We start from the raw sequence: 57,671 nt of genomic DNA, 5'->3' as shown, positions 1-57,671 counted from the left end.
GACAACAACAGCCTGCTATATGGTAAAGCAATCCTTCTACACCTGCGATCGGCGATTTGCTCGGAGACGAACTCGGTACGGGTTTTGGTGCTGTCGATACAGGTATTAGCAGGGGGATTTCCTGGGTTCCTCCGGGAGCAGATTCTATTTTTTGCTGCACTTTGACTAAATCTCGCAGGCGATTTACTACGAGATTTAGGGTGACTTCGCCGTAGCCCAAACCGGCGATTAAGTCTTCGACGCTGTGGTAGTTGCAGCGCTGAGCTACTGATTGCATTGGTTCGGATTTCAGCAAGGATTCTAAGCCGTTTTTGCCTAATTCTTTTTCTAGCAATTCCCGCCCGCGAGCGAGGTTTTCATCTCGGTGCGATCGCTTCAACCACTGGCGAATGCGGTTTTTTGCTCCGTTTGTCTTGACAAAATTCAGCCAGTCGGAGCTGGGATGGCCGTTTTTTTGGTTCAAGATTTCTACAATATCGCCGTTCTTTAAAACCTTGTCTAGTGTCACCATCCGCCCGTTGACTCTCGCACCGGTGCAGCGATTGCCAATTTCTGTGTGAATGCGGTAAGCAAAATCTACGGGTGTTGAGCCGGTGTTGAGTGAAATCACGTCTCCGTTGGGAGTAAAAACGTAGATATCTTCGTCGAATAAGTTGTCTTTAATACTTTGTAAATATTCGCGATCGTCTTTGAGGTCGCTTTGCCATTCTAGGAGTTGTCGCAGCCAAGTAAATTTTTCGTCGTCGCCGGTGACTGCGGTGCTAGAACCGCCGGTTTCTTTGTATTTCCAGTGGGCGGCAATGCCGTATTCTGCAATGTGGTGCATTGCTACTGTGCGAATTTGTACTTCGATGGGGCGGCCACTGGTGCCGATGACTCCGGTGTGCAAGGATTGATAGCGGTTGGCTTTTGGTAAACCGATATAATCTTTAAATCGACCGGGGATCGGGCGGAATGAATCGTGGACGATCGCCAATGCGCGATAACAGTCATCGTTGCTTTCTACTATGATCCGCACCGCAGCAATATCGTACACTTGCTTAAACCCTTTTTGGCGGCGCTGCATCTTCCCGTAAATCCCGTACAAATGTTTGGGACGGCCGCTAACCTCATAGCATTTAATGCCTAAATTGTCAAGCCTTTCACGCAAACTATCTGTCACTTCTGCGAGTTGAGTTTCTCGATCGCCCCGCTTCTCGGCCACCAATTCCTGAATTTCGCGATAAGCATCCGGTTCCAGGTATTTAAACGCTAAATCTTCCAATTCCCACTTAAAGCGCCCGATACCCAAACGGTTCGCCAAGGGAGCAAAAATATCTCGGGTTTCTAGGGCAATACTGCGCTGCTTTTCTTCGGACAAATGCTCCAAAGTCCTCATGTTGTGCAGTCTGTCTGCTAGTTTGACGACAATCACGCGAATATCTTTAGCCATTGCTAGAAACATTCGGCGGAAATTTTCAGCAAGGCGCTCTGTTTTGCTGGAAAAATTAAATTTAGAAAGTTTGGTGACACCTTCGACTAATTGTCGCACTTCTGCGCCGAACCGCTGTTCTATTTCTTCGAGAGTAATATCTGTATCTTCAACAATATCGTGGAGAAAACCGGCGGCAATCATGACGTTGTTGCCGCCCATATATCGGAGTATCCCAGCTACAGCTACGGGATGGCAAATGTAAGGTTCTCCCGATTTGCGGTATTGTCCTTCGTGCAAGTCGCGGGCAAATTCAAAGGCCCGACAAATTAAACTGTTGTCAGTCGAGCAATTGGCGTTAGGGGCCGCATCAGTCTGCGATTGACCATTCAGGCATTCTTGCAGCCAATCGGGAACGACGGCAGGATCTATCGAAGGAGAGGCAGTGAGAGTGTTTGCGTTCATCGGGTACACCTTTAAAAATTAGAAATACAAATGGTTAAAAGTCAGCGTTCGGTTGAATTTCCGAAATTATGTGTGTAGCAATACTAAACTAATTGAATGCCACAATTGGCAATTCTCAAAAATCATCGATTTTTGTCTTAACTATATCGATTTAATTTTGAGTTTTCCCCCCCCCTCGCAGGTAGGAAAATATATTGACTCCACTGTCGCGGATGCGATCGGTCGATCGGGTAAAATAAGCATATTTTGGCGGCAGCAGTTGAGGTCAGTCTATTGGGGCATTCAAGATTTGAGATTTGAGATTGACTTTACAGATGCAATCTGGGATCTCGAACAAAAGTCTACAATTTGAGGATTGACCATGACGCGGGAGTCGGGGGCGCGGTACCTGTTGTTGGAGGTAGCGGGCGATCGGCATTCACAGGCAACGCTAAACTAAAAGCACGAGCTAGACCGATCGAGTCACGCTGACAGCGTGATGAAATTTTCTCAACAAACAGGGAATTGCTGCAAAAATGCACGGCTTCCCTTAATATGAGCAAAGCTTAAGCAACAATCTACTTTGATTATAAAGAAAAATTTGTTTACAAAATCATGATATTGTCCGAAGACCGCCGCCAGTGCTACCAAGAATTACAGCAAGCACTCGAACAGCTACAAAGAACTGCTGCACAGGAAAATCTCGATCGGGCTGCGCTGGCTGCAGAATACACAAAAGTGCAACAATTTTTCGGAAACCAGATTATGAAAGCTAACAGCGGTGAGTTATACGCCTCAGAAACGCCTCCAGAGCAGTCCTATTTGACGGAAATTCACAAGCAACTGCGGTTATTGAGGACAGATGTCACGTTTTTGCAGGCTGCGAAGCAGCCAGCGACAGCACAGGCGAGGCAAACTGCGGCTGCTGAGCGACTAAACACGCTAATTGGCTACTGCGGTGCGCTGCTGCAAAAAAATTCTGGTTCTGAGCGGGCCCGCCCGGATGCAGAATTAATAACTGAATAAACAGGGAATTGAGAAGGCAAGGAGAAATCAAGTGGTGGAATGTCCAAAATGTAAACATCCCAACTTAGAAGGCGGCACCCTAGCCGGCCGAATGTCGGTGCAGTGGTGTCCCAACTGTTACGGTATCTGGATTCCAGGCAGAGAATACGAAGCTTGGCAGAAAGAGCAGAGCCAGTGGTACAACAAATCCCAGAAGCCAGAGGCGACAGGCACTCTCGGCATAGAATTCACGCCGTCTCCCTACGACAGCAAAGCAGCCCTGTGTCCCGAAGACGGTCATTATTTGTCGCGGGCAAAAGTTCCCTTCAGCAGAGTGCCCTTTTACATAGAGCGCTGTATGCTGTGCGGGGGAATTTGGTGCGATAACGGCGAGTGGGATATTCTCGAAAGTCTGGGATTCCACACCGAGATTGACAAGATGTTTTCTCCCAATTGGCAAGCCAAGGCCCGCGTCCAAGAACTCGCATCTCGGGAACGTCAAGTGCTCACAGATAAGCTAGGCCCGGATATTGCCGGATATGTGTTGGAACTGGCGGAAGTTTTAGCAGACCATCCGCACGTTGATTGTGCGGCTACTTATATACTGCGGAGAGCTGAGTTGAAGCGAAGGGAAATTTAGTCTGTTGACGGTTGGCAGTTGGCAGTTGGCAGTTGGCAGTTGGCAGTTGGCCGTTGGCAGTTGGCAGTTGGCAGTTGGCAGTTGGCCGTTGGCAGTTGGCAGTTGGCAGTTGGCAGTTGGCAGTTGGCCGTTGGCAGTTGGCAGTTGGCAGTATTCATTAGTTATTAGTTATTAGTTAGATACTGACTAATGGCTAATGACTAACTACTGACTGCTGACAAATAATAACTAATATCATGTTTGCTCAATTATCATTAAAAATGTTTGTAGTAAGTATAGATTTCTCCCGTCACCCGACAGATGATTCTGTGTTTTCACTACAAAGGATTAACGATTGAAAATTATATGACTGGACATGATATACCCAGTAACCAACAGCTAATAACAACGACCAACAACTAATAACAATAGCCAACAACCAATAACCAGTAACTAACACCTAATAACGAATAACCAATAACAATAGCCAACAACCAATAACCAGTAACTAACACCTAATAACGAATAACCAATAACGAATAACCAATAACCAATAACCAATAACCAATAACCAATAACTAATAACCAATAACTAATAACTAATAACTAAGGACTAATGACTAATGACTAATGACTATTCTTTGTTTTCCATTGAAAATCTGCGAGTAGCTTATCCTCAGCGGCGGGGCCAATCCGGTTGGGCGGTTGACGGCGTTTCTCTGAGGCTGGAAGCAGGGGAAAAACTGGGATTGGTTGGGGAGTCTGGGTGCGGTAAGTCAACTTTGGGAAGGGCGGCGATGCGGTTGCTACCGGATTCGACGCAGATTGAGGGGCGGGTTGATTTTGCTGGAGAGTCGGTGTTTGAGATGGATGCTTCGCGGCTGAGACGGTTTCGGGGCGAAGCTGTGGCGTTGATTTTTCAAGATCCGATGACTCGTCTCGATCCTTTGATGACTGTCGGGGAACACTGTATCGAGACTTTGCAGGCCCACAGACCGAATTTGGATCGCAAGCAGGCTAAGCAACGGGCGATCGAGATTTTGGAAGCTGTGAAAATTCCCGCCTCTCGCTGGTCGCAATTTCCCCACGAATTTAGTGGCGGAATGCGGCAAAGAGTAGCGATTGCTTTGGCTCTTTTGCTCGATCCGAAGTTAATTGTGGCGGACGAACCGACGACGAGTTTGGATGTAACTGTCGCCGCTCAGATTATGCAGGAATTAACCAGACTTTGCGCGGAACGGGGAACGGCTATTTTGCTAATTTCTCACGATTTGGCGATGGTAGCTGAGTATTGCGATCGCATTGCGGTGATGTACGGCGGCAAAGTCGTGGAAACTGGGCCGGTGCTGGATGTTTTTGAACGCCCGCAACATGAATATACTCGATCGCTCCTGAAAGCAGCTTTGCACATTCAGAAGGAAGAAGGAAGTTCGGCAACGGATTCTGTAACGGATTTAACGGATGTAACGGATAGAGGGGAGAAGGAAAATTATCGGCTTAATAAGTCCGAGTCAAATTTACCTCTTTTGACTGTTACAAATTTGCAGCAGCACTACAGTTTAGAAAGCAATTTATTAGAGCAGTTATTTTCCCGGAAACAGCAGGTAATTAAAGCCGTAGATGGCGTTAGTTTAGAGCTAGAACGGGGAGAAATCTTGGGGCTGGTAGGGGAGTCAGGCTGCGGCAAAAGTACGTTGTCGCGCACGATTTTGCGCTTGATTCCTCCGACTGGTGGTAAGGTAGAATTTCAAGGAATAGATATCACTGCTCTGAGTAACGATGCTGTCAGGAAGCACCGCCGCCAAATGCAAATGATATTTCAAGACCCCCACGCTTGTTTGAATCCGATGATGACTGTCGGGCAAAGTATTGCTGACCCTTTGTTGATTCACAAATTAGCTAAGGGAGAGGAAGCTAAAAAACAAGTAATCCAAATGTTAGAGCGGGTGGGTTTGACTCCTGGGGAGGATTTCTTTCGCCGCTATCCGGGGGAACTCTCAGGCGGACAACAGCAGCGGGTTTCGATCGCCCGCGCTTTGATTACTCGGCCGCAACTGATTATTTGCGACGAACCAGTGAGTATGCTGGATGCTAGCGTGCAGACTCAAGTATTAGAGCTGATGTTGGAGTTGAAACAGGAATTTAATTTGACTTATCTGTTTATTACCCATGATTTGTGGGTGGCGAGATTTTTTTGCGATCGCATTGCGGTAATGAATGCCGGAAAAATTGTGGAAATCGGCAAGACTAGGGAGATTTTTACTAATCCGCAGCACCCTTATACTCAGCAGTTATTGCAAGCAGCTCCTTTATTGGCTCGGACTCAATAAACCAATCTAAAATTGGGGAAATTTGATATCAGCCACCAGCTTCTAGATGGATTTCGGAAATTTCTGATTAAATTGGTTAAAGTGAAGGGATACTTTTCAAATCATCCCACGGACACCAAGCACTATATGGCAGAATCTGACCTAGGCAGTTTTGCGGTGGCTCCCGAAGCCTCACTCGCAATCGCAGAGGATGAGGACACCGAGATCGATCGTCCGACGGTAACTCGATCGTCAGCATACAACAACTGGTCTGCCGACGATCCCGTGGGAGCTTTGTTCAAAGAAATGTCTCGCTATCCTCTACTGACTGCCACCGAAGAGGTGGAGTTAGCTCGTCGCGTTCAAGAATTGGTAGCCCTTCTGGAAGTAGAAGAGCGTTTAAAACAGGAATTGGAAAGAGAGCCAACAAAAGCTGAACTCGCTGCAGCTTTGGGGGTGAGCGAAAGTCAACTGCAACAACTTCGCCACCAGTGTCAGTCGGCGAAACGGAAAATGATCAGCTCGAATTTGCGGTTGGTGGTTTCGATTGCGAAACGCTATCTCAACCGGGGCGTGCCTTTTCTAGATTTAATTCAAGAAGGAGCTTTAGGTTTGAATCGAGCCGCCGAAAAGTTCGATCCTGAGAAGGGTTACAAATTTTCTACCTATGCCTATTGGTGGATTCGCCAAGGAATTACTCGGACAATTGCCAATCAAGGGCGGACTATTCGCTTGCCGGTTCACATTGTCGAACAGTTAAATAAACTCAAAAGAGTTTATCGGGATTTAAGGCGTTCTCTTCAACGAAATCCTACGGAAACTGAAGTTGCTAGAGAAATGGAAGTTACTGCTGAACAGCTTCGTTACCTCCAGCAAGTACGCCGGCAATCTTTGTCACTCAACCACCGCATTGGTACGGAAGAAAGTTCGGAACTTTTGGATGTTCTGGAAGATAGCGCGACGCAATCTCCAGAAGCTCAGATGAATGAGATGATGATGCGCCAAGATATTTTGGAGGTGTTGGACAGTATTTTGACTGAACGGGAAAAAGAGATTGTGGCGATGCGTTACGGTTTGATAACCGGCGAACCTTATACTTTAGAAGAAGTCAGCAGTTTGTTCAATTTGTCCCGCGAACGAGTCCGTCAAATTCAAAATAAGGCAATGCGAAAGTTGCGCCGCCCTCAAGTGACGGAACGATTGAAGGGCTGGTTGAAATGAGCTAAAAAATATTGAATTGGCCTTTTTTAAAGTCTTAAATATCGAGTGTATGGTTAACTGGTTAACCAGTTAACGGGCAGGAGCCTGGTAATATCGTTTCCGAGAGCATCGGAATTATATATTTTAATCATTGATAGTGCGAGCGGGGATGCTGATAGTGCGATCGGGGACGCTCGCACTATATAATTCCGATGCTACCGGATTTGATATAACGACTAGAAAAACAGTTAGTAGTGTGGACTTTCGTCCGCTCTTGGGTGGCAGACTAAAGTCCACACTACTAACCAATTTTAAAGCGGTCAATTGACCGGACATGATATGACCAATGACTAAGGACTACTGACTAATGACTACTGACTACTGACTACTGACTACTGACTACTGACTACTGACTACTGACTACTGCTATATTTTTAATTGTTGATTGTCGCTTACTACTTAATTGATTTATGTCTGATGAGGTGATTTTGCGTCCAGCTACCCGCGCAGATGTGCCGGTGCTGTTTGATTTGATTAAGGCTTTGGCTGAATACGAAAAATTATCTCATGCCGTTACTGGTAATGCGGTTGATTTGGAAAATCATTTGTTTGGCGCGAGACCTTTTGCAGAAGCGATTCTCGCAGAGTCGGAAAATCGTGTTGTGGGTTGGGCGCTGTTTTTTTATAATTATTCTACTTTTTTGACTCAGCCGGGGATTTATTTGGAAGATTTGTTTGTGCTTCCTGAGTTTCGAGGGCGGGGAATTGGCAAGTCTTTGATTGTTTATTTGGCGCGGTTGACAGTTGAAAGAAACTGCGGGCGTTTGGAGTGGAGTGTGTTGGATTGGAATGAATTGGCGATCGGATTTTACAAGGGTATTGGTGCTGATGTGATGCCCGAATGGCGGATTTGCCGGGTTGCGGGGGAGTCTTTGGCGAGTTTGGCCTCGAAGTAATTCGATCGGCGGGCGATCGTCCTCCGACTCTCAGAAACCGGGTTTTTTGGGGGCTTTACGGCCTGCAACCTCTGTATTTTCGCGAACAACCCGGTTTCGACACACTGCGTCAATTCTCAGAAACCGGGTTTTTGTGGGCTCTGCGGTTGAGAAGGAAATATTTTCGCGAAAAACCCGGTTTCGCGGCCCCCCTGTTTTGTAAGGTAAATCCCAGTCAATAATTGCCAAAAATATAGGAAAATTTAAATAAAAGTAGATTTAGATTGAGAGAGCAGATCGTGATTATTTGGGTAAACGAGCAAATCGATCCGTCGGGCATTCTTTATTCTTGCATTGCTTGTTGCGATGAGACTCAAGCAAAGGAATGTCACGAATCTTTTGAGCAGAATTTGACGGCAGATCAAAAGCAGCAGGGCTGGGTTGCTACCTTGCGGACTGTTAGTTCTTGGGATGAGGTGCCTGTTAATGCTTTGAAATTGAATTGATCGACGCAAGTCATCAGCAGCTTTAGTTTCGCCCTGTTTCGGTTCATCGCAACTGTAGGAAAACGTTGCACGTCTGTTCGTCTAAGGCAAGATAACTCGATCGCACATTTGTCAAGTTAACAGAAGTCTAGTTTTTTGAATTTGAAGCTAAAAGCCTGCAATCGTTGGGGGCTGGGAGTCGATCGTACCCGATGGTTGCCGGAATTGGGGCGGGAATTTGGGATCGCCGGAGTGCTGCAGGCATCCTAGGACAAAAAAGTCTGCTTCGGGCGATCCTCTTCGTTGGCGCAGCCCCCGTAGAGGCGGGTTCCGCTAACGACAAATCGCATTTTTCAAACTGATTTTAGGATTAAAATTAATAGATAAAGGCATTTCAAATTGTCAAATTAATTTTTTATGATTGAGACCTTATTTCATGCTTATACGCCTCTAGTTATCTGGACGGGCTTGGGACTGCTGCTGTTTAAGTACATCCCAGTTGATTTTCCTAAGCTGCTAAGCCGCTTTCTTTTCTGGATCGGGATACCGCTGCAAATTCTAGTTTTAGCCCGTCAGAGCGATTTTTCCGGTGCTGTGGTATTCACACCGGCGATCGCCATATTCGTGTTATTTCTGAGTACGAGTTTAGCTTGGTTGACTTGGCTGTTATTGTGGCGGCTGAGTGCTGCCCACGTCAAAAAGCCATATTTTCAAGGCAAAAATTCTCGACTCAATTTATTTTTATTAAATGTAAATTCCCGGAAGCGATCGAGCCAAGGCAGTTTTATCCTAGCTGCCATGCTAGCAAATACAGGCTTTGTCGGATTAGCAATCACCCCCGCTATCATCAGCAGCGATAACAACAACTGGGCGGTCTTGTACAGCGTCACTAACAACGTGATCGGAACCTACGGTTTCGGTGTATTTATTGCTAGCTATTTCGGAAATTCCGAGCAAAAAAAACACTGGTGGACTCAGCTCCGGGACGTGTTGACAGTTCCCGCCCTGTGGGCATTTTTAATTGGTTTTTTCACCAGAAACATCCCCCTGTCCGAAACAGTGGAATCGGGATTGCAGGTAGCAGTTTGGGTGGTAATTGCCAGTGCTTTGCTCCTGGTTGGTATCCGTTTGAGATCGATTAAAACATGGCAAAGTTTTGAACTAGCGTTAATCCCGTCGCTGTTAAAAGTGGTAATTGTGCCGGTGCTGATCGGATTGGGTGCTAGTTTTTTTGGATTGAGCGGCGATCCGAGGTTGGTGTTGGTGTTGATGTCGGGAACGCCCACAGCTCTTTCGGTGCTGATTTTAGCAGAAATATACGATCTCGATCGCGATTTGTTAGCTAGCAGCATCGCCCTCACTTCCCTCGGTTTGCTGTTGATGCTGCCGCTGTGGCTTGCTTCGTTTAGTTGAAGTTGTTGCAAGACTTTTGAGAATTGGTATAACATAGAAATAACTTCAAAGACGTTACAGGCATGACAACTATATCCAACGAACAAACAGCGATTATCCGTACAGAAAGAGGACTGACGGTCGCAGGTACGCGCATCACTATCTACGACATCATGGACTATGTGACTGCTCAATATCCGCCTAAGTTTATTAGGGGATTGTTTGACCTTACAGAAGCACAAATTAACGCCGCTTTAGCTTACATTGAGCAAAATCGCGCTGATGTTGAAGCTGAGTATCAAATGGTGCTTAAAGAAGCTGAGGAACTCCGGCTGTACTATGAAGAAAAAAATCGCGATCTGATTGCCAGAATTGCCGCCCAACCACCAAGACCAAGAACGGAAGCTGCATGGCAAAAACTTCGAGCCGCGAAGGCAAAACTTGATGCTAAAGCGTGATTTTTTTGATCGATAGTAATCTCAACGGACACGCTATAATTTTCTTTGGCTCTATTGCCAATCAAGGTTGGCTTGATATCATCCCAATTCGTTTTGTCACCTTAAAGGAGATTGCTTTAATATGTTAACTAAATACATCCAAGCTGCGATGAAGCAAGCTAAGTATGAAATCTTTCGTGATGATGGGACTTTCTACGGAGAAATTCCTATCTGTGAGGGAGTCTATGCAAATGCTGTAACTCTGGAAGTTGCCCGTGAAGAATTGCAAGAGGTATTGGAAGACTGGATTCTACTTAGTCTTACCCTGAATCTTCCTTTACCCGTCCTTGATAATTACTAAAGAGGTCGCCTGATGCCGCCTTTTTAACTTGTGTTGATGATAAACAAATTACTGAACTGCTTGATCTTTCTGGTATGACCAAGTAGCAATTAATCCGAACACGCCACAGCTCCAAATCAGCCACAAAAAGTGTAGAAGTATCTGATTATCGTAATTCAATTTTGCCGCCCAAAAAACTAACTCTCGATAATGGTAAAATGGCGATAGTACCATCAAATTTTGTACAAGTTGTGACTCAGAAAGTGGATATGCTCCGCAGGTTAGAGCAACAACAATTAACGATAAGCTGAGGATAGAATCAGCACTTCTGGGCTCGATCAAATATCCCAGTGCTAGACCAAGAATTGCGAAGGGGATAATACCCAGAATTAGGCAGATGAAGATAACTAACCAGGAACTAGGATCGCCTGTTATTTGCAGTTGCCAGCTTGCCAGCACAAAAATTAGTATGAGACTGACGGTACAAAGTAGGAGGGCTGTCCCTATCTTTGCTACTATGTATGCGACTGGGGGTAAAGGTGTCGTCCTCAACAATTTCAGCCATCCTTCAGAGCGCTCAACAGCAATTCGTTTGCCGATACGCTCAATAACAATTAGAAACAATATAATTCCAGAAATATAAATTATAGCTTGTCTTTCAAAATCTTCTGTTATATTAGGTATAAATTGCAATAGGAGGACAAAAGCTGGTAAGCTGAGAGTGGCAAGGAGAAACAGAGGAGTCCGAATAAATTGTAGTATTTCAAAAAAAAGCTGGTTTTTGATAATTGCCAAAATGTTTTGATTGACAGGATCGGATTTATTTATCACTGGTTCAGGGACGGCAACAGAATCTAACTTTTCTTCTGATTTAGCAATCCCAAACTCTTCAACTAATTGGATTTTTTGCGAAGATTCAGAGATGTTGTGCAGAGTAATGTACCGAGTAGCTAAAGTATCCAGTTTATCCGAGTCCGATTTATTGTTTGTCACCATCAAAATGGTGATTCCCTGTTGGCGACAAAGTTTTATTTGCTTCCAGAATTCTTCATAGCCTTTATCATCTAAGTTCCTCGTTGGCTCGTCAAGGATGAGAAGCCGAGGATTTCCTGCCAAAGCGAGAGCAAAGTAGAGTCGCTGCTTTTGCCCCCCAGATAAATCAGTCGCCCAAGCATCTTCCTTGTATGTGAGATTAACTTTATTCATGATCTCTTCCCTTGAAAGAGGGTTGGGGTAATAGCTTCGCAGGAGATCAACTAATTCTTTAACTTTGACTTTTCGGGGAACTTGAGTGTCTTGCAAAACTACCCCCAAGAAAATTTTAGAAAAAGAGTTATCTGGTGCAAGTCCCATCAGTTTAATCTGTCCACTACTAGGTCTTAATAGCCCGAGAATTAAATTAAGTAATGTAGATTTGCCTGCTCCATTTTCACCGCGCAAAACAATAAAATCATTTTCCTTTACCGTTAGATTGATATCCTTAATGATTTGATTGACACCAAACCCTTTGTAGAATGATTTCGAGACATTATCAACTTCAACTAGATTCATATTTGGGAAAAAAGTAATATTACTCTCAGAAATTAATGAAGTGAAATTTGCATCAAGAACCAAATTCCCATTGCCGCAGCAACAGCAGGAACGAGCGCGACACCAAACACATTAGTGAGGATTATTAGAGTTGCTGTCCCCCCTAAAAATCCCCAAAAATTATTAGCAATAGATCCCCCAGTATCGCCCATACTACAAGTGCTGAAGAAGCAAAATTCGCTTCCTTTAGTTAAGAGAAAAAATGTACACGCAGTAGCAACTACTACAATTCCCAGAACAGCCCATCTACCTGCTAAAATTTGCCATCCCAAAAAGCTTAGTGACAACGATGGGAATTCTGGGCTATTTGAATTTTGCTGAAGTTGCCCTGTAGCAGAAGGAAGAACTTGCGAATCAGTATTTAAGGGATTATGTGCTAGGTTAGAAGGTTGTTGAGATTCATTAGAAACAGGTTCCATTTTTAGTAAATCGCTCCTTAAAGAAAGTTATGGTGAACAAGTTAGATCAGGCTTTGATTTAGCTTTTTAAGGAGAAAGGGCTGTTCTGATAGCTAACCATAGAGCAATACCAATTCCTACGGTAACAACTAAAGGTGTACTAGCGAGGGCTGCACCAGTTGCAAAAGCAATTCCAATACTTGCTCCAGTAAGATCAGGATGCTGTTTGGCAGAGTCTATGATTTGTTTTAATGATTCCTGAATCGGTTTTTTGGGTTGCTCCTCTCCTCGATGAGGAGTTTTTTCGGCAATCACAGGTTTATTAACCTTAAGTTGTTTAGATTGGCATTCTGGTGGTAAATCATTAGACCAATTAATCATCGGATGACAAGAATTTTGCACCTGCAAAGTTTCCAAAACTAGGAGCGGTGTCCAGAGGAAGAAACATATTAACAGAATAGCTTGAAAGCGATGGTTGCGCCATTTTTCGAGCCAAGGTTGGTAAGATTTTGTGATAACTTCCATAATCGTTAGAGCTTTTATTTACAGAATCTACGCACGCTAGATAGATATGAGTAAAACTATAGATAGAATTATAGCATATACTCTAATTTTATTTTGCAATACTTTAGATAAAATATGACAACTCAAAACGGTCGGATTTAGCACCCAAGTTTTCTAACTATCCTTAACCAATTTAGTATAAGTTGGTATAATTCAGTTGACAAAGTAGGATTTAGTAGGATATAGTTCACTCAACCTCACTCAACCCTGACGCATGAATGTTGAAGATGTCGTAGAATGGGCGAATAATTCAATTTTTGACAAAACTGGAGAAAATCTCACACCCCTACAGGAAGCAATACTATCCGGTGTTTGGCAAAGACAAAAATATCCTCAAATAGCTAAAGAGTTTAATTGTAGTGAATCTCACGTTAAAAAAGAAGCTGCTAAGTTATGGGAAAAGTTGCGTGAGGAGTTAGGAAAAGACCTTAATAAATTAAATTTTCGTTCCAAGGTAGAGAAAAAATATAGGGTTTCTAACATTTCTCATTTACATGACTCTTTATTACAAATTGATAATGTTATTTGTGGTCAATTTATACAAAATATTAAAAATGCAGAAACACAATCGCCCAATCCCCCAGATTCTCCCCAAAATAAAAATCAATCCCCAATCATGGATTTAACAGACGCACCCGAATTAACCAGCTTTTACGATCGCACTTCAGAACTCTCCACCCTCAAACAATGGATATTACAAGCCCACACCCGCCTGATTACCGTCTGCGGCTTAAGTGGAATCGGCAAAAGTGCGATCGCCCTCAAACTCATCGAACAAACTCAAACCGAATTTGATTACATTATTTGGCGCAGCCTCAGCCACACTCCCACACTCTCAACCCTCCAAACCGAACTCAAGCAATCTTTTGGGCGATCGCCACAAACCCCATTACCCACAATCATCGATTATTTTCGATCTTCTCGCTGTTTAGTAATCCTTGATGACGTACAGAATATTTTTAAAAGCAATCAATTAGCAGGTCAATATTTAACAGACTATGAAGACTACGGCAAATTTTTCAAACAAATTGCCACATCCTCTCATCAGAGTTGTTTAATCCTCCTCAGTTGGGAAAAACCCAGAGAAATAACTGCTTTAGAAGCCGGAAACAAAGCTACACAAACCTTACACCTCAAAGGGTTAGGAGAACAAGCGGCAGAAATTCTTAGAGAAAAAGAATTGACAGATGAGGAAAAATGGCCAGACTTAATCGGCATTTATCAAGGTCATCCTTCCTGGCTAAATATCATCGCCTCAACAATTATCGAATTATTTGACGCTAGCGCTTCCCGGTTTTTAGCAGATGAAAATGATATTTACTTAGGCGATTTAGAGTCACTTTTAGAATCTCACTTAGAGCGTTTATCGGAATCCGAAAACAAGGTAAGCTACTGGTTAGCAACTCAAGATGAAGCTGTAGATATTTCACAACAACCTGCTGACAGTAAATTATCCAAATCTGAATTTTGGCAAGCCATACAATCTTTAGCCCGACGCGGCTTAGTGGAAAAAGTGTTAGTAGGAGGGCGATCCAAGTTTCAGATTAATCGTGTATTTCAACAATACATTCAATCTAAGTAACATTCCACCCCTTTATATTTCTTAGTCTGCGGAGGCAGACTTTGTTTGTGTAGACGCGGTTTCAACCGCCGGGTTTATATAGTAGCTTCTCAACTTCTACATCGATCGCATAAAAGCATTCACCGCATCATATTGATCCGCCATCCGCGAATAAAACTCGATCGATCGCAAATCCAACTCCGGCAAAACTTCACTCTTGCTCACCAACTCATACCCCGTTGGACGCAAACAATAAACCGAAATTACCCCATCCTCCCAAAACCAAACCTCCCGCACACCCACCCGACGATAGATTTCCAGCGTATCAATTCCACCACTCGTCACTGTTATCTCGATCGCCAAATCTGGAACCGACTTGCGCGTACCCAAACAGTAAGACTCATCTGGTTCCTTCCGTGCACCCAACTCCTTCATCCCGATAGTTGTACTACCACGGGCATAAAAACGAATGTCCTTCGTCCGCATATACATTTCTAAAAGCTGATCTAAAGTGTTTCTAGATTCTTCATGTTCCTCAGAAAAAGGAGCCATAATTTCTAAACACCCATCCAAATAAGTTAAATGTGCCCCAGTGTCCGCCAAATCTGCATCCAACTTTTCCAGAGTCTCCCATGTCACGTTTGACAGAAAAGCCGCACCTGTACCCAATCCTGCTTTAGAAATTGCGACAACCATTTGACTTACCTTTTACGATCGCTTTTCCATATTAGCGAATATTAGCTAAAGTTTCAAATTAGATTGCTCTAAAATTTCGCAGTACAATGAACAATAACTGCACGGAAAAGGCTATGAATGAGACAATAACTGCTACAAATCTTCCTCCTGCATTCCCCGACCATACCCAACTGCCAGACGAAGACGGTAGATTTGTAAAAAATTTTCAGGAGCATCCCCAGAGCATCATTCTGACAGATTCGATCGGGCCAGTTGTCGAGCGACTGCATCCAGAGGGACAATATGCGATCGGGCAAGATTGTGGCATTTACTGGCGAGAAACCGACCCGCCAGAGAAAGGCGCAGAAACACCGGATTGGTTTTATGCGCCCAACATACCAGCAACTCTCGACGGTTTTCGCCGCTCTTATGTACTTTGGTGGGAATACATGGCTCCACCCTGTAATAAGGGGGGAATAAGGGGAGTCAATTTGACTTTTGCAACTCGACTAAACGCCAGAGAGAGGACTCGCATTCCGAACGATCGAACGAAAGACGCCCAATTTCCCAACTCTCCTCAATCGATCAGCAAACTCGGAGAAGTCAGCACAAAGACATCCCTGGTTCCCACCGCTTCCAATTCCGGTTTAATCGGCGTAGTAAAGTGGAAAAATTGGTGGTCGTCAACCAGCAACAACTCTCCCGGCTGCAGAACTTTATTAAAAACAGGCTTCTCTTTTTTAGCCAAATACAAATGCGTTTCGCCGCCCACAACATTAGTGCGATCGACCGAGAAAATCCCGATAAAATCAGTACCGTCTTGATGAATGCCTTCCGGTGCGGGGTTGCCAAAATTGTGCGGCGAACAAGTCGTCCTGATTTGATGCACTCCGATTTCAGCTTCCGGGTGAATTTTGCAGGAGTCGAAAAAAGCAAAAATTAGTTGTTTGAAGTTATCAAAGGCAATTAGCCGATCGTCCAATTCGGCAAATTCCCGCCTGATATCGCCCACCACCGGATTGTATTCTTTACTTTGAAACAAATAGCCGTGAGGTAACTTAACTAAATCATTTCCGTTGACTGCAAACCGCGACAATCTTCTCGAACGATACTTACCTTTGACATACGGATCGACAGGCATATCGTCAAAAAACTCCTTGAAACCTTCTAGCTTAATCGAGTTTACTTTTTTGAAAGTAAACATGAAAGCATAATCCAAATGAATGGATTCTAATACCGTTTTCATATATTTTTCTCCCTGAAGCCTTGCTCCCCTCCCTATTTTTGCCTTAAGGAGGTGTATGTTTCTAGTCTAGCTTAGGTTTTTTGTAAGTGTCATCAAAAAAAATACAAAAATTGCAAAGATATCGTAAAGATGGCAAACGATATTCGAGCGACGCGCACAGGAATTCATTCCCGCAATCTAAATCTAAAATCTAAAATCTAAAATCTAAAATCGATCGACCGCTTTCACCAGCGACTGACAGGCCCGCAGGAAGACGGCCACATCCACCCCAAGTGCAACGTACTGAACGCCAGCATCAATCCACTGCTGGGCGATTTCGGGGTTTTCGGCAAAAGTACCCGCCGCTTTGCCTGCACTGCGGATGGTTTGTACCGCCTCCTGCATCATGTCGATGACTCGGGGATCGCGCACTTGGCCGGGAATGCCGATCGACTGCGACAAATCGTAAGGCCCCAGAAAAATCACATCAACCTGCGGCACAGTAACAATTTCTGCCAGATTCTCGATACCGCCTTTACCTTCGACATGAATCACAACTAACGATTCTTCGTTGAGTTTGTCCGTGATATTTGTACCTGCGGCGGTGTAAAGTCCCGCCCGCGTAGCAAAGGAAAGGCCGCGCGAACCCAGAGGACTGTATTTAGCACTTTTGACAGCCATTTCCGCATCAATTTTGCTTTCAATTTGAGGTACTTGAACGCCCGCGCTGCCGATGTCGAGAGCTCGTTGAATTTGCGGCCCGTCGTTTTTGCGGACGCGAACAATCGGTGCAATGCCGGTGCAGTCTGCCGCGCGGCACAAATCTTCAGCAGCAAGCGGGTGCAACGGGCCGTGTTCCATGTCAATGACGGCAAAATCAAATCCAGCATGACCGCAGATTTCTATGAATGCGGGATAGGCGCAGTTCATGAATAAACCGAGAACAGTTTCGCCTTGTTTGATTTTTTGTTTGAGTTGGTTGTGACGCATAAATTTGATGGTTTTTTACCGCAGATGAACGCGGATTGACGCGAATTTTTTTAGATTTTATAGATCATCAGAATAAGTAGCAATAAGTTGATTTATGTCAAAAGAATTGATAGAAGTTTTTTGGCTGCTTTTGCTTCTATTTTAAAGGGAATTAAGCACAAAAGCCAGGCCAAAAAAAACATTCCTAGAATTGGCAAAAATATTGCTCCCACCGATGGTTCGACAAACCAAGCAAATAAAGAAAACGTTCCAATACTGCCAGTAGTCCACAGCCAAAGAATCATCAATCCTAGCACGATTTTATGCAATACCATCCTGATTTTGATGGAACAACCGAACGGTTGAGAATCGATATTTCCTTTGATAATTGGCAAAAATAAATTGCGGCCGATCGCAATGCGATTGATTTGGAAGGTATTTCCCGAAATTGTGCCTTCATAAGGTTTTGCAGGTGGCTGGGCGAAGGGTAGAATGATTCTAAAAAGTTTGGGAGGAGTGACAACTTCGTCCAACCTTTGCAAAACTTCAGAAAAAGTTAAACTTGTCGTAATTGTTAAACTCTCAAAAAAAATCAACGCTCTAAAAAATTTGACTATTTTGAGCACAAGCTCGCTCCTGATTTTAGATAGTGGTAGATGGTATTAATTCGGATTATATAAAACAATTTTGCCGTGACCGCACCGCAAAATACCAGTATACTGCAAAACAAACATTTAAATGCTATGAATATTTTTCGCTGATGTCAAGATTAATGCCCCAACCAGCGATGAAACTGCGACGGTATCTATTGTCGCTTAAAGGTCGATCGCTCGTCAGCTTCACCCTCAGCCTAATTACCTCAATCTCAGCTATTACCCCAACATTTGCCGCGCCGACTCGCAATCGAGACAATCAACTAATCGGCAGTTAAAAAGGCTTGCTAGCGTGGCGCACAGCGCGCATCACGGAAATTCCGACTCGCTGGTCAAATTTCCTCTCAGGGAACTTCCGCACTGGATCGACCTGCATTGCACTCCTTCCCAAAATATCTTAAAATTATCTGCGTTGCATCTGTATTTATCTGCCTGACATCTGCGGTTTCTGCATCAATAAATGATTTAGACAATTCAAGTCAGATGAAAGAGAAACTGAGTTTCACCTTGCATAAGTTTTTGTTAGAGTTAGTTTTGATTGCTGGGTAGTGCTACAAAAAAATGTAATTTTTGCTAAAATGTAATTTTTGCTAAAATTATGTTCTCAACTACTATATTTGAATTTATGTGAAAAGAATTTGATGTCTTTTTTTGCTTCTATTTTAAAGCAAATTAGGGACAAAAACCATGTAAAAATACACATTCCAAAAAGAGGTAGAAATATTAGCCCGACAGAGCGCTCGACCAACCAAACTAATAATGCCAGCATCCCGATGCTACCTGGCAGCGACATCCAAACAATCATAAATACTATGACAGCTAGGTGTAATTTCATGCTAAGTTGTATGGAACAACCAAAGGGTTGAGGATGGATTTCCCCGGTAATTTCGGGTAAAAAAGAATTTCTGTAAGTAGACACGATACGGCTGATTTTGAAAGTGTTTCTTGAAAATGTTCCTTGATAAGGTTTATGGGATTTCTGCAACTGCCATGCCATTCTGATTTTTTGAGGAGGCTCAATAATTTTATCCAACTTTTGCAAAACTTCAGAATAAGTTAAATTAGTCGAAATTGTTAAACTATCAAAAGGTAGCAATAATCTGTACAATCTAATTAGGTTGTTCATTGGGTTAATCCTGATGTTAAAAAGGTGTTGTAGCAAGTAATGTTACGCAAAAATAAAAAAACCGCCCCGATCGCACCGGGAAATACCAGTATTATAGAAATTCATTCACTTTTTGGTCATTGGCTGTAAGTGTATTGACTTGTGTTAAAATTTAACCTAAAATTTCTGATGAAACTTCCGAAGTATATGTTTTCGCTCAAAGGTCGATCGCTCGTCACCTTCACCCTCAGCCTAATTACCTCAATCTCAGTTATTACCCCAACATTCGCCGCACCGACTCGCAATCCCGACAAAGAGGAAACTTGCGACATTCTCGTAGCAGGCGGCGGGCTTGCAGGTGCGGCTACCGCCTACGAAGGTTTGCTGGCGGGGCGCACCGTTTGCATCACGGAAATTACTGACTGGGTAGGCGGTCAAATTTCCTCCCAAGGAACTTCCGCACTCGATGAAAGAGAAACTCAGCGATCGCTCTTATTTTACCCCCGCGGCTACCTAGAATTGCGGCGGCGAATCAAAGAACATTACGGGAGACTAAATCCCGGCGGCTGTTGGGTTAGCTATTCCTGTTTCATGCCCTACGACGGCCACAAAATTTTATTTGGCATCTTACAAGATGCTGCCAAAAAAGGCAATGGTAAGCTGAAATGGTTTCCTAATACCGTAATTAAAGAACTAGCAATTACTCCGGCTGTGGCGGAGAATGCCGTTGGCGGACAACAAATTAAAAGTGCGATCGCCATTCAACACAAACCCGCCCAAAACACCCCGCCAATCAACACCGAAACCCTGTCTAAAACCATCGAAGATGCCTATCGCTACGAAAATTCGGCGCGATTTAACAAAACTATTATTCGGTTTATTCCCAAACCACCTAACCAATCAAATTCAAAACCTAGAGGTGCAGATTGGTTCGTTGTAGATGCTACCGAAACAGGCGAATTAATCGGACTTGCCGATGTTCCCTACCGCCTCGGAATTGACCCGCGTTCCCCTCTCGAACCTTCCTCCGCCAGCCCCGAAGGCGACCCTTACTGCACACAAGGTTTTACCTACACCTTTGCGATGGAAGCAACGAAGGAACCGCAGCAGCATCAAATGCCGTCTTTCTATCAACAATACGCTCCTTACTACAGTTACGAACTGGCGAGATTAGCCAGCTTTCCGCTAGTTTTCAGCTACCGCCAAATTAAAACCATGAGACCGGATGAGCCGCGCCCTTCCGACCCCAAGAAATTCCCGATTTATCCTGGGGATATTTCCATGCAAAACTGGACTTGGGGGAATGACTACCGTCCCGGTTCTGCTGAGGATAATTTAATTTATTCTCGCGCGCAATTGGAGGCTAACGGTCAACTGCAACCGGGCGCATGGATGGGTGGTTTGCGAACAGAAACTTTGCGCCGTGGCGAAGAAAATGCTAAAGGTTTTTTTTACTGGTTGGTAGCAGGAACTACTGACTCGCAATTAGGTAATGGAGTGAAAAAGCCTTATCCAAACAATCGTTTTTTGAGCGGTTTGGATACGCCGATGGGGACTGTTCACGGACTTTCTAAATATCCTTATATGCGGGAAGGCAGGCGGATTGTTGGGCGGCCGACTTTGACTCAACCTCAAGGTTTTACAGTGTGGGAAGTTGATATGTCTCGGACTGACTTTAGGACTGATTTTTACCGCGAGAATTTGTCGGAAGAAGAATACCGAGATTTGTGGTTGGCTGTGGGTGGTTTGAACGCGCCGGCTTTGGCGGTGGGAACTCAGTCTGTTGAGGAGACGAAATCTCGATCGCGCGCCCGGATTTATCCTGATAGTGTGGGTATCGGTCATTACGCGATCGACTTTCACCCCTGCATGACCAACAGCCCGCCGGAAGCGCCGGGAAACACCGAACGCGAAGGCACTCGCAAAGGCCAAGGACAAGCTTATCCGTTCCAAATACCGCTGCGGGCAATGATCCCTCAAAAAATTGATAATATGTTAGTTGCGGGTAAAAGTATTGCTACTAGCCACACAGCGGCGGCGGCTTATCGAGTGCATTCTTTTGAATGGTCTGCCGGCGCTGCGGCGGGCATTACCGCTGCTTTTTCCCTAGAAAATCGGATTTTACCCTATGAATTAGTAGACGAATTACCCGCCCGCGAGCCGAATTTAGAGGCTTTGCAATTGCGGTTGCAGCAAGATAAAAACCCGATCGCATTTCCGGGTACTTCTATCTTCAATAGTTCGTGGCAAAATTGGAAATAATCGCACTTGGTAAGTAGATTACTATCATAAACACCGATCGCGCGATCGGACGACCGTCCGTTCTCCGGCTGCAGACTAAACTCCGCACTACAAACCTTACTTATTGAGGTTCGTAGTGCGGACGACCCTCCGTTCTCCGGCTGCGGACTAAACTCCGCACTACAAACCTTACTTATTGCGGTAAATCAACAGGATATTATATTACCCGATCCATGCCAATTTACCATCAACCTTTTGACAGAAGCAATCAGCCACTAATTTAGTCAAACAATAACAATACCATCTCAAAAAAACTGATTAGAGCGACGCTTGCCGCCCGCAAGCCAGATATCTTCCACCACCAACGCCTTCGAGCCGCGCCAAACCCATTCCAACTCCCCAAAGGTAACAGTAATGTCAACTGCAGAACTAACAAAACCCAATCCAAATAATGTTTATGCCAAACAGCTACTCAGAACCTTAGTAGCTGTCAAAAAAGGAGACTTCTCAGCTAGGATGCCCATAGACCAAACAGGTCTAGCCGGGAAAATTGCTGACGAACTTAACGACATTATCGAACTCAATCAGAGAATGGCCGCCGAACTCGATCGCATCGGCGCAGTTGTCGGCAAAGAAGGCAAAATCGCCCAGCGGGCCACCATCGGCAACGTTGAAGGTTCCTGGGCAGCTAGCGTCAATTCTGTCAATACCCTAATTACAGATTTAGTGCAACCAACCTCAGAAACCGCCAGAGTAATTCGGGCCGTAGCAAAAGGAGATTTATCGCAAACCATCCCCCTAGAAATAGAAGAAAGACCACTCAAAGGGGAATTCCTTCAAACAGCCAAAATTGTCAACACAATGGTAGACCAATTGAGTTCCTTCGCCTCAGAAGTAACCAGAGTTGCTAGGGAAGTAGGAACCGAAGGCAAATTAGGCGTACAAGCAGAAGTGGAAGGAGTAGCAGGAACCTGGAAAGATTTAACAGATTCAGTTAACTCAATGGCCGGTAATTTAACAGCCCAAGTCCGCAACATTGCCGAAGTGACAACCGCTGTAGCCAATGGCGATTTATCTAAGAAAATTACCGTCGATGTTAAAGGAGAAATTCTCGAACTCAAAAACACGATTAACGTCATGGTGGATCAGTTGAGTTCCTTCTCATCAGAAGTAACCAGAGTTGCTAGAGAAGTAGGAACCGAAGGCAAATTAGGCGTACAAGCAGAAGTGCAGGGAGTTGCAGGAACCTGGAAAGATTTAACAGATTCAGTTAACTCAATGGCCGGGAATTTAACAGCCCAAGTCCGCAACATTGCCGAAGTAACAACCGCTGTAGCCAATGGCGATTTATCTAAGAAAATTACCGTCGATGTTAAAGGCGAAATTTTTGAACTGAAAAACACGATTAACATCATGGTGGATCAGTTAAATTCCTTCGCCTCAGAAGTAACCAGAGTTGCTAGAGAAGTTGGTTCCGAAGGTAAACTTGGCGGTCAAGCAGAAGTTAAAGGAGTTGCGGGAACTTGGAAAGATTTAACTGATAGCGTTAACTTCATGGCCGGCAGTTTGACATCACAAGTCCGCAACATTGCTGATGTGACAACCGCTGTGGCTAAGGGCGATTTATCTAAGAAAATTACTGTTGATGTTAAAGGTGAAATTCTGGAGTTAAAAAACACCGTCAACACGATGGTTGACCAGTTAAATTCCTTCGTCTCAGAAGTAACCAGAGTGGCGCGGGAAGTAGGAACCGAAGGCAAATTAGGCGTACAAGCCGAAGTCCAGGGAGTTGCAGGAACCTGGAAAGATTTAACTGATTCTGTTAACTCGATGGCCAACAATTTAACAGCCCAAGTCCGCAACATTGCTGATGTGACGACTGCTGTTGCTAACGGTGACTTATCTAAGAAAATTACGGTACAGGTTAAAGGCGAAATTTTAGAACTAAAAAACACCATTAACGTGATGGTGGATCAACTTAATTCCTTCGCCTCAGAAGTAACGCGGGTGGCGAGGGAAGTAGGTTCGGAAGGTAAACTCGGCGGTCAAGCGGATGTCCGAGGCGTAGCAGGAACCTGGAAGGATTTAACGGATAGTGTTAACTTTATGGCCGGTAGTTTGACGGCGCAAGTGCGGAATATTGCGGCGGTGACGACTGCTGTAGCAAATGGCGATTTATCTAAGAAAATTACTGTTGATGTTAAAGGTGAAATCCTAGAGTTAAAGAACACTGTCAACACGATGGTTGACCAGTTAAATTCCTTCGCCTCAGAAGTAACTAGGGTTGCTAGGGAAGTGGGAACAGAAGGGAAATTAGGCGTGCAAGCAGAAGTTAGAGGAGTAGCAGGAACCTGGAAAGATTTAACAGATTCAGTTAACTCGATGGCCGGGAATTTAACAGCACAAGTTCGGAACATTGCTGAAGTGACAACCGCTGTAGCCAATGGCGATTTATCCAAGAAAATTACCGTCGATGTCAAAGGGGAAATTCTCGAACTGAAAAACACGATTAACGTCATGGTGGATCAGTTGAGTTCCTTCTCTTCAGAAGTAACCAGAGTTGCTAGGGAAGTAGGAACCGAAGGCAAATTAGGCGTGCAAGCTTACGTGCGCGGGGTAGGGGGAACTTGGAAAGATTTAACTGATTCAGTGAATTTGATGGCCGGGAATCTGACGGCGCAGGTGCGGAATATTGCGGAAGTGACGAAGGCGGTAGCAAATGGAGATTTGTCTAAGAAAATTACCGTTGATGTTAAAGGCGAAATTCTGGAGTTGAAAGATACTATTAACGTGATGGTGGATCAGCTTAATTCCTTCGCTTCTGAGGTGACGCGGGTGGCGCGGGAGGTGGGAACTGAGGGTAAATTGGGCGGTCAAGCTGAAGTAAAAGGAGTTGCGGGGACTTGGAAAGATTTAACCGACAATGTAAACTCGATGGCGGAGAATTTGACGGCGCAAGTGCGGGGTATTGCTAAAGTTGTGACGGCGGTGGCGAATGGCGATTTGAAGCGTAAATTAATCCTGGAAGCTAAGGGAGAAATTGCGACTCTGGCTGATACGATTAACGAGATGATCGATACGCTGGCGACGTTTTCCGATCAAGTTACTACAGTGGCGCGGGAAGTGGGAATTGAAGGAAAATTGGGGGGTCAGGCGAAGGTTCCCGGTGCGGCTGGGACGTGGCGAGATTTGACGGACAATGTGAATGAATTGGCGGCGAATTTGACTACTCAGTTGCGGGCGATCGCCGAAGTCGCAATTGCTGTTACCAGAGGCGATTTAACGAGGTCAATTTCCGTCGCTACTGAAGGAGAAGTTGCCGTTGTCAAAGATAATCTCAACCAGATGATCGCCAATCTCCGGGAGACAACGCATAAAAATACTGAGCAAGATTGGCTGAAAACAAATCTGGCTAAGTTCACTCGAATGCTGCAAGGTCAGCGGGATTTAGAAACTGTTTCTAAACTAATTTTATCTGAACTGACACCGCTGGTTTCTGCTCAGCATGGTGTATTCTTTTTGATGGAATCTGTAGAACACGATCCGTTCCTAAAACTGTTAAGTACCTACGCCTACCGGGAACGCAAGCATCTAGGAAATAGATTCAATTTAGGCGAAGGTTTGGTGGGACAGTGCGCCCTGGAAAAAGAACGAATCCTGTTGACGGAAGTACCGGACAATTACGTTAAAATTAGCTCGGGACTGGGAGAAGCTGCGCCGCTGAATGTGGTGGTTTTACCCGTTTTGTTTGAGGGACAAGTGACGGCCGTAATCGAGTTGGCTTCGTTCCGGCGTTTCAGCGAAATACATTTGACATTTCTCGACCAACTTACAGAAAGTATCGCGATTGTTTTAAATACAATTGCGGCGAGTATGCGGACGGAAGAGTTATTAAAACAGTCGCAGTCTTTGACAGAAGAGTTGCAAACTCAGCAAAAGGAACTAACGGAAACTAACAAGCGTCTCGAACAACAGGCGCAGTCGCTCCGCGCATCTGAGGAATTATTAAAAAATCAGCAGGAAGAGTTGCAACAAACGAATGAAGAATTAGAAGAACAAGCTGAATTGTTGGCGCTGCAAAATAAGGAAGTTGAGCGGAAAAACCGAGATATCGAACAGGCGAGGGCGTTGCTGGAAGAAAGAGCCGAACAGTTGGCTCTAACTTCTAAGTATAAGTCGGAGTTTCTGGCAAATATGTCTCACGAGTTGCGAACTCCGCTGAATTCGCTGTTAATTTTGGCTCGATTGCTTTCTGATAATCCTGACGGCAATTTGACTTCTAAGCAAGTTGAATACACGCGCACTATTTATTCGGCGGGAACTGATTTGTTAGAGCTGATTAATGACATTTTGGATCTTGCTAAGATTGAATCGGGCACGATGTCGGTGGATATTGAGCAAGTTTTGTTTGGGGATTTGCGAGAGCATTTGGATCGAACTTTCCGCCAAATCGCTCTGGATAAGAAGTTGAGTTATCAAATAGAGCTTGAGGCTGGGTTGCCAAAAGGTATCTATACTGATGCTAAACGGCTGCAACAAGTTTTGAAGAATCTTCTCTCTAATGCTTTTAAGTTTACTGAACGGGGTGAGGTGAAGTTGCGTGTCGAAGTAGTGCGGGAAGGGTGGAGTTTAGAGATTGAAGCTTTAACGAGTTCGGCTACTGTTTTGGCTTTCTCGGTTAGCGATACGGGGATTGGGATTTCTGCTGACAAACACAGGGTTATTTTTGAGGCTTTCCAACAAGCTGATGGTAGCACTAGCCGGAAATACGGGGGCACTGGTTTGGGTTTGTCTATTAGTAGAGAAATTGCTAATCTGTTAGGGGGAGAAATTAAGTTGACGAGTCGCGCTGGTGAGGGTAGTAAATTCACGCTTTATCTGCCGCAAACTTATCAAGAATCTGGCATAATGAACGATCGCGATTCTGGAACCGACAACCCAACGCCCCAGTTGCCGCCTGGTGTTTCTGTGACTGTTCCTTCGCCGAATTTCCATTTGCCCATCGCGCCTTATCCGTCGGTTACAATATCTGATGACCGAGAAAATATTGAGAGTGGCGATCGCATCCTTTTGATTATCGAGGATGATGTCAATTTTGCTCGGATTCTGGTGGATATGGCGCAGGAACAGGGTTTTAAAGCTTTGGTTGCTTTGCGGAGCGATATCGGTTTGGCTATGGCGCGAGAGTTTAAGCCAACTGCGATTATGCTGGATCTAAATTTACCTGTGATGGATGGCTGGACTGTGCTCGATCGCCTGAAGCACGACGCAACTACGCGCCACATTCCGGTTCACATTGTATCAGTTGAAGAAGGGCGGCAGCGCAGTTTGCAGTTAGGGGCGATCGCGTATTTACAAAAGCCTGTCAGTCATGAGGCTTTGAGCAAAGCTTTGACTGATATTAAGGGTTTTGTGGAGCGCCCCGTGAAAAATTTGCTAGTTGTGGAAGACAACGAAACGCAACGTCTTAGCATTGTGGATTTAATCGGCAATCACGATGTTTCAACGACGGCTGTGGGTAGCGGTGCAGAGGCGCTAGAAACTTTGAAGGCGGGGCATTTTGACTGCATTGTGCTCGATTTGGGACTGCCAGATATGACTGGTTTTGAACTGATCGAGCAGATCAAGCAAGAGCCGAGTTTGAAAAGTTTGCCGATTATTATTTATACGGGCAAAGAGTTGACGAGAACCGAAGAAACTCAACTCAAGCGCATGGCGGAAACAATAATTATTAAAGATGTGCGATCGCCCGAACGCCTGTTGGATGAAACTGCTTTGTTCTTGCACCGAGTCCAAGCAAATTTGCCGGAACCGAAGCGCCAAATGCTAGAACAGTTGTATCAAACAGATTCGACACTCGCTGGCAAAAAAGTCTTGATTGTTGACGACGACGTGCGGAATATCTTCGCCCTCACGAGTATGCTGGAGCGCCATCTAATGCAAATTGTGTTTGCTGAAAACGGCCGAGAGGGTATTGCTCAGTTGCAAAATACGCCTGATATAAATATTGTGTTGATGGACGTGATGATGCCGGAGATGGACGGTTACGAGACAATGGAAGCAATTCGCAAGATGCCTCAATTCGGTTCGCTGCCAATGATTGCTCTTACTGCGAAAGCTATGAAGGGCGATCGGGAAAAATGTATCGAAGCTGGAGCGTCTGACTACATCACGAAGCCTGTTGATACGGAACAATTGCTCTCGCTGCTGCGCGTTTGGCTTTATAGATGAAATAAGTTGGCAGTTGGCAGTTGGCAGTTGGCAGTTGGCAGTTGGCAGTTGGCAGTTGGTAGTTGTTAGTTGGCAGTTGTTAGTTGGCAGTTGACAGGAAAGCAGTTGACAGTTGTTAGTTGTTAACAGTCAACAGTCAACGGTCAACAGTCAACAATCAACAGTCAACGGTCAACAGTCAACAGTCAACAGTTAACAATCAACAGTTAACAATCAACAGTTAACAATCAACAGTTAACAGTCAACAGTCAACAATCAACAGTTAACAATCAACAGTTAACAGTCAACAGTCAACGGTCAACAATCAACAGTCAACAATCAACAGTCAACAGTTAACAGTCAACAGTCAACAAACAATTACTAATGTCCGAAACCCATGAACTTGAAACAATCGAAATTCAACTCCTACTAGAGGGAATATTTCGCTATTACGGATTTGATTTTCGTAATTATGCTCTTGCGTCTATCAAGCGTCGAATTTGGAACACTATTCGCTCGGAACGGCTCACCACGGTCTCTGGACTTCAGGAAAAGATACTCCACAATCCTGCCTGTTTAGAGCGTTTTTTGGTGGATGTTTCTGTTAATGTAACTACGATGTTTCGCGACCCTAAATTTTACATTAGTTTCCGAAAAAAAGTAGTACCGATGCTGCGTACTTATCCTTTTATTCGCATTTGGCACGCTGGATGTTCAACGGGAGAAGAAGTCTATTCTATGGCAATTTTGCTGCAAGAAGAAGGGCTGTACGATCGCTGTCGAATTTATGCTACCGACATGAACGAATTAGTGTTAAAAACAGCCAAGGCTGGTATATTTCCTTTGAAACAAATGCAAGAATATACGCAGCTCTACCACCAAGCAGGGGGCAAGAAAGCGTTTTCTGAGTATTATACTGCTGCCTATGAAAATGCTATTTTTGGGTCTTCACTTAAAGATAACATGGTCTTTGCTCACCACAACTTAGCAACAGATACTTCTTTTAATGAATTTAATGTAATTGTGTGCCGCAATGTGCTGATTTATTTCAATTCACAGCTTCAAGAGCGGGTACACAAGCTTTTTTATGAGAGTTTGGGAATGTTTGGAGTTTTAGGATTAGGACATCAGGAGTCTCTCACTTTTACACCTTATGAAAAAAACTATGAAGCAGTTGAAAGAAGTGACAAAATCTACCGCAAAATTAAATAAAAATATTTTTGAGATAGTGGTTGTTGGCACGTCTTTGGGAGGGCTAGATGCTCTGACTGTCCTGCTGGGAGATTTGCCACAAAGTTTTCCTTTACCTGTGGTTATTGTCCAACACCGCCATAAGACTTCTCCCAACAGGCTTACTGATTTTTTACAACAGAAAAGCTCTCTCCAAATCACGGAGGCCGAGGACAAAGAGCCGATCGCACCTGGCCGGGTTTACTTGGCTCCCGCTGACTATCACTTGCTCATAGAATTGCCTTGGGTGGAGAAGTTGAGCATTGATGAAAACGACGGTACAGCATGGAAGAGCGCGGCGGTGGAGCCGATCGACAATTCAAAATCCCCAATCCTCAGTCGGGTTTCTCCTACATTTGCACTATCAACTGATGCTCCTGTCTGCCACGCGCGGCCCTCTATCGATGTGCTGTTTGAGTCTGCTGCTGATGCCTTTGGGGAGCGCGCTATTGGCATAATTTTAACGGGAGCTAGTTCTGATGGTACTGCTGGGCTGGCAAAAATTAAAGCTGAAGGAGGATTGACATTTGTGGAGGAACCGGCTTCTGCTTTTTGCCGGACAATGCCTGCATCTGCGATCGCAAATGTTGAAGTAGACTGGATTTTACCCCTTTCTCAAATCGCTCCCTGTTTGGTCAACTTGCTAACAATTAAAAATTAAAAAATTTATGAATGTGCAGCCCGAAGATCGAGTAAATGTCCTGATAGTTGACGATCGCTCAGAAAATTTGGTGGCTCTGGAAGCTATTTTGAAGAACCAGTCTTATAATTTAGTCAAGGCAAATTCAGGCGCAGAAGCTCTGAGATGTCTGCTTCATCAAGATTTTGCGGTAATTTTGCTTGACGTGCAGATGCCGGGAATGGATGGATTTGAGACAGCAACAATGATTCGCTCTAGAGATCGATCGCGATCGACTCCGATTATTTTTATCACAGCATTCAGCAGTAATGACACCCACGTATTTAAAGGTTATTCTCTGGGCGCGGTGGATTACCTCTTCAAACCGTTGGAACCGGAAATATTGACATCGAAGGTGCAGGTATTTGTGGAATTGTTCCAAAAAACTGCTGAGGTGAAGCGACAAGCAACAGAGTTAGCTGCTGTTAATAATGAACTAAGTAAAAGTGAAGAGCGATTTCGTACTTTGTGTGCTTGTTCGCCCCTGGGAATTTACTTAGCTGACGTTGAAGGTCGCTGTACTTACCTGAATCCCCGCTGTGAAGAGATTTCCGGGTTAATTTTGGATGAAAGTTTGGTGTCAGTTTGGCAGCGTTCGGTTCATCCTGAAGACCGCGATCGCGTAGTAGCAGATTGGTCTGGTTGGATTAAAGAAGGTCAGGAATATTCGACTGAGTTTCGATTAGCTGATAACGAAGATGTGCGTTGGATTAACGTACAATCGTCGCCAATGTTTTCGGATTTGGGAAAACTGATCGGTCACGTTGGTACGGTTAGAGATGTCACAGACCGCAAGCAAGCAGAGGAAGAGCGCGGCCGACTAATCCGTGAACAGGTGGCGCGGCAAGAAGCTGAGAGAGCTAACCAGATGAAGGATGAATTTTTGGCTATTCTCTCCCACGAACTCCGTACTCCTTTAAATGCGATTCTCGGCTGGTCTAGGCTGCTTAGGGCAAAAAAGTTTGACCAAGCAACGGTTGATAAAGCTCTAGAGACTATTGAGCGCAATGCTAAATCTCAAGCGCAACTCGTTGAAGATATTTTAGATGTTTCGCGAATTCTGCGCGGAAAATTAAATTTTAATTTGTATCCGATTCAGTTAAAAAATGTGATTGAAATGGCAATTGATTCTCTGAAACCGTTGGCAGAGACAAAATCAATTGTGATAGTATTTCAAGCTGACTCAAAGGTTGGTAAAGTTATAGGCGATAGCGATCGCTTGCAGCAAGTAGTCTGGAATTTGCTTTCTAATGCGATTAAGTTTACTCCTGAAGGGGGTAAAGTAGATGTGCGGTTGGAGTTAGTGGGCGATGAGGCGCAAATTCAGGTAATTGATAGCGGAATTGGTATTAATCCTGATTTTCTGCCTTATGTTTTCGATCGCTTCCGCCAAGCTGATAGCAGCACAACGAGGTCTTACGGGGGTTTGGGGCTGGGATTGGCGATCGTCAGTCACTTGGTGGAACAGCACGGCGGTAACGTTAGGGCAGAGAATAATGCGGGCGAGGGTGCGAAATTCACGGTTTTTCTGCCAGTTGTTGAGGGAAACGGGGAAGGTGCTGTTGATGATTGCTTTGAACTCGATGAGGTGTCAGAGGCTCTGCCAACTTTGGCTAATTTGCAATTGCTGGTGGTGGATGATGACGATGACACGCGGGACTTTTTGATTGCTGTACTCGAAGAGGAAGGAGCTGTGGTGCGATCGGCGGCATCGGTGGCCGAGGCTCTAGCTGCACTGGAGAGTTTTTGGCCGGATGTGCTGCTGAGCGACATTGGAATGCCGCAAGCAGACGGCTATGAGTTAATCGCGCGGGTGAAAGAAATGGAAGTGCTGCGCGAGCGAAAAATGCCTGCGATCGCCCTGACTGCTTACGTGAGAGAGTCCGATCGCCGACAAGCGCTGGAAGCTGGTTTCCAGATGCACTTATCTAAACCTGTTGAGGTAACTAAGTTAATTGCAGGAATTGCCAACCTCGCAGGAATCCTCAGAAATCCGGTGGGCCTCAAAGCTGTTGCATCATTCAATTTAAAAGGCCACAGATCCGAGGCTCAAAGGGACTCGGCGGTTGAAACCGCCTGAGAGTAAAACTATCGCCGATCGACAGCGACGGGGTATCTAAGCCGGATTTGGTAAGTTGTACTGCATTTAAATTGTATTGGGCGATCGGGCGGCACATCAAAAATCCTCAAATCCTCAAATCCTCTCCCCCTCTCCCCCTTTCTCCCGATCCCTCTCCCCATATCCCCCTTTCCCGTGCCGATGACCAAGAAAAATATTAAACTAGCTGAAAGGACGAGCGATCGACAGTTCGGAACAAGACACCGGTGTTTCCCCAAAAAACCGGACATTTACCGTTTTTTGCTTTAACCTGCCTTTCAACTACAAAATTACCTGACATTCAATACATGAATATTTTTAGCAGTCTGCTTTCCGCGCCAACGAAACAACCCCAAGTCACAAAACAGCGTCGAGGCATTGAAATTAAGTCGGAACGCGAAATCGAAATAATGCGGCAGGCGGCGAAAATTGTCGCAACCGTACTGAAAGAAATTTCGCAAATTGTGAAACCGGGAATGACTACTGCTGATTTGGATGTTTATGCCGAAAAACGCATCCGAGAAATGGGTGCAACTCCCAGTTTTAAAGGCTATCACGGTTTCACCGGCTCGATTTGCTCTAGCATTAATAACGAAGTTGTTCACGGCATCCCCAGCCGCAAAAAAGTAATTCGTGCCGGAGATGTTCTGAAAGTAGATACGGGAGCATATTACCAAGGTTTTCACGGCGATTCTTGCATCACGATCGCAGTTGTGGAGGTGACACCAGAATCTGCAAAATTAATTAGAGTCGCAGAAGAAGCTCTCTATAAAGGTATCGAACAAGTGAAGGCTGGAGCTTATTTGCTCGATCTCGCCGGTGCGATCGAAGATCATGTCAAAAGCAACGGTTTTAGTATCGTTGAGGAGTTTACCGGCCACGGTGTCGGGCGCAATTTGCACGAGGAACCGTCGGTTTTCAATTTCCGCACTCGCGAAATGCCGAATGTGAAATTGCGATCGGGTATGACATTGGCGATCGAGCCGATTCTGAATGCGGGTTCTAAGTACACTCGGACGCTGGCTGACAAGTGGACTGCTGTAACGGTGGATAATGCTATGTCGGCTCAGTTTGAGCATACTGTGTTGGTGACGGACACCGGTTATGAAATTTTGACCGATCGTTCAAAAGTTTAAGTCGGAATAGTTCAAGAATAGACAAGATTGTAAAAGTCCTTTTCATCAACTTTTAGGGCGGATCTTAGTCCCACAAGAAAAAAAGATTTTTGTGGGATGAGTTTTTAGCTGATCTGGGATCGATTAACCGCAATACTAATATTAGTTCGTAGTGCAGACTTAAGTTCGCACTACAAACCAAGCGTTTTTGCGGTTAATTGAGCGGATATGATATCATAGCCACTCCTAACTATTTTGGTAATCTTGTCTGTTGCAGCAAAACAAAACTCAAAACTCTTGAGTTTAACCACAATTTTTTGAATTGCTTCTATAGATGGAGTGACAAGAATAGTTAAATTCAGCTAAGTTCAAAGATAATAGCGATCAAACGTAAGGGTAACGGATATGTCAGCACGATTATTATTGGTAGATGATGAACCGGGCTTGCGGGAAGCGGTACAAGCTTATTTGGAAGATAGCAATTTTTCGGTTGAGGTTGCCAGTAATGCTCGGGATGGCTGGGAACTCTTGCAGCAACACAATCCTGATTTGGTGATTTCAGACATCATGATGCCGCAGGTGGACGGCTATCAGTTTCTCAAGCAAGTGCGAGAAGATCCTCGTTATAAGGCTTTGCCGGTGGTGTTTTTGACGGCTAAGGGGATGACGGGCGATCGCATTCAAGGCTATCAAGCCGGCTGCGATGCTTATCTTTCTAAACCCTTCGATCCCGACGAATTAGTAGCAATTGTCACCAATTTGTTGGCGCGCCGCGCGGCTGCTAAGGAGACAGGCGAAAATGCTGAAAGTCCTGATATTGCTGCTTTGGCTAGCCAAATGGCGAGAATTGAGTCTTTGTTGAGCGGGCGAAGTTCGATCGTCCAAAGTGCTTCGCCGATTAAAATTGATTTGACTCCGCGAGAGCAAAGTGTTTTGGATTTGGTTGCTCAAGGTTTGATGAATAAGGAAATTGCTCGCCGTTTGGAAACTAGCGTGCGGAATGTGGAAAAGTACGTCAGCCGCTTGTTTAGCAAGACTGGTACTAACAGCCGTACTGAGTTGGTTCGCTACGCGCTCGAACACGGCTTGACTAAGTAGGATTCCTCTCGACTTTGCTTAGGGCTCTTCCTCCCCGATCTGCGTTACCAGGCTCTTCCTGGTAACGAGAATGCTGCAAAAAATTAAAAATGTTAAGATATAATTGTTGACACATCTGCGGTGCGTATGGTATGGCAAATCAGCTAGCAGGCGGCAGCGCGGGGCTGCGATCGAACTTCTCACCGTTTTGACTCTAGGATTGACACTGGCGATCGAGCTCGGGAATTACTTAATTGGCAAACCTGACTGTTTAAGAGTTTTTACGTAGTAAACAGAAGTAGGAACCCTTGACAAAATACCCTCAGCCTCCGCCCGTGCAAACTTCGCGCGAAGTTTCAAAGCTCGAATTATATTTTATCTGACAACAAACTACTATTCATTAATAACAGGGATCTAAAGTAGTGGCGGATGTTCAATTTAGAGGAGAAAAATTTAGTTGATACCAGGAGGATCTCATGCGGAAAATTACGGCGCGACAAAGGATAAGTGCAATGATAGCACTGCCGATCGCACTAATGGCTAATACAAATCAAGCTTTGGCCGCCGATACTGTTCAGAAAATCGATCCAATTAAAGAAGTTTCAACTTTTGGCGACGAGCTAGATTTTGAGATGGCGCTACCAACAACAATCGCCATTGAAGAAAGCGAGGATTGGGATCAACCTGATTTTTCAGCTACTAACTTAGATATGGAGATTACTAAATTTATGACAGAAAATCTGCCACCTATAACTATTGAGGAGCCGCCAGCCGTAGTTTATCTCAGTGCGGCCAGGGGTCAGTCCACCAGACAATGCCGAATTTCCGGGATATGTGAATGATTGAGTCAGATTTGTGCGGTTTGTGCGATCGGCTTTTTCAATAGGTATAATTCTCGCTGTGCGAGGGTAAAACAATCAGTAAAATCCAGCAGATTTTCCTGAACTTATGCGAATAACAGAGTATGTATTTTTTCGGGTATGCTTTAACTATATCTAGTAAAACAATCGGACAGTTTCAAGGCTTGGGCGTGGGGAGCTAGAAACTCGGTTTTTACGAGTTTTGGAAAAACGAGAAATATAAGAAGAAACCGGGTTTCTGAGTTTAGCACATTTGGTTCGTAGTGCGGACTTAATTCCGCACTACGAACGGTTTTGGATTTCTGAGGTTAGTATGCGTGCACGATGACATAGATCGGGCTAGTTTTGTGGCAACAAACTCGCTTGTATCAAAGTGGTATTCATGCTTAAAAACCCGACAATCCGTAAGGTGCTAAAATCCGTTCCCGAACTTTCTTCTTTCTACAGCATCTATTCCATCATAATTTTCAAAGACTATGATTAACTCGCACTGCAGCCAAGACACCGCAGCACAGCAAAACAAAAGTTCGCTGCAAACTCTCTCTCGCACTCTCTCGATGTCTCAGGGACAATTTTCGCTGATTTTAGTGCGGTGCAATTATAGTGCCATGAAAGAAGAAACTCTACGGCTATTGCGAGAGGAGTCTGGGATTGAGATTCGAGAAATTGTCCTCCCGACATCTGTTAAAACTCTTTACACGACGATAGAAACCGAACTTGACGGTAGCAGACCGCCAGCTTTAATGGTGTTTGGATTGGAGTCGGTAAGTGCGATCGATCGCGTGCTGACTTCTACCAACTACGTCAGGGAAGAATTTCGCAATAACTTTCCCTTCCCCATAGTGCTGTGGGTGACAGACAAAATACTCAAAAAAATGATTCGGTTAGTAACAGATATCGAGACTTGGACGACAACAGTAGAATTTGTGCAGGGCCCAGACGAATTGGTAGATTTTCTAGCCAAAAGTGCCGATCGCATTTTTGCCAGCATTTTAGAAACTGGCAATTGGCGCTTAAGTAATTGTGCCATTCTCGGAGCCAATTCTTTGACAGAACTAGAGTCAGCCAGCCAAGACTTGCAAACTTGCAACATCAGATTAGAACCGGCCATCGAAGCAAATTTACAATTTATTCGCGGCAGAGAAGAATATGCTTTTCACCGCATCGATGCAGCCATTAAATTGTATCAAAAAAGTCTCGATTTTTGGAAATATCAAGTAGCATTCTTGGGTACAGAAACAGAATTTAGCGAATTATTATTTACCGCTCACCCCGCACCGGTCTTAGAAGGAATTCTGCTATTCCACATCGGTCTTTGCTACCGCTTCCAAGCAGAAAAGAACCGCAGCGATAACCGTCCTTACTGGACAGAAGCTAAGAATTATTTTCAGGAATGTATTAATGTTTTAGAACGCGCGGGACAGTGGGATGCTGTTGGTACATTCATCAATCAACTCGGGGAAGTATTGCAACATTTAGAAGATTGGGATGCACTCTGGAATTTAGCTATCAAAGCTCGGAGGTTACATCAAAATATGAAAAATTCAGCAGTTAATTTAGCTCAAGATTATGGCTTTTTGGCTAGAGTAGCCTTAGAGCAAAAAAACTGGGAAGGGGCGAAAGAATGGGCTTTAATCGCTCTAGAGGTTCTAAACTCCAAATTAAAAGCGACGGGACAGGGAATGCCTGTAAAATCGCAGCATAAAGGCTTGTATCTATTAATTTTAGCAGAGGCTCAGAGCGAGTTGGGCGAGATAGAAGAGGCGATCGCCCATTTAGAGTTTGCTCGCTCGGAAACCCAACCTTGCTACAACCCGCAACTGTATTTGCGGGTTTTAGAAATGCTGCGAGTAGTTTATTTTCAGCGGGGAGAATATCTCAAAGCATTTCAAATCAAGCAAGACTATCGAGGAGTAGAACATACCTATCGGTTTCGAGCTTTTATTGGAGCCGGAAAATTGCAGCCGCACAGAGAAGCGATAGATCCCGCCGAAACAGTTACCGTCCCTGCTACCATTGCTGACGAAATAACTGCTTCCGGTAGAGAACAAGACCTCAACCGATTGATATATAGAATGAACAATACACCCGACAAACTGACAGTAATTTACGGTCAGTCTGGAGTCGGAAAAAGTTCAATTATCACAGGGGGATTAGTCCCCGCTCTTAGACAAAAAAAGATAGAAATGCGGACTGTTTTGCCGATCGTGCTGCAGGTTTACAACAACTGGCCCCAGGAATTGACCAGACAGTTATCTGCTGCGAAAGCTGAAATATTCAATCTCGAAAGTTCTGAAGCAGTACCGAGTTCCGCAGAGGTTGATTTGACCCCAGCAGCAGGCGCAGTCAGTACAAATCTTGTTTCGACTGCGGAAAATCTGGAGATAATTAAGGATTTACAGCCTGTAGAAATCATCGTCAAAAAACAGGCGATCGAATACGAAAAAATTATCAAAGAACTGCAAATCAATTCCGAACATCTAGTGACAGTTCTGATATTTGACCAATTTGAAGAATTCTTTTTCGTGTGGAAAGAGCCAACAGAAAGGCAGATATTTTTTGATTTCTTGCGGGAATGTTTGAAAATCAAGTATTTAAAAGTCGTCCTGTCTTTGCGGGAAGATTACCTGCACTATTTGCTGGAATTTTCCCGACCGAAAAACCAAACAAAATTCATCAATAATGATATTTTGGCGGACGTTCTTAGCAAAGATATTCTATTTTATTTGGGAAATTTTTCCCTAGCAGATGCGCGCTCGGTAATTTACACTTTAACTGAGCGATCGCAATTTAACTTAGAACCGGAGCTAATCGAAGAATTAGTCAAAGATTTAGCTGGAGAATTGGGAGAAGTCCGCCCGATCGAACTACAACTTGTCGGCGCTCAACTGCAACAAGAAAACATTAGAACTTTAAGCCAATATCAGGAACTAGGTAACAATCCCAAACAAAAATTAGTCGAAAATTTCCTCGAAGAAGTAATCAAAGATTGCGGCCCCGAAAATGAAGGGGCGGTGCGCCGAGTTTTGTATTTCCTTACAGATGAAAATGAGATTCGCCCCCTGAAAACTCGTGCCGAATTAGCCTCCGATTTAGCGACAGTTGCCGAATCTGAAAAGTTAGATTTAGTTTTAGAACTGTTAGTAAAATCCGGCTTAGTTTTTCAGTGGATGGAACTGCCGGCAGAGCTTTATCAACTGGTTCACGACTATTTAGTTAGCTTCATTCGCCAGCAACAGGAATTAGATAACAAGGCTGAATTTGAGGAACTGCGAAAGCAAAACAAAATTAACCGAGACGAAATTGACCAAATTCGCAAAGATAGAGAGCGAGATGCTTTGCTGTCGGAAGCTAGAGATAAACAGCGCCAAGCCCGAGACAAACAGCACGAAGCGGAAGCTCAACTTTACAAAAGTCGGAGATGGCAATTGCGGGTGGCGGTGTTGGGAGTGCTGGTACTCGGAGGAGTTTCGGGGATGGCATTCTATCAAGCAAAATTAGCAGAAAGCGCGCGACAAGAGGCGGAAACAAGTCGGACAGATGCCTTGAATTCGGCATCGGAAGCTTTGGTGGTTTCTAACGATCAAAATCAATTAGCAGTGTTGAAAAATAGTATCAAAATCGGTCGCGGTTCTCAGAAAAGTACAGCGCTACCTGTGGATACTAAAAATCAAATTACTGAGAGGCTCAGACAAGCTGTTTCAGGAGTGCAAGAACGCAATCGTTTCGAGCAGCACGATAAGTCTGTTTTGGATGTAAGTGTCAGTCCAGATGGCAATTTTGTTGCTTCGGCAAGTGCTGACAAAACTGTTAAATTGTTGAGCAAAGAAGGTAAGTTATTAAAGACTTTTAAGCACGGCGATATTGTGACGAGTGTGAGTTTTAGCCCGGATGGGAAAACGATCGCGACTGGTAGTGCCGATCGCACAATTAAAATTTGGCAAGTAGATAATGACCAAAGTGCGATCGCTACTTTATCCGGCCACCGCGATATCGTCACCAGCGTCAGCTTCAGCCCCGACGGCAAAACCCTAGCTTCTGCGAGTCACGACAACACCGTAAAAATCTGGAATCTGGGAAACAAAAAATTGCTGCAAACCTTAACCGGACACAAAGATTGGGTCCTCGGCGTGAGTTTCAGCCCCGACGGCAAAACAATTGCCTCAGCAAGTGCTGACAAAACTATCAAACTTTGGAACCGACAAGGTAAAACCCAGAAATTTCAAATTAATCCCAAAACATTAACCAAACATTCTGACATTGTATACAGCGTTAAGTTCAGCCCAAACAATCGAGAACTCGTCTCAGCCAGTGCCGACACCACAGCCAAAATTTGGAACCGAAAGGGTGAGGAAATCACAACTCTCAAAGGACACAACGATGAAGTTCTGAGTGCGAGTTTCAGTAGCGACAGCGAAAAAGTTGTCACCGGCAGCGCCGACGATACGGTAAAAGTTTGGAGTCGCAGCGGCACATTGCTAAGCACTTTTCGAGGAAATAAAGATGATGTAAGGGCAGTAAGTTTCAGTCGCGACGGCACGATTGCCTCCGCAAGTAAGGACAAAATGGTAAAAATTTGGCAACCGGACAGAACTCCGTTGAATCAGATTTTATATGGACATGAAGACTGGGTTTACAAAGTCAGTTTTAGTGCAGATGGCAAAACAATTGCTTCTGCTAGCGGAGACAAGACAGTGAGACTTTGGAACACTGATGGCAGTTTATTAAAAATCTTAAAAGGTCATCAGGATTCTGTAACTTGGACGAGCTTTTCACCCGACAATAAAACTGTTGCTTCTGCCAGCAATGACAAAACGGTGAAAGTTTGGAGTTTAGACGGGAAACTGTTAGATACTTTGAAGCATAACGGCCTTGTTAGAAGCGTGAGTTTTAGTCCAGATGGCAAGATAATTGCCACCGCCAGCGGTGCCGATCGCAAATTGTACCTCTGGCGCTGGAACGGTTCTAAAGCAACTTTGCTGACAAAACTCGATCATACCAATCCAGTAATTAGTGTTAGTTTCAGTCCCGACGGCAAAACTATTGCTACTGCTACGGCTGCTGACAACAAGGAAAGCGGGAAAAACAATGTGGGTGAAATTGCTGCAGAAAAAAAAGTTTACCTCTGGCAATTTAACGGTTCGTCGGCGAAGCGTTTGACAACTCTCAACCACGAAGATACGGTTAGAAATGTGACTTTTAGTCCCGACGGTAAGACGATTGCTGCTGCTTGTGCTGACAAAAAAGTTTATTTGTGGGCGTTTGATGGAACGGCGGCAAATTTAACTGAAAAACTAGACCACAGCGATACTGTGGAAAGTGTTAGTTTCAGTCCAGACGGCAAGTTGATTGCGGCGGCGAGTGCGGGAAATACTGTTAAGCTGTGGAATTTTAACGGTAGGAAGGCGCTGCTATCTAAAACTTTGGAATTGGGCGATCGGGTGTTGAGCGTTACTTTTAGTTCTGATAGCAAAACTCTGGCTTTTGCTAATAGGGATAAGACTATAATTCTCTTGCCTTTGCAAAATTTGGAACTGAATAATATTATTGCTCGTAGTTGCGAATGGGTGGGAGATTATTTGCAGAATGACCCGAATGTTACTGAGGGCGATCGAATGCTTTGTCTTGGGTTTGGGAAGCAAGCCTTCAATAAAAAGAAGTAAACCCTCAAGGATTATCCCTCTCGATCTCGCTTTTATGTGGATGAAGAAGGACTTGCTTTCCGATGCTGCAAACCTAGCTTTAAATAGAGATTGAAACATCTATCTGTTGACAGGTTTTTTAAGCTGTAAAATTGCGGTAAAATTTTAGTCATAAATTTAACTTCTTTGGCGGTTCGCCCGTCGCATCAACCCGCAATTCAAACAAAAGGTAAACCGCATGGACACCAACTCCCAAAATATCCAACCCGTTCCGCCCTTCAACGAAAAAAATGAGGAAACACCAGACATTGGTGGCGGTTTACCCGTAATTGAATATTGGGCAGAACATACTTTGTCCCCGGAAGGCCCGAAACTTTGGAAAACTTTGCTTCACAATAGTGCTTGTTTGTCCTGTTCTTGGGGCACTGGCGGGCAGAAAGGAGGCTTTACTAATGAAGAGGGCGAAAAACTTCAGCGCTGCATGAAAAGCGTTGAAGCAATCTCCGCTGAAATTAAACCTGCTGTTAAGACGAGCTATTTTGAACAGCACAATATTGCAGAACTCCAGCAATTAACTTCAATGGAATGTGACAGGCTGGGAAGGCTGAGTTTCCCGATGATTTTGCGCGCTGGTTCGTCTCATTACGATCGCATTTCTTGGGAAGAAGTTTATCAAATTGCCGAGGCTGCGTTTCGTAAAACCCCCGAAAGAGTCGCATCTTACAGTTCCGGTCGCTCTTCCAACGAGGCGGCTTTTTTACTGCAATTGATGATGCGGGCGATGGGTTCCAATAACTTAGCAGATTGTTCGGATTTGTGCCACGCTCCCTCAACCACCGGGTTAAGCGAAATGTTTGCTACCCGCACCTCGGTAGTGAGTCTAGAAAACTTGAAGCAAGCAGATTGCGTCGTGCTCGCGGGCGCGAATTCTGCCTACAATCATCCCCGCTTCATGAACGAGTTGATTAAAATCCGCGACAAAGGCGGTAAAATAATTATTATCAACCCCGTGATGGAAATCGGGTTAGTCAAATTTGGTTCTCCAGCATTTCCCGTCAAATCGCTCATCCCCGGTTCCGATATTTCCTCGCTCTACTTGCAACCAATTCCCGGCAGCGACACTGCCCTATTTGTTGGGATTCAAAAATCTGTAATCGAACAAGGATTGCTGGATGAAAAATATTTGCAAGCCCACACCGAAGGCTGGGAAGCAGTAGTGCAGCACGCCCGCGAAACCGACTGGGAAACTATTACTACAACTTGCGGAGTTTCGCAAGCAGAAATTGAGGAAGCCGCCAAAATTATCGGCAATTCAAAGCGAGTTGTCTTCGGTTGGGCGATGGGAATTACTCAACAACAAAACGGCGTAGATAATGTTTTTAGCATTGCTAATACTGCCTTGATGACGGGAAATGTCGGCACAACAGGGGCGGGATTGATGCCGGTGAGGGGACACTCAAACGTCCAAGGATTCGGCTCTATGGGCGTGACTGTGAATCTTAAAAAAGAAATCCAAGCCGCTTTAGAAAAGTTGTTAGATCGTCCCCTCAGTCGCGTTAAGGGCTACGATACTCGATCGCTCATTGAAGCAGCAGATGCAGGCAAAGTCGATACACTACTCTGTCTGGGCGGCAACCTGTACGGGGCAAATCCAGATTCAACTCAAGCAAAACGCGCTTTAGGTAAGATTGAAACTATTATCTACCTCGCAACCAAACCGAACTTAGGGCATTTTAACGGATTGGCAAAGCACAATACAATTGTGATTCCCGTGCTGAATCGCTTTGAAAATCCCCACAAAACAACAGTAGAATCTGGTAATAACTTTGTACGTTTCAATGATGAAGGCGAAACTCACCTCAAAGATTCTGACTTAATTCCAGAAGTGCATTTTTTGACCGAATTGGCGAGCAGAATTCACGGCAGTTATCCGGTAGACTGGCGCAAACTGCAAGATACGCGATACATTCGACAATTGATTGCTAAAACAATTCCCGGCTATGAAAAAATGGCAACAATTGATGATACAAAAGAGGAATTTACCATCAGCGGGCGGATTTTTATGGAACCTAAATTCCCCACTGATTCCGGCAAAGCCAAGATGTTTGTCGCGCCTTTACCAGAGCTAAAATTACCGGAAATTAAAGATTTTGGTGTATCGGAATCGGTGCGCGGTTTAGTGGTAGCCTTGATGACGGGACGCAGTTATTCTCAGCACAATACTGTGGTTTACAAAATTGATGACAAGTACCGGGGAATGCCGCACCGCAACTGCATTTTAATGAATCGCGAGGATGCAGAAAGCGCGGGTTTGCAAGAACATCAGCGGGTTACGGTGCAGGGAAATGCGGGAAAAATGGAAAATGTTGAGGTGATTTACGGGGCGGTTCGTGCGGGTGCTGCTTTGATGTTTTATCCTGAAGTTAATGTGATTTTTCACCCGGAGATTGAAAAGCGATCGGGCACGCCTGCTTACAAGCGAGTACCTGCTTTGGTATACGCATAAATTTGGGATTAGTAGTAAATGTAGGGTGCGTCAGCTATGATTATTTTCGGAACAAACAATCTCCGACTGATATCAAATCCGGTAGCATCAGAATGATTCAGATATATATTCTCTCCCTCTGTGTACTCTGTTTACTCTGTGGTTAAATCATTCCGATGCAAGCGGAAACGATATGACGCACGCCCGGAATTAATGGTGCGTCATAATTAGAGTTTTCCCGCACGATCGCAAATCTCAAATTTGACGCACCCTACTAATTTTTGTTAGCCCAAAAATCGGGGATTAATTGTTGATTTGCAAAGCTCTCCCGCGCCAAGTCCATCCCCAACCGGTTTCTGTTTTGATGGCGGAACCGATCGCAATTGCGGCAATTAACGTACCTCCCAAACCTCCCAACCACCAGTATTTCGTCGAACACTCGGAAATTTTGGCACCCAAGCAGCGCAAAGTGTAATGATGCCAAATTACGATTGCCGATAAACAAATAGTTAACAAGGTAATTGGTAATTGGTAATTGGTAATTGGTAATTGGCGATCGGTAATGATGTTAGCAATTTCGCCGTTAACCAGCAAAATACCTAATGCCAACCAGGGCATCGGATAAAGAAAAAACATTATGGCGGCCATGTAAACCATCATGCCCAAATTGCGGTTAGCGCCGAGATACAAATTCTTTGTCCAGCCTTCCCACAAGGCGCTCCAAGACCGATACATCCGCACGGATGCCAAATTTGCCCCGGAATAAAGTCCGAGCTTTAAATTCGCACGTTTGATGCGTCTGGCTAATTCCACATCTTCGACAATTTCGCCGGCAACTGCTTCGTGTCCGCCGATTTTTTCGTAGGCCGATCGCCTAAATAGCATAAATGGGCCGCCTGCAAAAGCACTATCTGTTTTTGAGCTATCATTAACAGCGGTAAAATCGAAGCAAACTGCTAAATGATTGAACATTAACGGCTGCACCAACCATTCGGCAAAACACTCGCAAACCAGGGCTGGCATACAGGTAAACAAGTCTATTTTCTCTGTTTCGGCTGTGGCAATTGCGGTTTCGATCGCCCCCGGTTTGAGCCGCACGTCAGCATCGATAAATAATAGGAAGTCTCCGGTTGCTTCGCGCACGGCTTGGGCGCAGGCCCAGTTTTTGCCGGCCCAATATTGGTTGGTAGGTCGCGGCTGACCTGCTAATATTTTAAGGCGGGGGTCATTGAGCTGCTGTTGTAGGGTTTGGGCGATCGACTTAGTGTCGTCTGTCGATCGATCGTCTGCAATCAAAACCTCTAGGTTGTCCTCCGTCAGCGCTGTACTCTCCAAAATGGCGATCGCGCAATCCCGAATATTCTCAGCTTCGTTGTATGCTGGTACGATTACCGAAACTTTGGGGAAGAACCCGGTAGAGGGCTGTAACTGCTGAGCCGAACTGCTGTCAGTGCGAGGCGCATTTTGCACCGATCGGCGCAAATTCTTAGTGTAAGCTCTACTTACAATCAGAGAAAAAATTAACAGGGTTAACAATATCAAAGCGAACTGACCTCAAAATTTCGGTGCACAGTTTGTCTCCTTAAATATTAAAAAATATTAAAACAAAAAGCTAGTCGATCGCCCGGAAAGTTATTTTAGCGACCTCCTTTGCTATAATTTGTGAGCATCTTTGGCTTCGCCCGCAGCAAGGGGTCTTACCCCTCACCCGGTCAGCGACCTAAAAGCCGAGGATAAATATCAGTCAAGAGAGGATATGGCAATGGGCGAATTTCTGACAGTCGATGTGTTGGCGGACACGATAGCGATACTCGGTGCATTGGGTTTTTTCTTTTTAGGATATCAAGCTTTGCAGATGTTAAAAAGATAAACTATAGCCTTTCAAGCTCTCATATGAGGTACTATCGGGGATCGGGCATAGGCCAAACAGGGCATAGGGCATAGGGAATAGGGCATACCTCACTTTTTTGAGAACCGCTATATTAGGCAATTTACCATTCGGCGAGCAGTTGCGGTGGAATACAGTTAAATGCTGGTCGGGTGGGCATCGGGCTCGCCAAAAATCTGCAATTTAAATGTAAAATAACTGACGGGTCAAAAAACCGAAGCCCCCGACGCTATGAGTTTGGAAAGCCAACAATTTTAGACTTTTGTTCGAGTTTCCAGATGAATCTGTGAAGTAAATCTCAAATCTCAAATCTCAAATCGACGGACTTACTTACAACTCAAAACTACCGACTGTGAAACTGTTTCTTGCGAAAATCAACCAAAAAAAGGCTGCGTTATAATCATGGTGAGCCAACTTTTAGATGGACGCTATCAAATCATTGAAGTCATAGAAACAGGAGAATTTGGACAAACCTATCTAGCCAAAGATATTCGCCGTCCCGGTGAACCGCAGTGCTTTGTCAAACACCTGCGTCCGGGTACCAAAGAACCGAAATTAATTAATACTACGCGCCGTCTTTTCCAAAAAGAAGCAGAAGTTCTAGAAAAGCTCGGTCAACACGATCAAATTCCTCAGCTATTCGCTTATTTTGAAGAAAATGAAGAATTTTTCTTAGTTGAATCTTTTATTCCTGGTCACTCGCTATCAACGGAGATTGTACCGGGGAAGCCTTTAGCAGAAGAAAAGCTAATTCCTTTGCTGAAAGAACTGTTAGAAATTTTAGTGTTTGTACACGGACAGGGAGTAATTCACCGAGATATTAAACCGGCTAATTTAATCCGCCGCTATTCTGACAATAAGTTAGTGCTGATCGACTTTGGCTCGGTGAAAGAAATTCACATTGCTCAAAGACAAGCGCCGGTAACTGTGCGGATTGGGACGCTGGAATATATGCCGATCGAGCAATTTCAATACAACCCGCAACTCAACAGCGATATCTACGCCTTGGGAATGATTGGTATCCAAGCAATGACGGGTTTGCCGGCTTACGATTTGCCGAAACTGCGGGATTTGAAAAATTCTAATAAAGGCGAAATTGTTTGGCGGCATTTAGCAGTGTGTTCCCAAGCGCTGGCCGATGTTTTGGACAATATGGTGCGCTACGATTATCGGGAACGCTACCAGTCGGCGGCGGAAGCTTTAGCCGATTTGAGGAAAATTGGCGATCGATCGCGCGCGCGGATTCCCAAGCTGACAATATATCGCGAAGAAGTCGATCGGCGCAGCAGCAGCCGGGGTGACATTACAGTTGTCGGGCGGAGAATATTAGAAGAATTGCGCGTCAGTTTGGAATTGCTACCAGAAGAAGCAGAGGCGATCGAAGATGAGGTATTGAACCCTTACCGCAAATACAGGCAAAAAGGCGAACGCTACGAACAATCGCTGCATGAAGCAATGCAGCAAGAATATCCCTTTTCTCTGGAAACTCGCGACGAGTTAAAGCGCTTGCAGCAAGTGTTAGGGCTGACGGACGAAGATGCCACGAGAATCGAAGAATTAGTCGTTCCTAAATCTTTATTCGCTAAATTGTACAAGGCGATCGCCACAGTGTTGGACGGACACCGCAACCCCAACCCGAAAACAGAATTGCAGCCAACTCTGGCGGTATCCCCGGAGGTGGATCTGAACGGAAAAACCGATTTGTCGTTAGCGCAGCCCGCCCCTACGGGGGCTACGCCAACGGAGAGGATCGCGACTCCACCAGCAATTGTCCCCAAAGAACCTCGCAAATTCAATCCTTATCTCGCCGGAGCAACCATTGCAGCACTCTTAGCGGCGATCGGCGGAATTTACGGATATCTCAAATGGCAAGAAGGCGAGCAAGGATTGCAACAAGAAGCCCAACAACTCAATCAAATTGAATCTCTCTATAAAGCCAGCAATTATGAAGGCTGCATCAACCAAATCCCCACAATTCCCAACACCAACAGCAACTATGATTCCGCCCAAAAGTTACAGCAACAGTGCCAAGCAGGCCTACGCTGGAAAAACGCCAAAGTAAAAAACTTTGCCCAGCATTCAGATGCCGTCGGGGCAGTTGCTTTCAGTCCAGACGGGTTAATGTTAGCCAGCGGTTCAAAAGACAAAACCGTCCAAATTTGGGATTTAGCTACAGGCAAATCGATCCGCACTTTCGCCGGAGATTCATCCACCATTTGGTCGGTTGCTTTCAACTCAAGCGGTACAAAACTTGCGACAGGAACAGGTTTTTGGAGAGTCATGCTCTGGGATTTGAAAACAGGAGAAGGGACGCGCCTTCTCGACCACACAGCTTCTGTTTGGTCAGTCGCTTTCAGCCCCGACGACAAGCTGATTGCTAGCGGCAGCGGAGACAAAACCACGAAAATTTCGGATGCAGCAACTGGTAGTTTGATCTATAATTTGCCAGACCATACAGATTTTGTTTATTCTGTTGCTTTCACTCCCGATGGCAAAAGTTTAGTTAGCGGTTCTAAGGACAAAAAAATTACAATTGTTGATGTAGCAACGGGCAGCTTGATCAAAACTCTTGAGGGACACGGCGACCAAGTGAGGTCGGTCGCGGTCAGCCCGGACGGCAAAACCATTGTGAGTGGTTCCTACGATGAAACTATTAAAATTTGGGATATCGAAACAGGAGATTTAATTCGGTCGATAAAAGGACATTCTGACGATGTTGTCTCGGTTGCTATCAGCCCGGACGGAAAGTTTATTGCCAGCGGGAGCAAGGATAAAACTATTAAAATTTGGGACTTTGCTACCGGAGAATTGCTGAATACTTTGACCGGACATACTGATGAGGTTTATGTTGTGGCTTTTAGTCCCGACGGCAAAACTATTGCTAGCGGTTCTAAAGACAATACTATTAAGTTGTGGCTCAGGTAATTTGAAGGAAGAGGGAAGAAGGAAGAAGGAAGAAGGAAGAGGGAAGAAGGAAGAGGGGATCATCTCATTCTACTCGTTACCAGGCTCTGGCCTGGTAATGCAGATCTGGAGGCTCTGCCTCTATTTTTTCAAGGGAAGCAGAGCCTCTATATCTCAGTTCCCAGGCTGGAGTCTGGGAACCAGTTAAACAGATAATTGCGCTGGCGCTGCTACGACGGATAGCCTCTGATTTAATTGCAGTAATTAAGCTCGTTTTCTAATGATTTGGGAAAGTGCCAAGCAGGTGTTTCTACTTCCTCATCACTTGGATGATTTTCAGTTGAACCCTCTCTGATTTGAAAAAAGTAGTAGAGGTTCGCCACAGTTAAATCAGATATTTCTTGCAAGTTCGAGCCAGCTAAAGCTTGATAGCCAGTGGCGATCGCCCGCTGGCTGACATACAATTCGTATCCCCGGCGGATTTCTGGCTTCACAGCGAAGGCTAATTGGTCGCGCAAGGATAGGAAGTGAGACTTTTGCTTTAAATTATCATAAACTGCGGGTTCCGCAGCTAATGCCGCGAATGCAGTGTGTACGTAGGTTTTTAAATCATCACCGCTGAGTCGATCTAAACTAGCTAACTGGTGCTGCTCTTTGGGAGACAAAGTTTGCATCCAATCAACCTCATTTTGCCAAAATTCTATTACACTTAAATCGTGACCCAAAATCCTAGTAACTTCGGGAAATAAAAAATTTAGTTCTGATTCCGATTGACATCCTTTAACAACAGTTAGAAGGTCTAGACGAATTTTTGATTGCAGTCCTAGGAGGCGATCGCTCGCCCTATCGTAGGCCCGCTGCAACTCAAACGTGAGCCCGATCGCCTGCTCGATCGCCCAAACACATTCCATTTGCCGGATCTGTCCGGCAGAAGACAGCCCCTCCAACAAACTGGGACGCTCATAAATATTTAAAGCCTCAAACAGCATATCCCGCCCGCCACTAATTTCGGAATTCCGAAGTTTAATATCGGGCAATGTCAAAGCAGACTGACAGCGTTTGACAGCCTTAGAAAAAATATCATAACCGTTAACCAGTTTCTGACGGTGCATTGCAAAATTAGAGTCGTGAGCCACCTTAAAAATCTGCTGGATCACCTCAACTCCCCGCTCCTTGAGGATGTGTCTGAGATCGATAAATCCGTCTTTAATTTTTAACTTTTGGTGCTTTGCCTCTTCTCTAATTTTTAATACTTGGTCGAAGTTTACTGCTGACAAAACCGTATTTGAGACAGCCCCAAGACCAATCACAGCAACAGTTGCTTGCATCACCGCCAAATTAATTTTTAGACAGTTAAGCATTCTGTATATTTTTTGAAACCCCTGATGAGTTTGAGCAAGCTGCAACGGTGCCACAGTCACGTACACGGGAGCTACCAGCGGCTGCACGCGCCCGCCTCCGGCTAACTGTGCGAGCAATCCTAAAACTCCGCGATCGGATAGAGTTGCAGTTGTTGATGGATAAAAAACTTTGGCAATCTCGACAAACTCCCCCGTCACCGGATCTCTAGCTGCGGGGAGCAATTTTCCTGTTTTGGCAGCAGGCTGTATCAGGCCGCCAGTATTGAGTCGATCCTGAGTTTCAGGGGTGAACAGATAATCCATATTGTGACACCAGTTTAAAAAAAGAATACAACTGATGAAGCCCGTGTTCCAAACCGTTAGGTCATCTGTCATTCCCCATTCCCAATTCTAAAATATAAAATATAAAATCTAAAATGGTGTGACTCAGTTTGTATTCAAAAAAGCAGATGTTCTGTATTGTATGCTATTTAGGGAAATGAGGAAAAAAAGGAAATGAATGAATATCTCAAGGTATTTCAGGCTATTACTCAGTTTAGCGATCGATTGTTGGCCGACGAATATAAATCCGTGGAGATTAAACAGTCAGCTACCCACCTCAGCTTAGATGTGGAACACTGCGTTGACGAAATGAAGCAGTCTGCCCTCAGACTCAAGAAGTTACTTGAAGTATGTTTCAAAGATATATCTCAGGCGGAAGATGTCTGGAATAGCAAGCCGAGAATTGCTGAAGCATCTCCTGTTGAGGTGTGGGAGCAAATTGGCGAACTAAGCGGATGCGATGTGAGAATTCGCAGTTTAGGAAAACAGGGCAAATATGATGCTGTTGTTAAAGCTCGTAAAGCGTGGAGCGACAAAACTACTAAGTTAAAAAATCAGTGGTTTTTGTGGGACAAAAATTATCAAGTGTTTCAAAGAGATACTATCGGTTTTTTTGAACAAGATAATTTGCACAAAGAGTTGCGGAGTGAAGTCAATTACCAGGCAGAACGAGTGGTTTTGATTGTCGAAAATGAACTTAATTTAATTTTTAAAGAATTACAATCGATTGATATCGAAAACATTGAATCTTGTATAGAATGCTTCGACCTCCACAGTCAATTGAGATTTAGAGAGCGACTGCAATCAATAGGCGGCGAGATTGTGTCGAAGTTTACAGAACCTCTAAAATATTTACCGGAGTCTTATGCGAAAACTTTTAAAGAAACGCTGAAAGAGCCTGTAGAAACTCTGGTTCATAAAAGTAAATTGGGAATCAGTTTGAGCGATTTTGAAGAGTCTTGTAAGGTAATTGGATCGCTCGTAGATGATTTGATCTTAGAAATTTTTGAGGAGCGCGTGAAACTGGCAATTCACACAGTTGAAAAAACGATAATGTTCTACAATAATTTTTTAGAAAAGCAGGCTCGGTACCAGCAAGAAACTGTCCAAGAGCGAGTGGCGGAAAAAGATTGGATGGAATACCAGCGGCAGCAACTCAAGAAAATTGAGCAGTATATTGAAGCAGTTATTGGTTAGTGGTTATTGGTTATTGGTTATTGGTTAGTGGTTAGTGGTTATTGGTTAGTGGTTAGTGGTTATTGGTTAGTGGTTATTGGTTATTGGTTATTGGTTAGTAGTTATTGGTTATTGGTTATTGGTTAGTAGTTATTGGTTATTGGTTATTGGTTAGTAGTTATTGGTTATTAGAACGAACAACTAATAATTAACAAATAACCACTAACAACAGTGAACAGTGAACAGTCAACAGTTAACAGTTAACAGTTAACAGTCAACAGTCAACAGTCAACAGTCAACAAATTATTGATATTGACCGCCGATTTCGTAAACGATCGCGCCCAAAGATGCCAAACTAGCTAAAATCAGCATTCCAGCGGGCATGAACTTGCGAGTTTTGACCAGCCGTAAAATAAAGACTACTACTAAAACAGCAGAGATGGCTGCTGCTAATGTTAAACCCCAACTTTGTCCCATGAGTTGGGCGGTGCCGGCAAAAATTAGCAGCGAACCGCTAATCAGGCCGGAAATGAGGGAGGCTTGGCTTTTGGCCTTGATGTAACCTATGATGCCGCCAATCAGTGTCAAAACGCCGTAGCCGATCGCCGCTGTTGTACCTAAATTCATTTTTAATCCTCACAATTTTACTCTTTGCATCTAAGTTTATACAGCGAGACCTGCTATTTCGGTCACAAATTGTTAGAAAATTTATTAAACCCAGTCAAGATATCTAACTGTTATACAATTGCCCTTATGTCAGCCCTAACCTCTGGTGCGATCGCCCAAATCCGTTACCTCCAACGCCAAGCAGCATCCCTGCTGCTGTATCAATCAGTCCTCACAAGCCCCACAGCTCAAGCCTTTCTCGACTTGCTGCAAGCTCTCCACCACAGCGAAGTCAGCGGTTTAGACTGTCAGGTGGCTTACGGCAACTGGTTCAAAGTTCAGGCAGCTCAAAATCTGAGTTGGAAAGATGCTCTGATTTGGGAAATTCTCAAAGACGAAAATCCCTTTTCACGCAAGGCTCAACAAACAGATTTTGCGAGTTTGCCGCCCGCTTTGGTAGAAGCCACCCGACACGATTTACAAGTGCTGCAAAATATTTACGAATGCAGCAGCGAACAGTTGAGCAAGTGGGTGCGGGTAGCGGGTCAACTTGACGTAGTGCCTCCAATTTGGCATTCCGAAACTGTAGCAGAACTGGGCGATAAACCCCTGCACGGACAACTGGAAAAATGGTCTGGTGCTGCGGAATCTTTGGCAGAATATTACCGAAAATTTGGTACTGGTTTGTTTGCCGAATATCGCGCTTTTAGCTGGCGCTCCGGGCAGTTGGCGAGTATTTCGCATCCCGATCGCATAAATTTGAAAGAGTTGGTTTGCTGCGATTGGCAGCGCGATGCTCTGGTGAAAAATACGGAGTTTTTGCTGGCGGGTTATCCGGCTTTGCACGTCTTGCTCTACGGGAGTCGCGGTTCTGGTAAGTCTTCTTTGGTGAAGTCGCTGCTAAATGAATTTGGCGATCGCAATTTGCGGTTGATTGAAGTATCTAAATCGGATTTGCAAGATTTGCCGCTAATTGTTGACAAGTTGCGGGGAGTTCCTCAAAAGTTTATTATTTTTGTCGATGACCTTTCTTTTGAGGAAGATGATGATGCTTTTAAATCCTTGAAAGTGGTTTTAGAAGGAAATGTCACCGCGCGCTCTCAAAATGTGGTCGTTTATGCCACATCTAACCGCAGGCATTTAATTCGAGAGTTTTTTGATGACAGGCCTCGCCCCCGCGACGGAGATGAAGTTCACGCTTGGGATACGGTGCAGGAAAAACTCTCATTTAGCGATCGCTTTGGCTTGACTTTAACTTTTGAACCGGCGGATCAAAACACTTATTTAAGCATTGTCCGACATCTGGCAAAACTTGCTGGAATTCAGCTCGCTGCTGAAGATTTGGAGCACCGGGCTAAGGAATGGGCAACTCGTCGCAACGGGCGATCGGGCAGGAGTGCGCGACAGTTTGTTGATTTCCTGAAAGCAGATTTAGCGCTTTTTGACAAGTAGATCGTCTGTACTCGAAGGGCGGGTTGTTGCTGAGATATGCGAGGCAATTCAGGCTCTGAATCAACCCGCCCGACGAGCGCCGCCTGGTGAAATTAAAAATCTTAATTTTTTCATAATTTTCTTGATAATAAATAACTGACAAAATTTGATATGATTGGCTAAACTTCCGCAAAAAGCTCCAGAGTCCGAACCCGTCGGGACTCCATGAATCCACCACTAAATAATGAGGAAAATCTCATGGGTTTATTTGACAAAATATCGCAGACTCGCCAACAAACGGACGTAACGTTAGGGCCTGCCGAAGCATTTGCGGCGATCGCGCTAATTGCCGTAGCAGCCGACGGTTACATCAATGACAGCGAAAGTAAAGCGATTAGCATGACGCTATCTCGGATGCAACTGTTCCGCAGCTATCCCGATGACGTGATGAGAAAAATGCTCGAACGGCTACTGATGATTCTGCAACGACAAGGAGTCGAGGTACTGTTTAATGCGGCTTTGGTAACACTTCCCGACGAACTTAAAGAAACAGTTTTTGCTGTAACAACTGACATCGCTTTAGCAGATGGCGAAGTGTCGGAAGAAGAAGAACAACTGTTAAACGCTCTTTACAGTTCCTTGGGGCTTTCCGAAGAAATTGCACTCAAGATTATAGACGTGATGTTGATTAAGAACAAAGGTTAAGAAAGAAGAAAAAGATCAAAAACTTAGGAGTTTTGACTTAAACAATCCGGGACGCATCCTGACTTGAAAAACTCGGTTTCTTCGTATATTTTTCGTAGAAACCGGGTTTCGACCAGCCCTGGTTAAGTTTTGTTCAAAAAAGACAAGATTTTTTCATCAAAACTCACAACTCAAAACAGCTTGAAATGCCTTTCACTTACAACCGCACTGTTCGCTTCCAAGATACGGATGCTGCTGGAGTCGTTTACTTTACCAACGTTTTGGCGATGTGCCACGAAGCTTACGAGGAATCTCTAGCAGCATCGGGAATCAATCTCAAAGCGTTTTTTAGCAATCGGGAGGCAGCTTTGCCCGTAATTCATGCTACTGTAGATTTTTATCGTCCTATGTTTGCGGGCGATCGGCTGATAATTCAACTAACGCCCAAACAAATAGCTGGCGATGAATTTGAAATTGCCTATCAAGTATTTTCTGGGGAACTTGCAGGAAAAAGCGCGGCTAAAGCTCTTACTAAGCACGTCTGCATCGATGCAGTAACGCGAACTAGACAACAGCTATCTGAAGACTTAATCCAGTGGTTGAGGCAATTTGAGAGTTAAGATTTTAGTTGACTTCAATATTTAAATAATAGCAGGAAATGGCAGTCAAATTTCTGTTTAGTTAAAAAGTTCTTCTGACTTGTTTATATTAAGTATAGCCTTTTTCAGAAAGATGAGGTACTATGCGGCATAGGGCATAGGGCATAGGGCATAGGGCATACCTCACCACGCTTGATAACCGCTATAGTTCCACTTAATTAAACGTGAAATACAGACGAATCAAAAACGAGAAGCTCTAAGCATTCTTCCTGATGACTGATGACTAGCCTTCGGCTTCGCGAGCGGCTAAAATGACTAATGACTAATGACTAATGACCAATGACTAATGACTTCTTCTTATGACAAATCGCAATTATGCCATCATCGGTACGGGAGCTTTAGGCGGATTCTACGGTGCTAAACTGCAAAAAGCAGGTTTAGAAGTGAATTTTTTGCTCCGTAGCGATTACCAGACCGTCAAAAAACAGGGTTTGATAATCGAGTCTCCCGAAGGCGACTTCACCCTCCCGCAAGTCCGCGCCTACAACGACGCGCGCCAAATGCCTCAGTGCGACGTAGTAATTGTAGCGCTGAAAACAACTCAAAATCACTTGTTGTCTAAAATATTGCCTGTTTTATTAAAGGATAACGGCGTTGTTTTAGTATTACAAAACGGACTAAATGCGGAACCACAAATTGCTCAAATTGTCGGTGCAGAAAGAGTGATTGGCGGGCTGTGTTTTCTGTGTTCTTATAAAATTGGGGCCGGTCACGTCTCCCACCTCGATTACGGTACTATTACCTTGGGTGAATATGCCCAAGACTACAAAGCTATCGGTATTACTGACAGATTGCACCAAATTGCTGAGGATTTTCAACGGGCTGAGATTCCCATAGAAATGAGCGAAGATTTACTATTATCGAGGTGGAAAAAGCTGGTTTGGAATATTCCTTATAACGGGCTTTCTGTGATTTTAAATGCGAGGACGGACGAACTGATGGGTAATCCCGATACTTTGATTTTGGTTGAGGAAATCATGGCGGAAGTGATAGCGGCGGCTAAAAGTTGCGATCGTATTATTCCCGATAATTTTATCCCAAATATGCTGGAATATACTCACAAAATGAAGCCTTACCGCACCAGCATGAAAATCGATTACGATGAATCGCGGCCGCTGGAAGTAGAGGCGATTTTTGGCAATCCGATACGGGTAGCTGAAAAAGCAGGTGTTAAGTTGCCACAAATAGAGGTACTTTACCGAATGTTGAAGTTTGTGGATGTTCAAAGGCAGGAAGCTGAGAGGAAGAGAAGGCTGTTAGATTTGTCGTAATTAGTCAGTTGACTGTTGACTGTTGACTGTTGACTGTTGACTGTTAACTGTTGACTGTTAACTGTTGACTGTTAACTGTTGACTGTTGACTTTTGACTGTTGTTAGGAGTCAGGAGTCAGAAATAAGCATGGAAAATTCTGCCTTCTGCATTGATTGCGCCTAATAATTATTGATATTTTAGCCCAATTTCTTGCAATTGTTCTCGATTGATTTTGCCTTGAGAATTGCGCGGCAATTGTTCGACGATTACCCAATATTTCGGTCGCTTAAACTTGCTCAACTTATCTTCTATTGCCGCTTGCAGATTTTTGACAGTAACTTCGGAATTAGCGGGAACATAAATCGCTGTCACGACTTGACCCCAATCTTTGTCAGGCAAGCCAATTACGGCTACATCGGCAACTAAATTAGTATTCTTAATTGCGGCTTCGACTTGTGCCGGAAATACGTTTTCTCCGCCGCTGATAATCTTGTCGCTGCTGCGTCCGACAATATTTAAACAGTTATTGCGATCGATAAATCCCAAATCGTCTAATTGAAAATATTCGCTATCGCCAAACTTTTCAGGATAATAACCCAAGGCTAAGGATTTAGCATTAACTGCAATATTTCCAATTTGATTGGAGCACAAAATCTCACCTTGGGGACTGCGAATTGTTATTTTGGCGTGGGGTAAAACTTGACCGGAACTGTTATTGCCCGCGAGAAAATCTTCGGGTTTGAGTGTAGCAATTTGTGAAGCGGTTTCTGTCATGCCGTAACAGGGTGCTAGTTTGATTTGATGGTTTCTAGCTGTTGCTAAAAGTTCCGGCCAAGCGGGAGCACCGCCCAAAAGTACGGCACGAAACCGAGACAACCAATTAGCTGTATCTGGGTTTTGCAGCAGCCGTTGCAGTTGAGTTGGAACTAAGGAAATGAAAAATTCTTCGGGTTCGATATCGGCTTTTTCGCCGGATTCTAGTGTTTTGAACGGCTGGATTACCAGTTGGCCGCCTGTGGTGAACGATCGCACAAACTGCATGAAACCGCTGACGTGGTATAATGGCAAAACGCAGAACGAGTTAATTTTTTCAAGTTGAAAATATTCTTGAAAACCTTGGACTGATGCGGTTAGTGTTTCCCAAGTGTGGATGGCAAAACGGATTTTTCCCGATGAACCGCCGGTGGGAATCATGATGTTATCAAAACCGTTTTTAGTCGGCGAATTGAATCCCGGCGAATGGAATTCGCGGCTATACAAACGAAGAGAGGGAAATATTTTTTTTAACTCAGCATTTTGTCCTAAAATTAGGTCGGGTTCGACTAAATCAAAGACTTGTTCCCATTCTTGTTTTACCCAGTTGGGATTGCAGAGAAAAATTGGGCATTTGGCGGCGCGGGCGCTGATGAAACTGGCAAGAAATTGCAGGGGTTCTGATTCTGCGATGCAAATTTTTGGGGGTGTTTTTGGGGCGGGATTTTTGGTGATTTGTTGAAATTGCCGATCGACAATTCGGGCAAATTCGCCGCTGTCACCACCGACAAGCCAATTATCGGGAAAGCCAGACGCGATATCTAGAATATTTGTTGTTAAATTTGCTGTCATAAATGCTTTTACCAGGTTGCTTAATTCAAAACAATTACAGGAGTTACGCACTCCGACAAAGAAACCGGGTTTTTTACCGAATTTGCCCATCAACCCGGTTTTTGAACCTCCACAATCTAAAATCTAAAATCTAAAATCTAAAATCGAATGATTGTCGTCGAACCAGCTATCGGTATCAAAGCCTAGGGCTCTATTATTTATAGACAATTCTGCTGCTAAATTTAAGGCGGCTTGTCTCCCGATTTTGGTTTCAAATACTGATGAGAAAACTGCGTCTATATTGTGAGTTTGACAAAAGTTTCGCAGTTGGGATGGAGAACCGCAAATCGCAGGCTTAATGACGAAAATTCCCCGCCAACCTTGGCTGTAGCATTCTTGGATGCGATCGAGGTTGGCTGCGGATTCGTCTAGGGCGAGATCCGTGGCATAAATAGCATTCAATTCTACCATTTCCTGAAACTGGGCGATCGGCAGCGGCTGTTCCAAAAATTCAATATCTGCCGCCAAGTCGGGAGTTGCTTTTACTTTGTCGCAAGCTTCCAGCCATTTTTGGGCCTCGGAGTAGGTGAGTCCGCCATTAGCATCTAAGCGCAAAAGTGCCGATTTGCGATCGCCCAAATCGTGCATTGATTCAATTAGCTGCTGAAAAATCTTTAATTCTTGTTCAATTGCAGCAACGCCAATTTTCCATTTAAACGTGCGATGTCCCTCCAACCAAAGCATTGGTAAAACCTGCAAAGCTGTTTCACCAGCAGGCAATAAACCGCTGTACTGACTTAAATTTTCGCTTTTCTCCCCCCCTTGCCAAGGGGGGGTCTCCTCGTTCTCCT

At 44.5% G+C, this 57,671-nt stretch carries 45 protein-coding genes and 1 pseudogene (2 of these 46 cut by a window edge); 31 read left to right on the top strand and 15 right to left on the bottom strand.

The window, feature by feature from the left end:
* Nucleotides 1-1,876: the 5' portion of a RelA/SpoT family protein gene (locus tag QUB13_RS04490; RefSeq protein WP_333379317.1), read on the bottom strand. The gene continues 398 nt to the left of window position 1, outside the view; 1,876 of the gene's 2,274 nt are visible here — the first part of the coding sequence; its start codon is at nt 1,874-1,876; the stop codon falls past the left edge of the window.
* Nucleotides 1,877-1,946: 70 nt separating this feature from the next.
* Between QUB13_RS04490 and QUB13_RS04485 the strand changes: the two genes are divergently transcribed.
* The 12 genes from QUB13_RS04485 to QUB13_RS04430 all read left to right on the top strand — a co-directional run bounded on the left by QUB13_RS04485 (nt 1,947) and on the right by QUB13_RS04430 (nt 10,598).
* Complete coding sequence (locus tag QUB13_RS04485) at nt 1,947-2,228, top strand: hypothetical protein (RefSeq protein ID WP_333093041.1); 282 nt, start codon at nt 1,947-1,949, stop codon at nt 2,226-2,228.
* 242 nt (nt 2,229-2,470) lie between these two features.
* Nucleotides 2,471-2,881, top strand: coding sequence for a heterocyst frequency control protein PatD (patD, locus tag QUB13_RS04480; protein ID WP_333379314.1), 411 nt, complete (start codon nt 2,471-2,473; stop codon nt 2,879-2,881).
* 31 nt (nt 2,882-2,912) lie between these two features.
* Nucleotides 2,913-3,500 carry a TFIIB-type zinc ribbon-containing protein gene (locus tag QUB13_RS04475; protein WP_333093040.1) on the top strand — a complete coding sequence of 196 codons (588 nt, stop codon included), beginning with the start codon at nt 2,913-2,915 and terminating at the stop codon, nt 3,498-3,500.
* Between the two features lie 4 nt (nt 3,501-3,504).
* Nucleotides 3,505-3,675: a hypothetical protein gene (locus QUB13_RS04470; RefSeq protein WP_333379312.1), complete on the top strand. Its 171-nt coding sequence runs from the start codon at nt 3,505-3,507 to the stop codon at nt 3,673-3,675.
* A gap of 427 nt (nt 3,676-4,102) precedes the next feature.
* Nucleotides 4,103-5,809 (top strand): ABC transporter ATP-binding protein, encoded by a 1,707-nt coding sequence (locus QUB13_RS04465; protein WP_333379310.1) that lies wholly within the window; start codon nt 4,103-4,105, stop codon nt 5,807-5,809.
* 126 nt (nt 5,810-5,935) lie between these two features.
* On the top strand, nt 5,936-7,009 hold the full coding sequence (locus QUB13_RS04460) for an RNA polymerase sigma factor, RpoD/SigA family (protein WP_194010470.1): 1,074 nt from the start codon (nt 5,936-5,938) through the stop codon (nt 7,007-7,009).
* A gap of 449 nt (nt 7,010-7,458) precedes the next feature.
* The gene (locus QUB13_RS04455) at nt 7,459-7,944 is read left to right on the top strand and encodes a GNAT family N-acetyltransferase (protein ID WP_194067756.1); all 486 of its coding nucleotides are present in this window, start codon (nt 7,459-7,461) and stop codon (nt 7,942-7,944) included.
* Nucleotides 7,890-8,165 (top strand): hypothetical protein, encoded by a 276-nt coding sequence (locus QUB13_RS04450; RefSeq protein WP_333379381.1) that lies wholly within the window; start codon nt 7,890-7,892, stop codon nt 8,163-8,165. The genes QUB13_RS04455 and QUB13_RS04450 overlap by 55 nt, the downstream gene beginning before the upstream one ends.
* Nucleotides 8,166-8,222: 57 nt before the next feature.
* A complete protein-coding gene (locus QUB13_RS04445) occupies nt 8,223-8,429 on the top strand; it encodes a glycogen debranching protein (RefSeq protein WP_194061524.1) in 207 nt (68 codons plus the stop codon).
* Nucleotides 8,430-8,825: 396 nt separating this feature from the next.
* Nucleotides 8,826-9,821 carry an AEC family transporter gene (locus tag QUB13_RS04440; protein ID WP_333379307.1) on the top strand — a complete coding sequence of 332 codons (996 nt, stop codon included), beginning with the start codon at nt 8,826-8,828 and terminating at the stop codon, nt 9,819-9,821.
* Nucleotides 9,822-9,883: 62 nt separating this feature from the next.
* Nucleotides 9,884-10,258, top strand: a complete 375-nt coding sequence (locus QUB13_RS04435) for a DUF433 domain-containing protein (RefSeq protein ID WP_333379305.1) — start codon at nt 9,884-9,886, stop codon at nt 10,256-10,258.
* A 121-nt stretch (nt 10,259-10,379) separates the two neighbouring features.
* Nucleotides 10,380-10,598 (top strand): type II toxin-antitoxin system HicB family antitoxin, encoded by a 219-nt coding sequence (locus QUB13_RS04430; protein ID WP_333379303.1) that lies wholly within the window; start codon nt 10,380-10,382, stop codon nt 10,596-10,598.
* A 48-nt stretch (nt 10,599-10,646) separates the two neighbouring features.
* Here QUB13_RS04430 and QUB13_RS04425 read toward each other — a convergent pair whose 3' ends face one another.
* From QUB13_RS04425 to QUB13_RS04415, 3 genes are all read right to left on the bottom strand, one after another.
* Nucleotides 10,647-12,191: an ABC transporter ATP-binding protein/permease gene (locus tag QUB13_RS04425; protein ID WP_333379301.1), complete on the bottom strand. Its 1,545-nt coding sequence runs from the start codon at nt 12,189-12,191 to the stop codon at nt 10,647-10,649.
* Nucleotides 12,161-12,586, bottom strand: a complete 426-nt coding sequence (locus tag QUB13_RS04420) for a hypothetical protein (RefSeq protein WP_333379299.1) — start codon at nt 12,584-12,586, stop codon at nt 12,161-12,163. Before QUB13_RS04420 ends, QUB13_RS04425 begins: the two co-directional genes overlap by 31 nt.
* A 66-nt stretch (nt 12,587-12,652) precedes the next feature.
* Nucleotides 12,653-13,090: a hypothetical protein gene (locus QUB13_RS04415; RefSeq protein ID WP_333379297.1), complete on the bottom strand. Its 438-nt coding sequence runs from the start codon at nt 13,088-13,090 to the stop codon at nt 12,653-12,655.
* Nucleotides 13,091-13,343: 253 nt separating this feature from the next.
* Here QUB13_RS04415 and QUB13_RS04410 point away from each other — a divergent pair, with 253 nt between their 5' ends.
* Nucleotides 13,344-14,711: an ATP-binding protein gene (locus tag QUB13_RS04410; protein ID WP_333379295.1), complete on the top strand. Its 1,368-nt coding sequence runs from the start codon at nt 13,344-13,346 to the stop codon at nt 14,709-14,711.
* Nucleotides 14,712-14,807: 96 nt separating this feature from the next.
* Here the strand turns inward: QUB13_RS04410 and QUB13_RS04405 are convergent, their stop codons facing one another.
* Nucleotides 14,808-15,386 (bottom strand): Uma2 family endonuclease, encoded by a 579-nt coding sequence (locus tag QUB13_RS04405; protein ID WP_333379293.1) that lies wholly within the window; start codon nt 15,384-15,386, stop codon nt 14,808-14,810.
* A 113-nt stretch (nt 15,387-15,499) separates the two neighbouring features.
* Between QUB13_RS04405 and QUB13_RS04400 the strand changes: the two are divergent.
* Nucleotides 15,500-15,823, top strand: a pseudogene (locus QUB13_RS04400) (Uma2 family endonuclease); the annotation flags it as partial.
* Between the two features lie 119 nt (nt 15,824-15,942).
* On the opposite strand, the gene QUB13_RS04395 reads toward QUB13_RS04400, so the two are convergent.
* The 5 genes from QUB13_RS04395 to QUB13_RS04375 form a co-directional block, all read right to left on the bottom strand.
* Complete coding sequence (locus QUB13_RS04395) at nt 15,943-16,611, bottom strand: 2OG-Fe dioxygenase family protein (protein WP_333379290.1); 669 nt, start codon at nt 16,609-16,611, stop codon at nt 15,943-15,945.
* A gap of 204 nt (nt 16,612-16,815) precedes the next feature.
* Nucleotides 16,816-17,580, bottom strand: a complete 765-nt coding sequence (locus QUB13_RS04390; protein WP_333116130.1) for an HpcH/HpaI aldolase family protein — start codon at nt 17,578-17,580, stop codon at nt 16,816-16,818.
* 92 nt (nt 17,581-17,672) lie between these two features.
* Nucleotides 17,673-18,185, bottom strand: a complete 513-nt coding sequence (locus tag QUB13_RS04385) for a hypothetical protein (protein WP_333379288.1) — start codon at nt 18,183-18,185, stop codon at nt 17,673-17,675.
* Nucleotides 18,186-18,300: 115 nt separating this feature from the next.
* Nucleotides 18,301-18,471, bottom strand: coding sequence for a hypothetical protein (locus tag QUB13_RS04380; protein ID WP_333379286.1), 171 nt, complete (start codon nt 18,469-18,471; stop codon nt 18,301-18,303).
* A gap of 345 nt (nt 18,472-18,816) precedes the next feature.
* Nucleotides 18,817-19,338, bottom strand: a complete 522-nt coding sequence (locus QUB13_RS04375) for a hypothetical protein (protein ID WP_333379284.1) — start codon at nt 19,336-19,338, stop codon at nt 18,817-18,819.
* Between the two features lie 186 nt (nt 19,339-19,524).
* On the opposite strand from QUB13_RS04375, the gene QUB13_RS04370 reads away from it, so the two are divergent.
* From QUB13_RS04370 to QUB13_RS04325, 10 genes are all read left to right on the top strand, one after another.
* A complete protein-coding gene (locus QUB13_RS04370; protein ID WP_442922130.1) occupies nt 19,525-21,579 on the top strand; it encodes an FAD-dependent oxidoreductase in 2,055 nt (684 codons plus the stop codon).
* Nucleotides 21,580-21,972: 393 nt separating this feature from the next.
* Complete coding sequence (locus tag QUB13_RS04365; protein ID WP_333379280.1) at nt 21,973-27,789, top strand: HAMP domain-containing protein; 5,817 nt, start codon at nt 21,973-21,975, stop codon at nt 27,787-27,789.
* A 363-nt stretch (nt 27,790-28,152) separates the two neighbouring features.
* Entirely contained in the window at nt 28,153-28,980 is an 828-nt protein-coding gene (locus QUB13_RS04360; protein WP_194011494.1) for a CheR family methyltransferase, read from the top strand.
* Complete coding sequence (locus QUB13_RS04355; RefSeq protein ID WP_333379277.1) at nt 28,952-29,659, top strand: chemotaxis protein CheB; 708 nt, start codon at nt 28,952-28,954, stop codon at nt 29,657-29,659. The genes QUB13_RS04360 and QUB13_RS04355 overlap by 29 nt, the downstream gene beginning before the upstream one ends.
* Before the next feature lie 7 nt (nt 29,660-29,666).
* Nucleotides 29,667-31,757, top strand: coding sequence for a hybrid sensor histidine kinase/response regulator (locus QUB13_RS04350; protein ID WP_333379274.1), 2,091 nt, complete (start codon nt 29,667-29,669; stop codon nt 31,755-31,757).
* Nucleotides 31,758-32,083: 326 nt separating this feature from the next.
* The gene (gene map, locus QUB13_RS04345) at nt 32,084-32,911 is read left to right on the top strand and encodes a type I methionyl aminopeptidase (protein ID WP_194011501.1); all 828 of its coding nucleotides are present in this window, start codon (nt 32,084-32,086) and stop codon (nt 32,909-32,911) included.
* Nucleotides 32,912-33,295: 384 nt separating this feature from the next.
* On the top strand, nt 33,296-33,988 hold the full coding sequence (locus tag QUB13_RS04340; RefSeq protein ID WP_194011497.1) for a response regulator transcription factor: 693 nt from the start codon (nt 33,296-33,298) through the stop codon (nt 33,986-33,988).
* A gap of 515 nt (nt 33,989-34,503) precedes the next feature.
* Nucleotides 34,504-34,809 carry a hypothetical protein gene (locus QUB13_RS04335; RefSeq protein WP_333379272.1) on the top strand — a complete coding sequence of 102 codons (306 nt, stop codon included), beginning with the start codon at nt 34,504-34,506 and terminating at the stop codon, nt 34,807-34,809.
* A gap of 494 nt (nt 34,810-35,303) precedes the next feature.
* Nucleotides 35,304-40,490, top strand: coding sequence for a WD40 repeat domain-containing protein (locus QUB13_RS04330; protein ID WP_333379270.1), 5,187 nt, complete (start codon nt 35,304-35,306; stop codon nt 40,488-40,490).
* A 217-nt stretch (nt 40,491-40,707) separates the two neighbouring features.
* On the top strand, nt 40,708-42,975 hold the full coding sequence (locus tag QUB13_RS04325) for an FdhF/YdeP family oxidoreductase (RefSeq protein ID WP_333379268.1): 2,268 nt from the start codon (nt 40,708-40,710) through the stop codon (nt 42,973-42,975).
* A gap of 282 nt (nt 42,976-43,257) precedes the next feature.
* Here the strand turns inward: QUB13_RS04325 and QUB13_RS04320 are convergent, their stop codons facing one another.
* Entirely contained in the window at nt 43,258-44,496 is a 1,239-nt protein-coding gene (locus tag QUB13_RS04320; RefSeq protein WP_333379266.1) for a glycosyltransferase, read from the bottom strand.
* Between the two features lie 130 nt (nt 44,497-44,626).
* Here QUB13_RS04320 and QUB13_RS04315 point away from each other — a divergent pair, with 130 nt between their 5' ends.
* Together QUB13_RS04315 and QUB13_RS04310 are read left to right on the top strand one after the other, a co-directional pair.
* Nucleotides 44,627-44,824, top strand: coding sequence for a hypothetical protein (locus QUB13_RS04315; protein WP_194070562.1), 198 nt, complete (start codon nt 44,627-44,629; stop codon nt 44,822-44,824).
* A gap of 420 nt (nt 44,825-45,244) precedes the next feature.
* Nucleotides 45,245-47,767, top strand: a complete 2,523-nt coding sequence (locus QUB13_RS04310) for a protein kinase domain-containing protein (protein ID WP_333379264.1) — start codon at nt 45,245-45,247, stop codon at nt 47,765-47,767.
* Between the two features lie 230 nt (nt 47,768-47,997).
* On the opposite strand, the gene QUB13_RS04305 is transcribed toward QUB13_RS04310, so the two are convergent.
* Nucleotides 47,998-49,482 carry a hypothetical protein gene (locus tag QUB13_RS04305; protein ID WP_333379262.1) on the bottom strand — a complete coding sequence of 495 codons (1,485 nt, stop codon included), beginning with the start codon at nt 49,480-49,482 and terminating at the stop codon, nt 47,998-48,000.
* Between the two features lie 120 nt (nt 49,483-49,602).
* On the opposite strand from QUB13_RS04305, the gene QUB13_RS04300 reads away from it, so the two are divergent.
* Nucleotides 49,603-50,625, top strand: coding sequence for a hypothetical protein (locus QUB13_RS04300; protein ID WP_333379260.1), 1,023 nt, complete (start codon nt 49,603-49,605; stop codon nt 50,623-50,625).
* Between the two features lie 282 nt (nt 50,626-50,907).
* Here the strand turns inward: QUB13_RS04300 and QUB13_RS04295 are convergent, their stop codons facing one another.
* Nucleotides 50,908-51,231 carry a TMEM14 family protein gene (locus tag QUB13_RS04295; RefSeq protein WP_194011757.1) on the bottom strand — a complete coding sequence of 108 codons (324 nt, stop codon included), beginning with the start codon at nt 51,229-51,231 and terminating at the stop codon, nt 50,908-50,910.
* 126 nt (nt 51,232-51,357) lie between these two features.
* On the opposite strand from QUB13_RS04295, the gene QUB13_RS04290 reads away from it, so the two are divergent.
* The 4 genes from QUB13_RS04290 (at nt 51,358) to QUB13_RS04275 (ending at nt 55,255) form a co-directional block, all read left to right on the top strand.
* Nucleotides 51,358-52,662 (top strand): ATP-binding protein, encoded by a 1,305-nt coding sequence (locus QUB13_RS04290; RefSeq protein WP_333379256.1) that lies wholly within the window; start codon nt 51,358-51,360, stop codon nt 52,660-52,662.
* Between the two features lie 237 nt (nt 52,663-52,899).
* Nucleotides 52,900-53,346, top strand: coding sequence for a tellurite resistance TerB family protein (locus tag QUB13_RS04285; RefSeq protein ID WP_333092302.1), 447 nt, complete (start codon nt 52,900-52,902; stop codon nt 53,344-53,346).
* A 185-nt stretch (nt 53,347-53,531) separates the two neighbouring features.
* A complete protein-coding gene (locus QUB13_RS04280) occupies nt 53,532-53,945 on the top strand; it encodes an acyl-CoA thioesterase (RefSeq protein ID WP_333379254.1) in 414 nt (137 codons plus the stop codon).
* A gap of 338 nt (nt 53,946-54,283) precedes the next feature.
* Nucleotides 54,284-55,255 carry a putative 2-dehydropantoate 2-reductase gene (locus QUB13_RS04275; protein WP_333379252.1) on the top strand — a complete coding sequence of 324 codons (972 nt, stop codon included), beginning with the start codon at nt 54,284-54,286 and terminating at the stop codon, nt 55,253-55,255.
* 167 nt (nt 55,256-55,422) lie between these two features.
* Here the strand turns inward: QUB13_RS04275 and QUB13_RS04270 are convergent, their stop codons facing one another.
* Nucleotides 55,423-56,841, bottom strand: coding sequence for a 2-succinylbenzoate--CoA ligase (locus tag QUB13_RS04270; protein WP_333379250.1), 1,419 nt, complete (start codon nt 56,839-56,841; stop codon nt 55,423-55,425).
* A gap of 123 nt (nt 56,842-56,964) precedes the next feature.
* Nucleotides 56,965-57,671: the 3' portion of an o-succinylbenzoate synthase gene (locus QUB13_RS04265; protein ID WP_333379248.1), read on the bottom strand. It continues 403 nt past the right edge of the window; only the last 707 of its 1,110 coding nucleotides appear in the window; its start codon lies beyond the right edge, outside the window — the gene reads right to left on this strand; its stop codon occupies nt 56,965-56,967.

The organism is Microcoleus sp. B4-D4, from assembly GCF_036705185.1.
Classification (GTDB): domain Bacteria; phylum Cyanobacteriota; class Cyanobacteriia; order Cyanobacteriales; family Microcoleaceae; genus Microcoleus.
The sequence above is the reverse complement of the archived record's forward strand: the minus strand, read 5'-3'. Positions and strand labels throughout refer to the sequence as shown.

What these genes read in the sequence shown, in the direction of transcription:
- QUB13_RS04460 (WP_194010470.1), top strand. Translation starts at nt 5,936, where the DNA reads ATGGCAGAATCTGACCTAGGCAGTTTTGCGGTGGCTCCCGAAGCCTCA.
- QUB13_RS04440 (WP_333379307.1), top strand. Translation starts at nt 8,826, where the DNA reads ATGATTGAGACCTTATTTCATGCTTATACGCCTCTAGTTATCTGGACG.
- QUB13_RS04430 (WP_333379303.1), top strand. Translation starts at nt 10,380, where the DNA reads ATGTTAACTAAATACATCCAAGCTGCGATGAAGCAAGCTAAGTATGAA.
- patD (WP_333379314.1), top strand. Translation starts at nt 2,471, where the DNA reads ATGATATTGTCCGAAGACCGCCGCCAGTGCTACCAAGAATTACAGCAA.
- QUB13_RS04365 (WP_333379280.1), top strand. Translation starts at nt 21,973, where the DNA reads ATGTCAACTGCAGAACTAACAAAACCCAATCCAAATAATGTTTATGCC.
- QUB13_RS04280 (WP_333379254.1), top strand. Translation starts at nt 53,532, where the DNA reads ATGCCTTTCACTTACAACCGCACTGTTCGCTTCCAAGATACGGATGCT.
- QUB13_RS04410 (WP_333379295.1), top strand. Translation starts at nt 13,344, where the DNA reads ATGAATGTTGAAGATGTCGTAGAATGGGCGAATAATTCAATTTTTGAC.
- QUB13_RS04415 (WP_333379297.1), bottom strand. Translation starts at nt 13,090, where the DNA reads ATGGAAGTTATCACAAAATCTTACCAACCTTGGCTCGAAAAATGGCGC.
- QUB13_RS04300 (WP_333379260.1), top strand. Translation starts at nt 49,603, where the DNA reads ATGAATGAATATCTCAAGGTATTTCAGGCTATTACTCAGTTTAGCGAT.
- QUB13_RS04465 (WP_333379310.1), top strand. Translation starts at nt 4,103, where the DNA reads ATGACTAATGACTATTCTTTGTTTTCCATTGAAAATCTGCGAGTAGCT.
- QUB13_RS04395 (WP_333379290.1), bottom strand. Translation starts at nt 16,611, where the DNA reads ATGAAAACGGTATTAGAATCCATTCATTTGGATTATGCTTTCATGTTT.
- QUB13_RS04390 (WP_333116130.1), bottom strand. Translation starts at nt 17,580, where the DNA reads ATGCGTCACAACCAACTCAAACAAAAAATCAAACAAGGCGAAACTGTT.
- QUB13_RS04275 (WP_333379252.1), top strand. Translation starts at nt 54,284, where the DNA reads ATGACAAATCGCAATTATGCCATCATCGGTACGGGAGCTTTAGGCGGA.
- QUB13_RS04310 (WP_333379264.1), top strand. Translation starts at nt 45,245, where the DNA reads ATGGTGAGCCAACTTTTAGATGGACGCTATCAAATCATTGAAGTCATA.
- map (WP_194011501.1), top strand. Translation starts at nt 32,084, where the DNA reads ATGAATATTTTTAGCAGTCTGCTTTCCGCGCCAACGAAACAACCCCAA.
- QUB13_RS04370 (WP_442922130.1), top strand. Translation starts at nt 19,525, where the DNA reads ATGTTTTCGCTCAAAGGTCGATCGCTCGTCACCTTCACCCTCAGCCTA.
- QUB13_RS04435 (WP_333379305.1), top strand. Translation starts at nt 9,884, where the DNA reads ATGACAACTATATCCAACGAACAAACAGCGATTATCCGTACAGAAAGA.
- QUB13_RS04285 (WP_333092302.1), top strand. Translation starts at nt 52,900, where the DNA reads ATGGGTTTATTTGACAAAATATCGCAGACTCGCCAACAAACGGACGTA.
- QUB13_RS04340 (WP_194011497.1), top strand. Translation starts at nt 33,296, where the DNA reads ATGTCAGCACGATTATTATTGGTAGATGATGAACCGGGCTTGCGGGAA.
- QUB13_RS04405 (WP_333379293.1), bottom strand. Translation starts at nt 15,386, where the DNA reads ATGGTTGTCGCAATTTCTAAAGCAGGATTGGGTACAGGTGCGGCTTTT.
- QUB13_RS04325 (WP_333379268.1), top strand. Translation starts at nt 40,708, where the DNA reads ATGGACACCAACTCCCAAAATATCCAACCCGTTCCGCCCTTCAACGAA.
- QUB13_RS04350 (WP_333379274.1), top strand. Translation starts at nt 29,667, where the DNA reads ATGAATGTGCAGCCCGAAGATCGAGTAAATGTCCTGATAGTTGACGAT.
- QUB13_RS04305 (WP_333379262.1), bottom strand. Translation starts at nt 49,482, where the DNA reads ATGACAGATGACCTAACGGTTTGGAACACGGGCTTCATCAGTTGTATT.
- QUB13_RS04450 (WP_333379381.1), top strand. Translation starts at nt 7,890, where the DNA reads ATGGCGGATTTGCCGGGTTGCGGGGGAGTCTTTGGCGAGTTTGGCCTC.
- QUB13_RS04295 (WP_194011757.1), bottom strand. Translation starts at nt 51,231, where the DNA reads ATGAATTTAGGTACAACAGCGGCGATCGGCTACGGCGTTTTGACACTG.
- QUB13_RS04375 (WP_333379284.1), bottom strand. Translation starts at nt 19,338, where the DNA reads ATGAACAACCTAATTAGATTGTACAGATTATTGCTACCTTTTGATAGT.
- QUB13_RS04455 (WP_194067756.1), top strand. Translation starts at nt 7,459, where the DNA reads ATGTCTGATGAGGTGATTTTGCGTCCAGCTACCCGCGCAGATGTGCCG.
- QUB13_RS04420 (WP_333379299.1), bottom strand. Translation starts at nt 12,586, where the DNA reads ATGGAACCTGTTTCTAATGAATCTCAACAACCTTCTAACCTAGCACAT.
- QUB13_RS04360 (WP_194011494.1), top strand. Translation starts at nt 28,153, where the DNA reads ATGTCCGAAACCCATGAACTTGAAACAATCGAAATTCAACTCCTACTA.
- QUB13_RS04330 (WP_333379270.1), top strand. Translation starts at nt 35,304, where the DNA reads ATGATTAACTCGCACTGCAGCCAAGACACCGCAGCACAGCAAAACAAA.
- QUB13_RS04335 (WP_333379272.1), top strand. Translation starts at nt 34,504, where the DNA reads ATGGCTAATACAAATCAAGCTTTGGCCGCCGATACTGTTCAGAAAATC.
- QUB13_RS04270 (WP_333379250.1), bottom strand. Translation starts at nt 56,841, where the DNA reads ATGACAGCAAATTTAACAACAAATATTCTAGATATCGCGTCTGGCTTT.
- QUB13_RS04290 (WP_333379256.1), top strand. Translation starts at nt 51,358, where the DNA reads ATGTCAGCCCTAACCTCTGGTGCGATCGCCCAAATCCGTTACCTCCAA.